Origin of the sequence: Streptomyces callyspongiae, assembly GCF_047200695.1 — a bacterium.
Lineage (GTDB): Bacteria > Actinomycetota > Actinomycetes > Streptomycetales > Streptomycetaceae > Streptomyces.
On sequence record NZ_JBJZOM010000019.1, the window covers coordinates 1 to 57,671 of the forward strand.

General features: G+C 72.5%; 49 protein-coding genes, 4 tRNA genes and 1 pseudogene (1 of these 54 running past the window's edge). 33 read left to right on the forward strand and 21 right to left on the reverse strand.

Annotation, left to right across the window (positions count from 1 at the left end; genetic code table 11):
* A pseudogene (locus ACL06G_RS17915) lies at window positions 1-658 on the reverse strand (M4 family metallopeptidase); the annotation flags it as partial.
* 435 nt (window positions 659-1,093) lie between these two features.
* A complete protein-coding gene (locus tag ACL06G_RS17920; protein WP_412787123.1) occupies window positions 1,094-2,281 on the reverse strand; it encodes a pyridoxal phosphate-dependent aminotransferase in 1,188 nt (395 codons plus the stop codon).
* A gap of 193 nt (window positions 2,282-2,474) precedes the next feature.
* Between ACL06G_RS17920 and ACL06G_RS17925 the strand changes: the two genes are divergently transcribed.
* The 12 genes from ACL06G_RS17925 (at window position 2,475) to rox (ending at window position 14,846) form a co-directional block, all read left to right on the forward strand.
* Entirely contained in the window at window positions 2,475-2,720 is a 246-nt protein-coding gene (locus ACL06G_RS17925) for a hypothetical protein (protein ID WP_412836313.1), read from the forward strand.
* Window positions 2,721-2,886: 166 nt separating this feature from the next.
* Window positions 2,887-3,456 carry a DUF2617 family protein gene (locus ACL06G_RS17930; RefSeq protein WP_412787125.1) on the forward strand — a complete coding sequence of 190 codons (570 nt, stop codon included), beginning with the start codon at window positions 2,887-2,889 and terminating at the stop codon, window positions 3,454-3,456.
* Window positions 3,457-3,661: 205 nt separating this feature from the next.
* A complete protein-coding gene (locus tag ACL06G_RS17935) occupies window positions 3,662-5,335 on the forward strand; it encodes a polyamine aminopropyltransferase (protein WP_412787126.1) in 1,674 nt (557 codons plus the stop codon).
* 98 nt (window positions 5,336-5,433) lie between these two features.
* Window positions 5,434-6,450 (forward strand): SRPBCC family protein, encoded by a 1,017-nt coding sequence (locus ACL06G_RS17940; RefSeq protein WP_412836314.1) that lies wholly within the window; start codon window positions 5,434-5,436, stop codon window positions 6,448-6,450.
* 152 nt (window positions 6,451-6,602) lie between these two features.
* The gene (locus tag ACL06G_RS17945; RefSeq protein WP_412836315.1) at window positions 6,603-7,472 is read left to right on the forward strand and encodes an aldose epimerase family protein; all 870 of its coding nucleotides are present in this window, start codon (window positions 6,603-6,605) and stop codon (window positions 7,470-7,472) included.
* Window positions 7,473-7,527: 55 nt separating this feature from the next.
* Window positions 7,528-8,067: an orotate phosphoribosyltransferase gene (gene pyrE / locus ACL06G_RS17950; protein ID WP_412787129.1), complete on the forward strand. Its 540-nt coding sequence runs from the start codon at window positions 7,528-7,530 to the stop codon at window positions 8,065-8,067.
* Between the two features lie 248 nt (window positions 8,068-8,315).
* Window positions 8,316-9,338 carry a class II fructose-bisphosphate aldolase gene (gene fbaA / locus ACL06G_RS17955; RefSeq protein WP_412787130.1) on the forward strand — a complete coding sequence of 341 codons (1,023 nt, stop codon included), beginning with the start codon at window positions 8,316-8,318 and terminating at the stop codon, window positions 9,336-9,338.
* 126 nt (window positions 9,339-9,464) lie between these two features.
* Entirely contained in the window at window positions 9,465-9,878 is a 414-nt protein-coding gene (locus tag ACL06G_RS17960) for a DUF3151 domain-containing protein (protein ID WP_412787131.1), read from the forward strand.
* Window positions 9,879-10,114: 236 nt separating this feature from the next.
* Window positions 10,115-11,002: a tryptophan 2,3-dioxygenase family protein gene (locus tag ACL06G_RS17965; protein WP_412787132.1), complete on the forward strand. Its 888-nt coding sequence runs from the start codon at window positions 10,115-10,117 to the stop codon at window positions 11,000-11,002.
* Window positions 10,995-12,242, forward strand: coding sequence for a kynureninase (gene kynU, locus ACL06G_RS17970; RefSeq protein ID WP_412836316.1), 1,248 nt, complete (start codon window positions 10,995-10,997; stop codon window positions 12,240-12,242). The genes ACL06G_RS17965 and kynU overlap by 8 nt, the downstream gene beginning before the upstream one ends.
* Window positions 12,239-12,976 carry an alpha/beta hydrolase family protein gene (locus ACL06G_RS17975; RefSeq protein ID WP_412836317.1) on the forward strand — a complete coding sequence of 246 codons (738 nt, stop codon included), beginning with the start codon at window positions 12,239-12,241 and terminating at the stop codon, window positions 12,974-12,976. Before kynU ends, ACL06G_RS17975 begins: the two co-directional genes overlap by 4 nt.
* 394 nt (window positions 12,977-13,370) lie before the next feature.
* Window positions 13,371-14,846 carry a rifampin monooxygenase gene (gene rox, locus ACL06G_RS17980; protein ID WP_412787135.1) on the forward strand — a complete coding sequence of 492 codons (1,476 nt, stop codon included), beginning with the start codon at window positions 13,371-13,373 and terminating at the stop codon, window positions 14,844-14,846.
* Window positions 14,847-14,950: 104 nt separating this feature from the next.
* On the opposite strand, the gene ACL06G_RS17985 is transcribed toward rox, so the two are convergent.
* Window positions 14,951-15,757 carry an alpha/beta fold hydrolase gene (locus ACL06G_RS17985; protein WP_412787136.1) on the reverse strand — a complete coding sequence of 269 codons (807 nt, stop codon included), beginning with the start codon at window positions 15,755-15,757 and terminating at the stop codon, window positions 14,951-14,953.
* 75 nt (window positions 15,758-15,832) lie between these two features.
* On the opposite strand from ACL06G_RS17985, the gene ACL06G_RS17990 reads away from it, so the two are divergent.
* The gene (locus ACL06G_RS17990; RefSeq protein WP_412787137.1) at window positions 15,833-16,759 is read left to right on the forward strand and encodes a helix-turn-helix domain-containing protein; all 927 of its coding nucleotides are present in this window, start codon (window positions 15,833-15,835) and stop codon (window positions 16,757-16,759) included.
* A gap of 123 nt (window positions 16,760-16,882) precedes the next feature.
* Here ACL06G_RS17990 and ACL06G_RS17995 read toward each other — a convergent pair whose 3' ends face one another.
* Window positions 16,883-17,074, reverse strand: a complete 192-nt coding sequence (locus ACL06G_RS17995; protein WP_412787138.1) for a DUF6381 family protein — start codon at window positions 17,072-17,074, stop codon at window positions 16,883-16,885.
* 143 nt (window positions 17,075-17,217) lie between these two features.
* Entirely contained in the window at window positions 17,218-18,504 is a 1,287-nt protein-coding gene (locus ACL06G_RS18000; protein ID WP_412787139.1) for an adenylosuccinate synthase, read from the reverse strand.
* A gap of 292 nt (window positions 18,505-18,796) precedes the next feature.
* On the opposite strand from ACL06G_RS18000, the gene ACL06G_RS18005 reads away from it, so the two are divergent.
* Complete coding sequence (locus ACL06G_RS18005; RefSeq protein ID WP_412787140.1) at window positions 18,797-19,786, forward strand: diacylglycerol kinase family protein; 990 nt, start codon at window positions 18,797-18,799, stop codon at window positions 19,784-19,786.
* A gap of 73 nt (window positions 19,787-19,859) precedes the next feature.
* Here the strand turns inward: ACL06G_RS18005 and ACL06G_RS18010 are convergent, their stop codons facing one another.
* A complete protein-coding gene (locus ACL06G_RS18010) occupies window positions 19,860-20,483 on the reverse strand; it encodes a hypothetical protein (RefSeq protein WP_412787141.1) in 624 nt (207 codons plus the stop codon).
* Window positions 20,484-20,675: 192 nt separating this feature from the next.
* On the opposite strand from ACL06G_RS18010, the gene ACL06G_RS18015 reads away from it, so the two are divergent.
* Entirely contained in the window at window positions 20,676-21,866 is a 1,191-nt protein-coding gene (locus tag ACL06G_RS18015) for a helix-turn-helix domain-containing protein (protein ID WP_412836318.1), read from the forward strand.
* 34 nt (window positions 21,867-21,900) lie between these two features.
* On the opposite strand, the gene ACL06G_RS18020 is transcribed toward ACL06G_RS18015, so the two are convergent.
* A complete protein-coding gene (locus tag ACL06G_RS18020) occupies window positions 21,901-22,449 on the reverse strand; it encodes a GbsR/MarR family transcriptional regulator (protein WP_412787143.1) in 549 nt (182 codons plus the stop codon).
* A gap of 89 nt (window positions 22,450-22,538) precedes the next feature.
* On the opposite strand from ACL06G_RS18020, the gene ACL06G_RS18025 reads away from it, so the two are divergent.
* From ACL06G_RS18025 to ACL06G_RS18060, 8 genes are all read left to right on the forward strand, one after another.
* Window positions 22,539-23,492, forward strand: coding sequence for an ABC transporter ATP-binding protein (locus ACL06G_RS18025; protein ID WP_412787144.1), 954 nt, complete (start codon window positions 22,539-22,541; stop codon window positions 23,490-23,492).
* The gene (locus ACL06G_RS18030) at window positions 23,489-25,153 is read left to right on the forward strand and encodes an ABC transporter permease (protein ID WP_412787145.1); all 1,665 of its coding nucleotides are present in this window, start codon (window positions 23,489-23,491) and stop codon (window positions 25,151-25,153) included. The genes ACL06G_RS18025 and ACL06G_RS18030 overlap by 4 nt, the downstream gene beginning before the upstream one ends.
* A gap of 95 nt (window positions 25,154-25,248) precedes the next feature.
* Window positions 25,249-25,851 carry a hypothetical protein gene (locus ACL06G_RS18035; protein WP_412836319.1) on the forward strand — a complete coding sequence of 201 codons (603 nt, stop codon included), beginning with the start codon at window positions 25,249-25,251 and terminating at the stop codon, window positions 25,849-25,851.
* A complete protein-coding gene (locus ACL06G_RS18040) occupies window positions 25,848-26,504 on the forward strand; it encodes a class F sortase (RefSeq protein WP_412787147.1) in 657 nt (218 codons plus the stop codon). The genes ACL06G_RS18035 and ACL06G_RS18040 overlap by 4 nt, the downstream gene beginning before the upstream one ends.
* Before the next feature lie 115 nt (window positions 26,505-26,619).
* Window positions 26,620-28,011 carry an aspartate aminotransferase family protein gene (locus ACL06G_RS18045; protein WP_412787148.1) on the forward strand — a complete coding sequence of 464 codons (1,392 nt, stop codon included), beginning with the start codon at window positions 26,620-26,622 and terminating at the stop codon, window positions 28,009-28,011.
* Window positions 28,008-28,661, forward strand: a complete 654-nt coding sequence (locus ACL06G_RS18050; protein ID WP_412787149.1) for a GntR family transcriptional regulator — start codon at window positions 28,008-28,010, stop codon at window positions 28,659-28,661. The genes ACL06G_RS18045 and ACL06G_RS18050 overlap by 4 nt, the downstream gene beginning before the upstream one ends.
* Window positions 28,662-28,803: 142 nt before the next feature.
* Window positions 28,804-29,454, forward strand: a complete 651-nt coding sequence (locus tag ACL06G_RS18055) for a putative DNA-mimic protein (protein WP_412787150.1) — start codon at window positions 28,804-28,806, stop codon at window positions 29,452-29,454.
* Window positions 29,455-29,723: 269 nt separating this feature from the next.
* Entirely contained in the window at window positions 29,724-31,307 is a 1,584-nt protein-coding gene (locus ACL06G_RS18060; protein ID WP_412836320.1) for an alpha/beta hydrolase, read from the forward strand.
* 128 nt (window positions 31,308-31,435) lie between these two features.
* Here the strand turns inward: ACL06G_RS18060 and ACL06G_RS18065 are convergent, their stop codons facing one another.
* The 9 genes from ACL06G_RS18065 to ACL06G_RS18105 all read right to left on the reverse strand — a co-directional run bounded on the left by ACL06G_RS18065 (window position 31,436) and on the right by ACL06G_RS18105 (window position 39,479).
* Entirely contained in the window at window positions 31,436-32,218 is a 783-nt protein-coding gene (locus tag ACL06G_RS18065; protein WP_412836321.1) for an SLATT domain-containing protein, read from the reverse strand.
* A 138-nt stretch (window positions 32,219-32,356) separates the two neighbouring features.
* Complete coding sequence (locus ACL06G_RS18070; RefSeq protein ID WP_412836322.1) at window positions 32,357-33,283, reverse strand: phosphoribosylaminoimidazolesuccinocarboxamide synthase; 927 nt, start codon at window positions 33,281-33,283, stop codon at window positions 32,357-32,359.
* A 195-nt stretch (window positions 33,284-33,478) separates the two neighbouring features.
* A complete protein-coding gene (locus ACL06G_RS18075; RefSeq protein ID WP_412836323.1) occupies window positions 33,479-34,966 on the reverse strand; it encodes a N,N-dimethylformamidase beta subunit family domain-containing protein in 1,488 nt (495 codons plus the stop codon).
* A 189-nt stretch (window positions 34,967-35,155) separates the two neighbouring features.
* Window positions 35,156-36,895 carry a hypothetical protein gene (locus tag ACL06G_RS18080; RefSeq protein WP_412836324.1) on the reverse strand — a complete coding sequence of 580 codons (1,740 nt, stop codon included), beginning with the start codon at window positions 36,893-36,895 and terminating at the stop codon, window positions 35,156-35,158.
* A 288-nt stretch (window positions 36,896-37,183) separates the two neighbouring features.
* Window positions 37,184-38,443, reverse strand: a complete 1,260-nt coding sequence (gene purD / locus ACL06G_RS18085) for a phosphoribosylamine--glycine ligase (protein WP_412787156.1) — start codon at window positions 38,441-38,443, stop codon at window positions 37,184-37,186.
* Window positions 38,444-38,513: 70 nt separating this feature from the next.
* Window positions 38,514-38,586 (reverse strand) — tRNA-Gly (locus ACL06G_RS18090).
* Window positions 38,587-38,780: 194 nt separating this feature from the next.
* Window positions 38,781-38,856: transfer RNA gene (locus ACL06G_RS18095), tRNA-Gly, on the reverse strand.
* An 88-nt stretch (window positions 38,857-38,944) separates the two neighbouring features.
* A tRNA-Gly gene (locus tag ACL06G_RS18100) sits at window positions 38,945-39,016 on the reverse strand.
* Window positions 39,017-39,161: 145 nt separating this feature from the next.
* A complete protein-coding gene (locus ACL06G_RS18105) occupies window positions 39,162-39,479 on the reverse strand; it encodes a histone-like nucleoid-structuring protein Lsr2 (protein WP_412787157.1) in 318 nt (105 codons plus the stop codon).
* A gap of 342 nt (window positions 39,480-39,821) precedes the next feature.
* Here ACL06G_RS18105 and purS point away from each other — a divergent pair, with 342 nt between their 5' ends.
* From purS to purM, 6 genes are all read left to right on the forward strand, one after another.
* Window positions 39,822-40,085: a phosphoribosylformylglycinamidine synthase subunit PurS gene (purS, locus tag ACL06G_RS18110; protein WP_412787158.1), complete on the forward strand. Its 264-nt coding sequence runs from the start codon at window positions 39,822-39,824 to the stop codon at window positions 40,083-40,085.
* The gene (purQ, locus tag ACL06G_RS18115) at window positions 40,082-40,759 is read left to right on the forward strand and encodes a phosphoribosylformylglycinamidine synthase subunit PurQ (protein WP_412836325.1); all 678 of its coding nucleotides are present in this window, start codon (window positions 40,082-40,084) and stop codon (window positions 40,757-40,759) included. Before purS ends, purQ begins: the two co-directional genes overlap by 4 nt.
* Window positions 40,760-40,844: 85 nt before the next feature.
* Complete coding sequence (gene purL / locus ACL06G_RS18120) at window positions 40,845-43,094, forward strand: phosphoribosylformylglycinamidine synthase subunit PurL (protein ID WP_412836326.1); 2,250 nt, start codon at window positions 40,845-40,847, stop codon at window positions 43,092-43,094.
* 168 nt (window positions 43,095-43,262) lie between these two features.
* The gene (locus ACL06G_RS18125) at window positions 43,263-44,066 is read left to right on the forward strand and encodes a maleylpyruvate isomerase family mycothiol-dependent enzyme (protein ID WP_412787161.1); all 804 of its coding nucleotides are present in this window, start codon (window positions 43,263-43,265) and stop codon (window positions 44,064-44,066) included.
* Between the two features lie 88 nt (window positions 44,067-44,154).
* The gene (gene purF / locus ACL06G_RS18130) at window positions 44,155-45,720 is read left to right on the forward strand and encodes an amidophosphoribosyltransferase (RefSeq protein ID WP_412787162.1); all 1,566 of its coding nucleotides are present in this window, start codon (window positions 44,155-44,157) and stop codon (window positions 45,718-45,720) included.
* A 97-nt stretch (window positions 45,721-45,817) separates the two neighbouring features.
* On the forward strand, window positions 45,818-46,906 hold the full coding sequence (purM, locus tag ACL06G_RS18135) for a phosphoribosylformylglycinamidine cyclo-ligase (protein ID WP_412787163.1): 1,089 nt from the start codon (window positions 45,818-45,820) through the stop codon (window positions 46,904-46,906).
* A 126-nt stretch (window positions 46,907-47,032) separates the two neighbouring features.
* Here the strand turns inward: purM and ACL06G_RS18140 are convergent, their stop codons facing one another.
* Together ACL06G_RS18140 and ACL06G_RS18145 are read right to left on the reverse strand one after the other, a co-directional pair.
* Entirely contained in the window at window positions 47,033-47,290 is a 258-nt protein-coding gene (locus tag ACL06G_RS18140; RefSeq protein WP_412787164.1) for a DUF3073 domain-containing protein, read from the reverse strand.
* A gap of 325 nt (window positions 47,291-47,615) precedes the next feature.
* Window positions 47,616-48,749 (reverse strand): Leu/Phe/Val dehydrogenase, encoded by a 1,134-nt coding sequence (locus tag ACL06G_RS18145; protein ID WP_412787165.1) that lies wholly within the window; start codon window positions 48,747-48,749, stop codon window positions 47,616-47,618.
* 141 nt (window positions 48,750-48,890) lie between these two features.
* On the opposite strand from ACL06G_RS18145, the gene ACL06G_RS18150 reads away from it, so the two are divergent.
* Window positions 48,891-49,769, forward strand: a complete 879-nt coding sequence (locus ACL06G_RS18150; protein ID WP_412787166.1) for a DUF8083 family protein — start codon at window positions 48,891-48,893, stop codon at window positions 49,767-49,769.
* Window positions 49,770-50,259: 490 nt separating this feature from the next.
* Window positions 50,260-50,466, forward strand: a complete 207-nt coding sequence (bldC, locus tag ACL06G_RS18155) for a developmental transcriptional regulator BldC (protein WP_003949541.1) — start codon at window positions 50,260-50,262, stop codon at window positions 50,464-50,466.
* Between the two features lie 684 nt (window positions 50,467-51,150).
* On the opposite strand, the gene ACL06G_RS18160 is transcribed toward bldC, so the two are convergent.
* Window positions 51,151-51,225: transfer RNA gene (locus ACL06G_RS18160), tRNA-Asp, on the reverse strand.
* A 92-nt stretch (window positions 51,226-51,317) separates the two neighbouring features.
* Window positions 51,318-55,346 carry an ATP-dependent RNA helicase HrpA gene (gene hrpA / locus ACL06G_RS18165; RefSeq protein WP_412787167.1) on the reverse strand — a complete coding sequence of 1,343 codons (4,029 nt, stop codon included), beginning with the start codon at window positions 55,344-55,346 and terminating at the stop codon, window positions 51,318-51,320.
* A 110-nt stretch (window positions 55,347-55,456) separates the two neighbouring features.
* Between hrpA and ACL06G_RS18170 the strand changes: the two genes are divergently transcribed.
* Window positions 55,457-56,482, forward strand: coding sequence for an ABC-2 transporter permease (locus ACL06G_RS18170; protein ID WP_412787168.1), 1,026 nt, complete (start codon window positions 55,457-55,459; stop codon window positions 56,480-56,482).
* Window positions 56,483-56,497: 15 nt separating this feature from the next.
* Here ACL06G_RS18170 and ACL06G_RS18175 read toward each other — a convergent pair whose 3' ends face one another.
* Window positions 56,498-56,824: a hypothetical protein gene (locus ACL06G_RS18175; protein WP_412836327.1), complete on the reverse strand. Its 327-nt coding sequence runs from the start codon at window positions 56,822-56,824 to the stop codon at window positions 56,498-56,500.
* Window positions 56,825-57,191: 367 nt separating this feature from the next.
* On the opposite strand from ACL06G_RS18175, the gene ACL06G_RS18180 reads away from it, so the two are divergent.
* Window positions 57,192-57,671, forward strand: partial view of a VOC family protein gene (locus ACL06G_RS18180; RefSeq protein ID WP_412836345.1) — the 5' portion only. Its footprint extends 324 nt past the window's final position; the window shows 480 of its 804 coding nt (coding positions 1-480); the start codon lies at window positions 57,192-57,194; its stop codon lies off the right edge, out of view.

The following is a 57,671-nucleotide window of genomic DNA, read 5'->3' on the forward strand; positions in this document are numbered from 1 at the left end:
CCACCTGGCCGACATACATGCTGTTGCCGGTGCCGTTGTGCACGGCCTGGTACTCGTAGAGCTTCTCGCCGGTGGCGGCGTCGGTGATGACGTGGAGCTCGTTCGGGGTGGCACCGTCGGCCTGCACGCCGCCGATCACGCGCTCCCAGGCCAGGGTCGGGTTGCCGTCCGCGGCCCAGACCACCTTGCGGGGGGCGGTGCTGCCCTCGGCCCTGGCCATGGCGGGCTTGTTCGCCTTCGGCGCGTCCGTCGTGGCGAGCTTGATCGCTGCCTGGACACCCTTGGTGACGCCCGTCTGCTTGCCGGCGGCGTTGCGGTGGACGATGAGGTCGCCGCCGAGGACGGGGAGGCCGGCGTAGGTCCGCTCGTAGCGCACGTGGGTGGAGCCGTCGCGGTTCTTCACGACGTCCTTGACCTCGAGGCCCTGCTTCGCGCCGAGGCCGAGGGACTTCGCCGTCCGCGCCTTCGCCTGGGGGCTGTCCGCCGCCTTGAGCAGCTGGGCGTGCGCGGACGGGGTGAGCGTCGCGGGCAGTGCGCCCATGTCGGGGCCCTGATCGGCCGGGGCGGCGCCTGCGGTTCCCGCGGTGACGCCCGCGACGACGAACGCGGCGGTGGCGGCCAGCGCGGATATCCGGTGCTTGGTGGAGCTGAGTCTCATGCGATGACTCCTCTGCATGCGGCCGGAGGTTGGGGGACCCCCGGGCAGAACCGTAAGGACGCCGAACGGATGCTCGGCATGGGACGGCACGCTGCCACGGAGACGAGTACATGTCACGAGTGCGGAAGCAACGGGTCCGATGTTTGGAGCAGTCGGCCGCGTCCGCATGCCGAACATCCGCCCGTGCGTGCCAATAAGACGCCACGTCAGACGGGCCGGAAGGTGACGTGGTCGTCGACGTTCCGGTGACCAGCAAATTAATCGTCAAAAGTTGTGCCGGGCAGCCGTGCGGCTGCCCGATTCACCGGGTGTGTGGCGGCTGGGTGTTCTGCGTCCGATTCCCCCGCAGTGGGCAGGTGTCGCCTCAGCGGACGGTCGCGATTGCGGTTGCCACGGCCCGGACGCCGACGGACGACCGGTCCCCTGGGACACCGCTCAGGCCGCGGCCCTCAGCCGGTCCGCCGCCTCCGTCAGGACGTCCCGCTGCTTGCAGAACGCGAAGCGGACGTACGGCGCGCCCGCGTCCTCGTGGTCGTAGAAGACCTGGGTCGGGACGGCGACCACGCCGCAGCGTTCGGGGAGCGCGAGGCAGAAGTCCAGGCCGCTCTTCTCGCCCAGCGGCCGGATGTCGGCGGTGACGAAGTAGGTCCCCGCCGGACGCATCACCGAGAACCCCGCATCGGCCAGCCCCCGCGCCAGCAGGTCGCGCTTGCCCCGCAAGTCCTCCCGCAGCTCCTCGTAGTAGGAGTCCGGCAGCGCCAGGGCCTCCGCCACGGCGTACTGGAAGGGGCCCGCGGAGACGAAGGTCAGGTACTGCTTCGCCGAGCGCACCGCGGCCAGCAGTTCGGGCGCGGCGGTCACCCAACCGACCTTCCAGCCCGTGAACGAAAAGGTCTTGCCCGCGCTCGAGATGCTCACCGTGCGGTCCCGCATCCCGGGGAAGGAGGCGAGCGGCAGGTGCTCCCCGTCGAAGACCAGGTGCTCGTACACCTCGTCCGTGACCACCAGCAGGTCCCGCTCGCAGCACAGTTCGGCCACGGCGGCGAGCTCCTCCCGCCGCAGCACGGTCCCCGTCGGATTGTGCGGGCTGTTGAGCAGCAGCAGCCGGGTGCGGTCGGTCACCGCATCGCGCAGCTCGTCGAGATCCAGGTGGAACGCACCGTCGGCCCCCGGCCGGAGCGTCACCGGCACCCTCGTACCGCCCGCCATCGCGATACTTGCCGCGTACGAGTCGTAGTACGGCTCCAGAGCGACGACCTCGTCGCCCGGTTCGACCAGGCCGAGCAGCGAGGCGGCGATCGCCTCGGTCGCGCCCGCCGTGACCAGCACCTCCCGGTCCGGGTCGCAGCTCAGGCCGAGATGGCCGTAGAAGCGCTCCTGATGGGCGGCGACGGCCCGGCGCAGCTCGGGAACCCCGGGACCGGGCGGGTACTGGTTGCCCCGGCCGTCGCGCAGTGCCCGCACCGCGGCCTCCCGCACCTCCTCCGGGCCGTCGGCGTCCGGGAATCCCTGGCCGAGGTTGATCGCTCCGGTGCGCACGGCGAGCGCGGACATCTCCGCGAAGATCGTCGTGCCGAACTCGGCGAGGCGGCGGTTGAGCAGCGGACGTCCGGTGGCTGTCATGCGGTCCATCCTGTGGCACGTCACCGCCGTCCTCAACCCGCCGGAACCGGTGCGGCGGCGGGGACGGCCCGGGTCCGACCTCTGGATTTGCTCAACTCGGGTGTGGCGCGGGACCGCAGTGGTGATACGCAGGTACGTGCGGCGGCGGCCGGGAACACCCGGCAGGGCGGGCCGCCGCGAAAGGGGGAACTTGATGAACAGTGGTGCGGTGGCGGCGGTGGTGGCGCTTCTGGCGCTGGTGGCCGTAGTCGCGACGTTGTGGTCGCGAAGCGGCCGTGGTGGGCGGTCGGCGCGGGGTGCCTCGTACGGCTCGGGCGACTTCCTCCACGACGGCGGCGGGCACGACAGCGGTGATTCCGACAGCGGTGGTTCCGACAGCGGTGGTTCCGACAGCGGCGGTTCCGACAGCGGCGGTTCCGACGGTGGCGGGGGCGACTGAGGCGTGCCACGCCCGATGGGGAGAGTTGAACAGTTGACCACCACGGCCCCCGAGCGGATGGAAACCGGACACGGATGGGCAAAAACGCTGTGTCCGCGGCGAGTTCCGTGATTCGGTGAATGCGCCACCCCCCTTACCACTCGACTGCGTCGTGCGGAGCGGACTCATGCTCACCACCCTCAAGACCGCATACAGCGACACTCGAGCCGGCGACCTCGCCTGGGCGGTCGGTCGCGAACCGTTGCCCGCGCTGGCGACGCTTGGCCTCGAACTCGGTTCCGCGCGAGTGGAGTTGAGACTGCTCGGTGCTTCGCACCAAGTGATCGTGGAGGACGGTCACGCATCGTGCTCGGAGACCGTGGCCTGCCTTCCCGGCAGCAGCGCTCCGCTGCCTGTCGGAGTGTCCAGGCAACTGGATGCATGGGATTACGAGTTCGCCTCCCGCGTGGAGAGCCTCTCGCCCGGTTCCTTCGTGGGTCGGGCCCAGGAGCTGATCGCTCTGGTGGCCGAGCATCCGCAGGGACTGGCGGGCCTCTACCCGGGGAGTCGGCACGCCTTCACCGCGCTGCTCGTGCAGCGCCAGGGCGAGCAGATCCACTGGCGCACCTGGCACTCCTACCCGCAGGAGGGCAGTCTGGTCTCGACCCGGACCCGGGTCGGGCTGTGCGCGCCGGCCGATGGGTCCGGGCGACCCGATGAGGCCGCCGCGCACCTCCGCGAGGAGGCTCTGCTCTGAGCCCGGTGGGCCCGTGACGGACCCGAACGGATCCGGAACGGGCTCGAGGCAGGCCGGAACAGCGCAAAGTGGGCGCAAACGAGCCCGAAAAGGACTCCAGGTACCCCAGGAAGGCCCGAAACGGGCCCGGTGCGAACGGACTTGCTCCGCGAGAGCACACGTGTGGGTGACAGAAGCGACAGATTCCGTCACGTAGCGTCGTGGCATGACCGATACGACCGCTTCCGGCCCCCGGCTGCCCGTACCGGCCGTCGTCGGCCGGTCCGTGGTGCTGGTCTGTGTGTTCGTCTGCGCCGCGTGCGGGCTGGTGTACGAGCTGGAACTCGTCGCGCTGGCCTCGTACCTGATCGGGGATCCCGTCACCCAGGCCTCGATCGTGCTGTCGGTCATGGTCTTCGCCATGGGCGTCGGTTCGCTGCTCGCCAAGCACCTCCGCTGCCGTGCAGCAGTGGGATTCGGAGCCATCGAGATCCTCCTCGCCCTCATCGGCGGCGGTTCCGCGATGGCGCTGCACGCGAGCTTCGCCTGGTTCGGCGTCTCCCGCGTGGTCCTGGTGGCCTTCGCGATGGCCATCGGCATCCTCATCGGGGCCGAGATGCCGCTCCTGATGACCCTCATCCAGCGCATTCGCCGGCAGGACCCGGGCGGGGCCCTCGCGGACCTGTTCGCCGCCGACTACGTCGGTGCCCTGGCCGGCGGCCTGGCCTTCCCCTTTCTGCTGCTGCCGTTCTTCGGCCAGCTGACCGGCGCGTTGATCACCGGCGTGGTCAACGCCCTGGCGGGGGGCGTGGTCGTGCTGTGGCTCTTCCGCAACGACCTGGAGTGCCGCGTGCGCTGCAGCCTGATGGTGACGGCCTGCGCCGTGTGCACCGCGCTCGCCGTGGCGGCCGCGATGGTCGACCCGTTCGAGCAGGCGGCGCGGCAGGCGCTGTACGGCGCCGACGTGCGCGTCGCCGTCGACGCCGACGGGCAGCAACTGGTGCTGACCGGGCCTCCGTTCCCCGAGCGCGGTTCCGCCGGCACCCGTGCGGTCCGGCTCTTCGTGGACGGCCGCCTGCGCGTCTCCTCGGCCGACGAGGAGCGGTACCACGAGGCACTGGTGCACCCGGCGTTCGCCAGCGGGCCGCGCAGGCGGGTGCTGCTGATCGGCGACGGTGACGGCCTCGCGCTGCGCGAGGTGCTGCAGTTCCACGGAGTGCGGTCGGTCACGGTGCTCGTGCAGAACCCGGGCGTGGTCGACCTGGCCCGCTCCGATCCGCTGCTGCGGCGGATGAACGGCGACGCGTTCGCCGACCCCCGGGTACGCGTGGTCACCGCGGACGCCTTCCCCCGGCTGCGCAGCCGCGCTCCGGACGCCGAGCCCTACGACGTGATCATCGCCGACCTCCCGGCCCCGGGCGAGGCGGACGTGACCCGCTACTACTCGGAGGAGTTCTACGGACTGCTCGGGCGGGCCCTCTCGCCCCGCGGCAGGATCGCGTTGTACGCGGGGCCGCCCGACGAGCACCCCCGCGACTTCTGGACGGTCGACGCCACCGTGCGGGCCGTCGGACTCACGAGCACGCCCTACTCCGTCGACGGGCGCGTCCCGGAGGGCGGCGTCGGACACGCCTCGCGGGACCGGACGTCCGACGAACCTGTCGCGGCAGGGAAAGGGGAGCCGCCCGGCCGCGGGCAGCCCGGCGCCGGTGCGTGGGGTTTCGTGCTCGCCGGAAGGAGCGGCGTGCCGCCGGCGGTGCACGCGGTGCCGGGGCCCGGCAGGCCGGGAGGCGGGCTGCTCCGCCGGCAGCCGGCGGCCGAGGGCGTCGACCGGGGCGCGGGGCAGCGCATGCCGGAACTGCCGCCCTCCACGCTGATGCATCCCCGCTACGGCCGCTGAGTCCGTGGCGTGACACCACGGGCACGGTCGGGTGACGGCCCGCGTGGTTTCCGTCGCGCGTGTCACTCGATCGGGACGAGATGGGTAGGCTCCGGGACATGGAGCACGAGGTCTACGTTCCGTTCCCCGTCGGCCCGGTCCGCGAGGTACTCGCCGACCGGGAGCGGGTGGCCTCCTGCGTGCCCGGCCTCCGGCTCGACGCGGTCGGCGACGGGCTCGACGGCCGGCTGCGGGTCCGCCTCGGGGGATCGACGATCACCTACCGCGGCAGCGCGACGCTGGTTCCGCAGGGCGACGGATTCCTGATCGAAGGGTCCGGCACCGAGGCGCGCGGCACCGGATCGGTGACGCTGTCGCTGAAACTGGTCCCCCGGGTCGCGGCGGACGGCGAGGGCACCCGGCTGACCTGTTCCGCGACGATCACCGGCACGGGGCGGATCGCCGACCACGAGGAGAAGACCGCCGCCGGCGCGGGCCGCCGTCTGCTGGACCGTTTCTGCGTTTCCCTCGCCGAGAGCCTTCGCGAGGACGCCTCCGCCCCGGAGCCGAGCGATGACCCCGCGGACGGCACGGAACCCTCCGGCCGCGGACCGGGCACGGCGGGCCGCGAGGCACGGCAGGCCGCCGGCCTGGGCGAGCCGGACGACAACGACCGCGCCATCCCCGGCATCCCCAACCCGGAGAAGGGCGAGCGGGACGCCGCACGCCCCTCGGAGGACGAGTGCGGCGCCGAGGCGGAACCGGCCGCCGACGCCGAACCGACCGTCCCCGCGGCGGACGACGCCGGAGAACCGGCTCCCGAACCGTCGCCCGAGGAGGCGAGCGGCGGTCTCTTCGGGACGGATGTTCCTCCGTCCTCCCTGGACCCCTTCACCGGCGAGGACGAGCCCGCCGAGGAAGACGCCGCCACCGCCGAGGCCGCCCACGCCCGGCGCACCATGATCGGGAGGAGCGCGGAGGAGGTCGACCACGCGCCGCCGCGGGGCCGGTACGCCCCGGTGCCGCCGCCGCAGACACCGTCCGCACCGGCCGCGCTGCGGTGGGCCGGGCCCGCCGCAGCGGCGGCGCTCGCCGGAGCGGTCGTCCTGACCAGGGTGCTGCGCCGACGCCGCTGACGTCGCACTCGCGACACTCGCCGCCGCAGGCCGGGTGCTGCCGGCGACCCGGCCTGCGTTCGCCGAACACGCTCTTCGGCCGAGCCGCACGCGACAGCGCCGACGTGCCCGGCCCGTGACGAGCCGGTGGCACCCTGGCCTAGGGTCGGGTCATGACTCGAAGCCCCAGGGAATCGGCGGCCGCGGTGACGCTGCGCGCGGGCGACGCCGTCGCCGTCGTCGAGCCGGATCGCGGGTGCCGACTGGCGTCCCTCAGCACGCGCGGCACCGAACTGCTGGAGCGGGGAGCCGGGCGCGGTGCCTTCGTCATGGCTCCGTGGTGCGGTCGCGTCGACCACGGACGGTTCCGCAACGGCGGCGACGTCTACCAGCTTCCCGTCCCGCCCTCCGGGAACGGTACCGATCGGGAGGGCCGAGGGAGCTGGGAGCAGGGGCCGCACGCCCTGCACGGCACGGTGCGCGACGCCGCCTGGCGGACCGTACGGGTGGACGAGCGCTCCGCCGCCTTCACCGTGGACCTGACGGAACCGTGGCCCTGGGAGGGGCGGGTGACCCAGTTGGTGGAGCTTGCCGCCGATGGCACCGGGATCACGCTGACCCTCGGAGTGGAGACCGCCGGTGAGTCCTTTCCGGCCCAGGCCGGATGGCACCCCTGGTTCCGCAGGACACTCCGCGACGGCGGGGCTCCGGCACGGCTGGACTTCGCGCCGGAGTGGCAGGAGGAGCGGGGCGAGGACCACCTTCCCACCGGGCGGTGCATCGAGCCGACGAACGGTCCGTGGGACGACTGCTTCGGGATGCCGCACGGCGTCGACGCCACCCTCACCTGGCCGGGGGAGCTCGAGGTCGCCGTCACCAGCCGGGCCGAATGGCTCGTCGTCTACGACGAGCAGCCGGACACGGTGTGCCTCGAGCCGCAGACCGGCCCGCCCGACGGTCTGAACACCCTTCCCCGCTTCGTCACACCGATCGAGCCGTTGGAGGTCTCCACCACCTGGAACTGGCGGCACCTCGCCGGATGAGGCTGTCCCTACCGCGCGGCCGTGCGGCACCCCGGCTGGCATAGGGTGCGGTGCCATGGACGACACGCGTGCGGCACTGCTGGAACAGATCAGGGACAAGGCCGTGGTGCACGGCAGGGTGACCCTCTCCTCCGGAGCGGAGGCGGACTTCTACGTCGACCTGCGGCGGATCACGCTGGACGGCGAGGCCGCCCCTCTCGCGGGTCGCGCGATGCTCGACGCGACCGCCCACCTCGACTACGACGCCGTCGGCGGTCTGACGCTCGGCGCCGATCCGGTCGCCGGCGCGATGCTCCACGCCGCCGCCGCACGCGGACGGGCCCTCGACGCCTTCGTGGTGCGCAAGAAGGGCAAGGCGCACGGCCTGCAGCGGCGCATCGAGGGCCCGGACATCGCGGGCCGGCGGGTGCTGGTGGTCGAGGACACCTCGACGACCGGCGGCTCCCCGCTGACCGCCGTCGAGGCGGCGCGCGAGGCCGGCGCGGAGGTCGTCGGGGTGGCGACCCTCGTCGAACGGTCCGCGGCCTCCGCGATCGCCGAGGCCGGACTGCCCTACGTCCACGTGTTCGACCTGGCGGACCTCGGTCTGGCCTGAGCCCGTCCCCGGGCCCGTCGCCGTCGCAGTGCCCTGCCGTGCCCTGCCGTGCCCTGCCGTGCCCGCGTTTCACGTGGAACCGTGGTATCGACCCGCCCCGCGTGCCGGGCCCCGGCAGGGGCCGGGCGGCGGGGGCGGGTCTGAAAGGATGGGGACGACGATGACGTCGCTGCCCGGCAGAGCCCGGCTCCGCTCCCCGACCGCGGAGCGCGCGGCCCCGCACAACGCACACCACAAGGAGCGGACAGATGCCCATCGCAACCCCCGAGATCTACAACGAGATGCTCGACCGGGCGAAGGCAGGCAGGTTCGCCTACCCGGCCATCAACGTCACCTCGTCGCAGACCCTGCACGCCGCGCTGCGCGGTTTCGCCGAGGCGGAGAGCGACGGCATCATCCAGATCTCCACCGGTGGTGCGGAGTTCCTGGGCGGCCAGTACGACAAGGACATGGTGACGGGCGCCGTGGCGCTGGCCGAGTTCGCGCATATCGTGGCGGAGAAGTACCCGGTCAACATCGCCCTGCACACCGACCACTGCCCGAAGGGGAAGCTGGACGGCTACGTCCGCCCCCTGGTCGAGATCTCCAAGGAGCGCGTCGCCGCGGGCCGCAACCCGCTCTTCCAGTCCCACATGTGGGACGGCTCGGCCGAGAACCTGAAGGACAACCTGGAGATCGGGGCGGAGCTGCTCGCCGCCACCGCCGCCGCCAGGATCATCCTCGAGGTCGAGATCACCCCGACCGGCGGTGAGGAGGACGGCGTCAGCCACGAGATCAACGACGAGCTGTACACGACGGTCGACGACGCGGTCCGCACCGCGGAAGCGCTCGGACTGGGCGAGAAGGGCCGCTACCTGCTCGCCGCCTCCTTCGGCAACGTGCACGGCGTGTACAAGCCCGGCAACGTCGTGCTCCGCCCCGAGCTGCTGCGCGACCTGCAGGACGGCGTGGGGGCCCGGTTCGGCAAGGAGAACCCGTTCGACTTCGTCTTCCACGGTGGTTCGGGCTCCACCGACGAGGAGATCGCCACCGCGCTGGAGAACGGTGTTGTGAAGATGAACCTCGACACCGACACCCAGTACGCGTTCACCCGCCCCGTCGCCGACCACATGTTCCGCAACTACGACGGTGTGCTGAAGGTCGACGGCGAGGTCGGCAACAAGAAGGTCTACGACCCGCGCAGCTGGGGCAAGGCTGCAGAGAAGTCCATGGCCGAACGGGTGCAGCAGGCCTGCACCGCCCTGCGGTCCACCGGCACCCGCCTGAAGTGATCCGTCGGTGGCGGCGCGTCCGCGCCGCCACCGCGCGCACGGGCAGGCCCCGGTACCGACGGTGCCGGGGCCTGTGCGCTGCGTGGCCCTGTCCGTGCCAACCCGGAAGAAAGGCAGACTGGAGACATGACGCTGCACGAGAACCTGCTCGGGGGTCCGCCCCCGACCCACCTGCCGGACGACCCCGAGCCGCGTGAGCTGCTCGCCTCGGGAACCGCCCCCGCCGATGTCGCGGCGAAGCACCCCACGTCCTCGCTGGCCTGGGCGCAGCTCGCCGACGACGCCTTCACCGCCGGCCGGACCGTGGAGTCGTACGCCTACGCCCGCACCGGGTACCACCGTGGCCTGGACGCGCTGCGGCGCAACGGCTGGAAGGGTCACGGGCCGGTGCCCTTCGAGCACGAGCCGAACCGCGGCTTCCTGCGCGCCCTGCACGCGCTCGCCCGCGCGGCGCAGGCGATCGGGGAGACCGAGGAGTACGAGCGCTGCAGCACCTTCCTCAAGGAGAGCTCGCCGACGGCTGCCTCGACGCTGTCCTAGTGCTGTGACCGGGCCCTGCCCGAACCGCCGGCAGATCGCGGGCGGAAGCGGCGCATGGCGCCCGTGTCGCTTGTCATGGCATATGCCCGGCCAGGACTTGTCCCGGCCGGGCATGCTCGCGATGATGTGGTGCGGGTCCGCGTTCCGCACGCACGGGCCCGAGGGGACCGGGGCTCCATCGCCGAGAAGGAGGGAGCGGACCGCTACCCGGACGCCATGAGCTACGGAGACACCAGATGTCCCACGACACCGGCGTTCCCGCCGATCCGCAGCCGTCCGACGACGGCCGGCAGGGCCCGACCGACGGCATACAGCCCCCCGGACTCGACTTCGCGGGCACCACGCCGTACGAGGACTACGTGCAGGCGGACGTCCTCACCCACCTCCAGCACCCGCTCTCCGACGATCCCGGGGAGATGGCCTTCCTCGTCACCACCCAGGTCATGGAGCTGTGGTTCACCGTCATCGTCCACGAGTGGGAGACCGCCGCGCGTGCACTGCGCGAGGACGACCTGACCGGCACGCTCGCGGCGCTGAAGCGCTCGACGTACCAACTGCAGGCACTCAACGCCTCCTGGGAACCGCTCGCCCACCTGACGCCCGCGCAGTTCAACGCCTACCGCTCCGCGCTCGGCGAGGGCTCCGGCTTCCAGTCGGCCATGTACCGGCGCCTGGAGTTCCTGCTCGGCGAGAAGTCCGCCTCCATGCTGGTGCCGCACCGCGGCGCGCCCCGCGTGCACGCCGAACTGGAGAAGGCCCTGCACCAGCCCGGCCTCTACGACGAGGTGCTGCACTACCTCGGCCGCCGCGGCGAGGACGTGCCCGAGCACGTACTGCGGCGCGACGTCACCGTCCGGTACGAACCCGACCCCGCGGTGGAGGCTGTCTGGACCCGCGTCTACGCCTCCGAGGGCCGCGAGGGATCCGACCTCGTCCGGCTCGCCGAGGCCCTGACGGAGGTCGCGGAACTGGTGTGGCGCTGGCGCAACGACCACCTCGTCGCCACCCGCCGTGCGATGGGCTCCAAGGCGGGCACCGGCGGTTCGGCGGGTGTCGCCTGGCTCGAGAAGCGCGCCGCGAAGAACGTCTTCCCCGAGCTGTGGAGCGCGCGCAGCCATGTCTGAGACCTCCACCGCGGTGCCCGGCCCCACCGCGACGCAGCCCGGACCGGCCGCCGAGGCCGCTGCGCTGGACGCCGCCGACCCGCTGCGCGCGAAGCGCGCGGAGTTCGTTCTCGACGACACCGTGTACCTGGACGGCAACTCGCTCGGCGCACTGCCGGCCGCGGTTCCCGGACGCCTCGCCGATGTGGTGCGGCAGGAGTGGGGCACAGGGCGCATCCGTTCCTGGATGGAGGCCGGTTGGTGGGAGGCGCCCGAGCGGGTCGGCGATCGCCTCGCTCCGCTCATCGGCGCCCCGCCCGGGAGCGTCGTGGTGTCCGACTCGACGAGCGTGAACGTCTTCAAGGCCGTCGTCGCCGCGGTGCGTCTCGCGCAGCAGGACAGTGCGGACCGCCGGGAGATCCTGGTCGACGCCACCACCTTCCCCACCGACGGCTACCTCGCGGAGTCGGCGGCGCGGATGACGGGCTGCACGCTGCGCGCCGTGCCCGCCGGCCGGATGCCGGCCGAGGCCGGTCCGGGGACGGCCGCGCTGCTCGTCAACCATGTCGACTACCGCACCGGCGAACTGGCCGACCTGGCCGGGACGACGGCCGCCGCGCACCGCGTCGGCGCACGCGTGGTGTGGGACCTGTGCCACAGCGCGGGCGCCCTGCCGGTGGACGTGGAGGACCACGGGGTGGACCTCGCGGTGGGGTGCACCTACAAGTACCTCAACGGCGGCCCCGGTTCGCCGGCCTTCCTCCACGTCCGGCCTGACCTGGCCGACCGGTTCGACTCGCCGCTGCCCGGCTGGACCTCGCACGCCGACCCGTTCGCCATGTCGTTCTCCTACGCACCGGGAGAGGGCATCGCACGCGGCCGCGTCGGCACACCCGACATCCTCTCGCTGCTCGCGCTGGAGGAGGCGCTGACGGTGTGGGAGGGCGTGGACGTCCACGCGGTCCGGGAGAAGTCCCTGGCCCTGACCGACTTCTTCCTGCGCTGCCTCGACGCCCACGTACCGGCGGGGCTGCTGCGGGTCGTCACGCCGCGGGAGCACCACCGGCGCGGCAGCCAGGTCTCGCTGGCCTGCGACGACGCCGGATCGGTGATGGAGCGGCTCATCGCGCGCGGTGTCGTCGGCGACCATCGGCGCCCCGACGTGCTGCGCTTCGGATTCGCGCCGCTGTACACCTCGTTCGCGGAGACGGAGCGGGCGGCGCGGGTGCTCGCGGAGGTGCTGGCAGAGGGCCGCGGGTGAGCGGCTCGGCGGAGCAGGGGACCGACGCGGGGGAGTGGGCGGCGCTGTCCGCCCTCCCCCCGGTCGCTCCCGACAGCACCCTGCGGTACGGGCCGCATCCCTCGCAGCTGGTCGACCGGTACGGCCCCGACGACGGTCCGCGCGTCACCGTGCTCCACGGCGGCTTCTGGCGGGAGGCGTACGACCGGTCCCATCTCACGCCCGCGGCCGGTGCGTTGGCCCGGCGCGGGTGGACGGTCGACCTGGTCGAGTACCGGCGGGTCGGAGGCGGTGGCGGCTGGCCGGCCACGGCCGACGACGTCGCGGCGGCGCTCGACCTGCTGGGCGGCCCGCCGCACGTCCTGCTGGGCCACTCCGCGGGCGGGCAGCTGGCGCTCTGGGCGGCGTGGCGGCGCGAACGGGCCGCGTCGGCCCGGGTGCTGGCCGTGTCACCGGTCGCGGACCTGGCGCGGGCGCACGAACTGGGCCTGAGCGCGGGGGCGGTGGCCGCGTTCCTCGGCGGCCCGGAACACGTGGCGGAACGCCTGCCCGAGGCCGACCCGATGCGGTTGTTCCCCCGTACTCCGGTGGAGATCCTGCACGGCACCGCCGACGGGAGCGTGCCCGTCGCACTCTCCCGCCGCTACGCGAACGACTGGGGCGCCCGCCTCCATCTGCTCCCGGGCGTGGGCCACTTCGCCCCGCTCACGCCGGGCAGTGCGGCGTTCGACGTCCTGCTCTCCGCGCTGGACTGAGCAGTGGCGCTGGGGTTCGGCGCGCTGCCGGTCCGGCCCGTCAGCCGTGCCGCCGTTCCGTCCGGTGATCGGGTCATGACGGAACGGTAGCCGCCAACAGTTCTGTGCGAAGGGTTTTTTGCGAAGGGCGGCACGAGCGTGGAGGAGCCGTCCGCAGGTACGAAAAAGGGCAGGGAGCGCTCCCTGCCACTCTCAACATATAGCGCACGGGGGGCCTTGCGGCAAGACCCCACTGCTGTCGCAGAATGACCGGCCACGGCCGCAACGCAGGGATATGAGAGATCGGTCCTGTGTGTGCGCTTCTGTCCGCCGGGTGTTCCTCGCGGGCTCCCGGGCTCCCGGGAGGCGGGCAGCTGCGGCCGGTCCATCCCTCCCTGCGTCGAACGGGCTCCTCGTGACCAAACTGACCAATCCCACCGGGACGACCGATCCGACCGAGACGGCCGATGTGATCGTGGTGGGCGGTGGACCGACGGGGATGATGCTCGCCGGCGAATTGCGACTGCACGGCGTGCGGGTGCTGGTGCTGGAGAAGGAGACGGAGCCCGCGGCGTACGTCCGCTCGCTCGGCCTGCACGCCCGCAGCATCGAAGTCATGGCCCAGCGGGGACTGCTGGAGCGGTTCCTCGAGCACGGCACCACGTACCCGCTCGGCGGCCTCTTCGCCGGCATGATGAAGCCGCCCGTCGAGCGGTTGGACACCGCGCACGGCTACATCCTGGGCATTCCGCAACCCCTCACCGACCGCCTGCTGAGCGAGTGGGCCGCCGAGCTCGGGGCCGGGATCCGGCGCGGCAGCGAACTGACCGGACTGAGCCAGGACGAGGGCGGCGTGACCGCCGAACTGGCCGACGGCACGCTGCTGCGAGCGCGCCACCTCGTCGGGTGCGACGGCGGGCGGAGCACGGTGCGCAGGCTGCTCGGCGTCGGTTTTCCCGGCGAACCCTCCCGTGTCGAGACACTGCTCGGAGAGATGGAGGTGACCGCCCCGCCGGAGAAGGTGGCCGAGGTGGTGGCCGAAGTCCGCAAGACACAGCTGCGGTTCGGGTTGGGGCCGGTCCGCAACGGGGTCCACCGCGTCGTCGTGCCCGCGGAGGGAGTGGCCGAGGACCGCGCGGTGCCGCCCACTTTGGAGGAGTTCCGGCAGCAGCTGCGGGCCGTCGCCGGCACCGACTTCGGTGTGCACGCGCCGCGTTGGCTGTCCCGCTTCGGGGACGCCACCCGGCTCGCCGAGCGCTACCGGGTGGGGCGGGTGCTGCTGGCGGGCGACGCGGCGCACATCCACCCGCCTACCGGCGGCCAGGGGCTCAACCTCGGTATCCAGGACGCCTTCAACCTCGGCTGGAAGCTCGCCGCCGAGGTGGCGGGCTGGGCACCGGAAGGACTGCTGGACAGCTACCACGCCGAGCGCCACCCGGTCGCTGCCGACGTGCTGGAGAACACCCGCGCGCAGATGCACCTGATGTCCACCGACCCGGGGCCGGTGGCGGTGCGCCGGCTGCTGTCCGAACTGATGGACTTCGAGGACGTGAACCGGTACCTGATCGAGAAGGTCACCGCTCTCGCGGTGCGGTACGACTTCGGCGACGGACACCCCCTGCTCGGCACCCGCATGCCGGACGTCGGCCTGCCGGACGGCCGCCGCCTGTACGCGCTGCTGCACCGGGGGCGCGGCCTGCTCCTCGACGGGACGGGCCGGCTCGGCGCCCCGGGCCGGCAGGACCGGGTCGACCTCGTCGCCGCGAACAGCGACGAGGTGGACGCCCCCGCCGTGCTGCTGCGGCCGGACGGCCACGTGGCCTGGGCCGGTGAGGACCAGCGGGAGCTGGACGCGGCCCTGGCACGGTGGTTCGGAGCCGCCGCCCGATGAGCGGGTGCGCGACGGGCCGCCGCTGACGGGGGTGTGGTTGTCCCGCCCCCCGGCCCGGGACAACCACACTCCCCCGCGGTGCGCCCCGCGCACCGCTCCGCGGCTCACCCGACGGGCAGCCGCTGCCCTTCTCCCGCGGCCGCCCGCCGCAGGACATCGGCCAGTTCGCCGGGTACCGAGAACATCGGCCAGTGGCCCGTCGCCAGTTCGAACAGGCCGGTACGCGGGTCGGTGAGCGCCCGGCGGCGCTCGTCGTCCGCGGCCATGCCGCGCACCAGGGAGGCGACGTCGGCGATGCCGGGACCCGGGCCCGCCGTGCACAGCACACCGCTGACCGCGATTCCCTTCGAGCCTCCCGTCAGCCGCAGCGGCCGGTCCATGGTGTGCAGCGGTTGCGGGCCCGAGAGCGCGGCCAGCCGTGCCACCTGGTCGTCCGCCATGCCGGCGACGTTGCCCCAGGCCCGCCACTCCGCCTCGGTCGGCGAGGGCACCCGCCACCCGTCCTCCGCCCGGTCGGCCAGGCCCAGCACCCGGGCGCGCGTCGCCTCGTCGGGCATCTGCTCCCGTGCCTGTTCCAGCATCGACGCACCGTCCTGGGGCATCGGCGCGTCCACGTACACGATCCGCCGGACCCGCTCCGGACGCCGGTCGGCCGCGCCGACCACCGGGTAGATGCCGTAGCAGTGTCCGACCAGCACCACCTCCGGAGCGCCGAGGTGGTCGATCAGCTGCACCAGGTCCTCGATGTGGGTCTCCAGGTCGGTGTCCGGCCCCGCCAGGTGCCGACGGTCGCCCATGCCGGTGAGCGTGGCCGGGTGGGCCTGCTCGCCCGCCTCCCACAGTCGTGCGCTCACCCCCTCCCAGATCCAGCCGCCGACGTAGCCGCCTCCCACCAGTACGAACGCCGTCATGGGTGCCTCCTCGTCTCCCGCGGTCCGCCCGCGGCGCGGGTACCGTAGGAACTCCCCCTGAGGGAGGTTCAAGTCGTGACGGCGAACGGCACGTGGAGCATCGGGGAACTCGCCGAACGGGCGGGGGTGACGGTCAAGACGGTCAGGTTCTACTCGGACCGCGGTCTGCTGCCCGAGGCGCACCGCAGCACCGGAGGGCACCGCAGGTACGGCCGCGACGCACTCGACCGGCTGCGGCTGATCCGTTCCCTGCGCGCCCTCGACCTGCCGGTGCCGGACGTGGGCCGTGTCGTGGAGAGCGAGACCGCTCTGGAGGACGTCGTCGCGGACCGGCTCCGTCGGGTGGGGTCCCGCCTGTCCGCGCTGCGCTGGCAGGAGGCCGCCCTCCACCTGCTGCGGGACTGCCCGCCCGCGGAACGCCCCGACCGGCTGCGCCTGGTCGGCTCGCTGCCCGTCCCGCCCAGCACGGACCCCATGGCCCGTTTCTGGCGACGCGTGCTCCCTCCCCGGATCCCCTCCCGGCTGCTGTCGTCGATCCTGGAGCGGATCGTGCCCGTCGCTCCCACCGATCCCACGCCGGAGCAGGCCCTCACCTTCGCCCGCCTGCACGCTCTCGCGTCCGACCTGGCCCGCGTCCCCGACATCCGGCTGCCCGCCTTCACGGCGCCGGACGCGGACTGCCGTCCGGCGGTGCTCTACGAGGGGCTCGTCGAGGCCTTCTCGCTCGCCGAGGCCGAGGTCGCGGCAGGGCGGCCCCCGCACGAGGGGGAGGCGCTCGACTGCTTCGTGGCGGCCTATGCCGCCTTCCACGGCGCCGGGACACCGGACACGCCGGTCTTCCGGCACCGTCTCGACGGGCTGCTCACCCGCATCGACTTTCCTGTGCTCGCCCGGTACTGGCACCTCACCACGGCGCTCTCACCGGCGATGGAGCCCACCTTCGGCCGTACCCACGGCTGGCTCCACGCGGCGCTGGGCGGGCAGGTCCCTGCGGCCCCCTGAGCGGCCGATCCGCTCCGTTTGCACGCGGATACGGGGCGCGTCACGCGCTCCCCGGCTCTCCACCGGACACACCGGTACCGGGCCCCCACGGCGAGATCGTCGACGGGCCGGATCCTCGGTCGGTCACAGGGGCGGGTAGATGTCGCCTCCTGCCATCCCGCTCTCCTGCTCGCAACGGCTCTCCATGCGGCGTGCCTTCTCGCGGAGCCGCTCCCGCTGCTCCGGATCCTGCGTCCGCTCCGCCGCCTCGGACAGGTCGCGCAGCTGCGCCCGCATCTGCTGAACCCGGCGCCGCGACTCTTCCTGCGCAGTCATGGTCACTCCCTGGAACTGGGGGAGAGTGGTGCATTTCCTATCGAAGCAGACAGGGGGCCATCTCGTCACCCGCACGCGGCGGTGGACGCAGCGGGTGTGCGCGGGTGCGCCGACGCGGCGGCGCACCCGCGGTTCCCGGGCGGTCAGTCCAGGAAGCTGTTGATCTGGATGGTTTCGTCGCGGCCGGGACCCACGCCGATGGCGGAGATCGGCGCACCGGACATGTCCTCCAGCGCCCGCACGTAGTCCTGGGCGTTCTTCGGCAGCTCGGCGAAGGTCTTCGCCTTGGTGATGTCCTGGGACCAGCCCGGCAGGTACTCGTAGACCGGCTCGGCGTGGTGGAAGTCGGTCTGGCTGTAGGGCAGCTCCTCCACCCGCTTGCCGTCGATCTCGTAGGCGACGCAGACCGGGATGCGCTCCCATCCGGTGAGCACGTCCAGCTTGGTGAGGAAGAAGTCGGTGAGCCCGTTGACGCGCGTCGCGTAGCGCGCGATCACCGCGTCGAACCAGCCGCAGCGCCGGTCGCGGCCCGTGGTCACGCCGCGCTCGCCGCCGATGTTCCGCAGTGCCTCGCCGTCCGCGTCGAAGAGTTCCGTCGGGAACGGGCCGGCACCGACGCGTGTGGTGTACGCCTTGAGGATGCCGATGACCCGGCTGATCTTCGTCGGCCCGACGCCCGCGCCCGTGCAGGCGCCGCCCGCGGTCGGGTTGGAGGAGGTGACGAAGGGGTACGTGCCGTGGTCGACGTCCAGCAGCGTGCCCTGGCCGCCCTCGAACAGCACGACCCTGCCCGCGTCGACCGCCTCGTTGAGGACGAGCGACGTGTCGCAGACGTAGCCGCGCAGCCGGTCGGCGTAGCCGAGCAGCTCCTCCACGACCTGCTCGGTGACGATGGCGCGCCGGTTGTAGAGCTTGGCGAGCACCTGGTTCTTGAAATCGAGCGCGGCGTCGACCTTCTGCGTCAGGATCGACTCGTCGAAGAGATCCTGCACGCGGATGCCCACGCGGTTGATCTTGTCGGCGTAGGTCGGCCCGATGCCGCGGCCGGTGGTGCCGATCTTCCGCTTCCCCAGGAAGCGTTCCGTCACCTTGTCGAGCGTCTCGTGATACGGGGTGATCAGATGCGCGTTACCACTGAGCAGCAGCTTGGAGGTGTCGACGCCGCGCTCTTCCAGTCCGCTCAGCTCGGAGAGCAGGACCGCGGGGTCCACGACGACGCCGTTGCCGATGACGGGGGTGCACTCCGGTGACAGGATGCCGGAGGGGAGCAGGTGCAGCGCGTACGTCTGGTCGCCCACGACGACCGTGTGACCTGCGTTGTTGCCGCCCTGGTAGCGCACCACGTAGTCGACGGAGCCGCCGAGCAGGTCGGTTGCCTTTCCCTTGCCCTCGTCACCCCACTGAGCACCGAGCAGCACAAGTGCGGGCACAGGCGTACACCCCTTCCGGGCGGGGCATGTCCCACGTGCGTGGCGCTTGTCGCCTCGCGACGGCCGTGGAACCGGTACCCCGGATAGATGAAGCCCCTGGCGCAACAGCGACAGGGGCTCTTGCACCCAGAGATTACCGGAACGGATCGCCGGGGGGCGAACGCCCGCGGCCCTGCGCCGGGTGGCACGGTACGGGGTGCCCGCCGGGGGTACGGCCCGGTGGCCGCCGCCCGGCCCCTGCGGGGTCGGCGCGGTGCGCGGGCGCCCGAGGACACCTGGAGAGAGGAACGACGTGTCGGCTCCGGACCTGCTGGTCGTCATCGATCCCGTCGCGAGGGCGACGGACGGGGAGTCCGTGCGGATCACGCGGGACGTGCTCTGCGCAGGGGCACGCGACGCGAAGGTGTGCGTGCCGGACGGCCCTGCCGAGATGGCGCGGTTCCTCGCCAGACGGGGCGGTCGGCGACCGGTGGTCGTCGGTGACGACCGTGCGCTGCTGCGTGCGGTGCAGGTGCTGCACCGTGAGCGGGAGCTGGCCCGGTGCGCGCTCTCCGTGGTGCCCGTGGGCGCCGCGTCCGCGACCGCGCTGACCCGCTCGCTGGGTGTCCCCGGTGATGCGGTGGAGGCGTCGCGCGCGGTGCTCGGCGGAACGGACCGGGCCATGGACCTGCTGGTCGACGACAGCGGCGGCGTGGTGCTGGGTGCACTCAGCGTGCCGGCGCGGAGTGCGCCCGAGGGCGTGGCACGGGAGGGCCGGGTCCCGGAGCAGCGGGAGGCGCCGGAGGACTCCGGTTCCGGGGTGCCGCCGGCCGCGGACCCGGCCGAAGGTGGCGGGCCCGGGGCGGAGCGGATCCCCGCGCTGCGCGGCTACCGCTCCCTGGTGCGGTCGCTGGCGGCCCGGCCGCTGCCGGTGCTGGGAGCCCTGGCCGGTGGCGTGGCGGCGGTCGGCGGGGGTGCCGGGGCGGTGCACCGGCTGCGGGTGGAAGCGGACGGCACGGTCCTGGCGGACCTGGACCGTCCGGTGGCCGGGGTGTCGGTGGCGCCGGGCGGGAACGGTACGGCGCTGGTGACGGTGCGCCGCCGGATGTCCTCCGACGCCGTGTGCGCCCGGGCCCGCAGCGTGACGGTGTCGGGGCCGGACTTCCGCTACCGGGCGGACGCCGTGGTCGGCGGGCCGGTGCGGGTGCGCACCTGGACGGCGCTGGGGACGGCCTGGTGGTTGAGGCTCCCGGTGCGGTGCGCTGCGGACGGTGCTGGAGAGGGGACCGGCGGGCGCGACTGAGCGGTCCGCCCCGCCGGTCCGAGCGGTCCGCCCCCGCCTGCGGGGGCGGACCGGGCCGTGTGCGCAGGACGCCTCAGCGGCGGAGCTTCTCGACCGCGGTGCGGGTGGTGCCGCGGAACGCCTCGACGGGAGCCTGGGAGAGATCGCCGAGCTGTCCCCAGGTCACGACGGTGACCGTGCGCCCGTCGCGGCCCACTCCGAAAAGGTGGGCGTCGCTCGAACCGCTGTCGTAGGCGGTGTCGATGCCGTAGACGTGAGCCCCTTCCTGTACGTCGACGTGCCCGTAGTCGCGGAACTCCGCCTCGGCCCCCGCGTCCTGCTCCTCGGTGGCGGCGGCGCAGCCGCGGACGGACTCCCGGGCCGAGGCGGCGAGGGCACGTGCCTCCCCGACTCCCGCCGTCCGGACGGTGATCTGTTCGGCGGAGGTGTCGAGGTCGGTCCGGAACAGCCGGTGGTGGGCGCCCTCGGTGGGCAGCACGTCCTCCAGGCAGTACGTCGGGGCGTCGGGGAGCCCCTCGGTGGCCGGCTCGGCGTACCAGGCGGAGTGCGGATGCGGGGGGAGGTCCTGCGGCGCGAGGAATCCCGGTTGTGCCTGCTGCCCGGCGGACGACGCTGCTGCCGCCACCGGGGCGAGGACGATCGAGGCGGCCGCCGTGGCCAGGGCCAGGGTGCGGGCCGCCCGCTGACGGATCTTCATGGTGTTCTCCTCCGTTCGGTGATGCACCGGAAGCCTGTTCCGCACCGTCCTGCCGGGGCAACGGAATGTGGCGGTGACGGGACGCCGGAACGTCGGCACGTACCCTGACGTGGGAGAAGGCGGGGGCCCGGGACGTGTCCCGGCGGGCGCCGTGGGACGGGAACGGCGTGCAGCGGAGGGGAGACGCGCACCATGGCACACGAGGAGGGCGCGGACGCGGCGCGGTTCGCCGCCTGCCTGCGCCACCTGAAGGAACGGTCGGGGCGCAGTTACGGCCAGTTGGCGCAGCGGCTGCATCTGTCCACGTCCACGCTGCACCGCTACTGCAGCGGTGCCGCCGTGCCCGTGGACTTCGGTCCGGTGGAGCGGCTTGCCCGGCTGTGCGGGGCGCCGCCGGAGGAACGGGCGCGGCTCCACAGGTTGTGGATGCGGGCGGATGCGGAACGCGGCCGGCCGGGGTCCGGGGCGTCCCGCCGTGACGAGGACTCCTCTCCGTCGGTCGAGCAGAAAGCGGGGCCGTCGGGAACAGCCGCGTCTCGGCCTCCTCGGCGGAGCGCCGGACCGGCTCCTGCCGACGAGGCACCGGGGCCCGGTGCGGGTCGCCGGTGGGTGGCGCGGTCCCTCGCGGCTCTGGCCGCGTCGGCGGTCGTGACCCTGGCCGGGGTGCTCGCCGGCGGTTCGGGAGGCGGCCGCGCCGTGCCGGACGGTGGAGGGGCGGTCACGGCCGCGCCCGCAGCGCCGACGGGGGAGCGCCGCAGCGGCGCGCCGCTGACCTGGAGCGTCCGCTCCCACGTGTGGAGGCACGGCTGCGACCACCGGTATCTGATCGACCGCGATCCGGCGCGTGTCCCGCCGCCGCCTCCGGAACAGGACGCCGCGGGCTGGGCGACCGCCCTGGGCGGCGTCCATGCGGGCGAGACGGTGGTCGAGGCGATGGTGCGGGCCGACAGGGCGGACACCCCCGTCGTGATCGAGGACGTGCATGTACGGGTGGTGCGTCGCCGGGAGCCGCTCGACCGGCCGGTGTTCGCGATGAGCAACGGCTGCGGCGGCGCTCTCACCCCGGCGGTCCTGCGGGTCGACCTCGACGCGGAGCGGCCGGAGGTGCGGGCCCGTGACGGGTTCGACGGCGAGGACGGCAGGCGGCTCCCGGCGACGCGGCTGCCCTACCAGGTCACCGCGGAGGAACCGCTGGCGCTGCGGATCGCGGCGCGGGCGGCCGGGTGCGACTGCGCGTGGTACGTCGAGGTGCGGTGGAGCAGTGCCGGACGCGGTGGGTTGCTGCGTCTGGACGACTCCGGTGCGCCGTTCCGCACCAGCGGGGCCGGGGGGCGGGCGGAGTACGGCTACGACTGGGGTGAGGGGGCGTGGCGCCGCCGCTGACCGGGGTCCGGGCGCGGCGGGGTCCCTGCCGCGCCTAGGGCGTGTCGGGGGCGTCGTTCCCGGGCGGCGGGTTCTCCGCGGCCCGGCGGGCGCGCCAGCGTTCCATGACCTGGCTCATCTCCTCCCGGAGGAACTCGAAGAACTCGCCGGTGTCCTCCAGCCGCCGCCCCACCGCGGTGTCCGGGCCGAGTGTCTGCGCCCCGGCCCGGAGGGTCTCCGTCCAGCGTGCGAGGTACTCGTTCTCGCGGGTGAATGCCTCGTACCAGGTGTCACCGTGCACGCGGTACAGCTCGCGCCGCGAGCCGGGCTCGCGTTCCCTGCTGACCATCCGCATCTGCGACAGGTAGCGGACCGCTCCGGACACGGCGGCCGGGCTGACCTGGAGGCGCTCGGCCAGTTCGGCCGAGCCGAGGGCCCCGTCCTCCGAGGCGAGGACGCAGCTGAAGACCCGCGCGGCCATCCGCTGGAATCCGACCTCCGCCAGGTCTGCCGCGAACCGTTCCACGAAGGGGGACACCCGTGTCGCGTAGTCGTCGGGCGACCGCTCGCTGCTGCGCTCGTCCTGCTTCGTCGGCTCCGTCAACGTTTCCCGTCTCCCTGCTGAGTCCTTTCCTTGATCCTAGTCACTTCTGTAGCTTCACAAGTTTCTGAAATCAGTGTACGTTCTGGGGTATGACCAAGGCAGCCACCGCCATCTCCGTCTCCGGCCTCGTCAAAACCTTCGGCCGGGCACGTGCGCTCGACGGCCTCGACCTCCGGGTCGACACGGGCGAGGTGCACGGGTTCCTCGGGCCGAACGGCGCGGGGAAGTCCACCACCATCCGCGTGCTGCTCGGCCTGCTCCGGGCCGACGCCGGCACCGCCCGCGTCCTCGACCGGGACCCCTGGCACGACGCGGTCGCCCTGCACAGACGGCTGGCGTACGTGCCGGGCGACGTCGAACTCTGGCCGACACTCACCGGCGGCGAGGCCATCGACCTGCTGGCACGCCTGCGGGGCGGCCGGGGCGTGGACACCCGCCGCCGCGACGAACTGCTGGAACGCTTCGACCTCGACCCCACCAAGAAGGGCCGCACCTACTCCAAGGGCAACCGCCAGAAGGTGGCGATCGTCGCGGCCCTCGCCTCGGACGCCGAACTCCTCCTCCTCGACGAGCCGACGGCCGGCCTCGACCCGCTGATGGAGGTCGTCTTCCAGGACGTCATCACCCAGGCCAGGGCGGCCGGGCGCACCGTACTCCTCTCCAGCCACATCCTGGCCCAGGTCGAGAAGCTGTGCGACCGGGTCAGCATTGTCAGGAGGGGCGAGGTCGTGCAGTCCGGCACGCTCAGTGAGATGCGGCACCTGACCCGCACCACCGTCGAGGCGGAGACCGAACGCCCCGTCACGGGCCTCGAGGACCTCGACGGCGTCCACCACGTCCGCCGCGAGGACGGCCGGGTGCACTTCGCCGTCGACGGAGCCCACCTCGACCGGGCCGTCACCCGCCTCACCGAGTGCGGTATCCGCTCACTGACCAGCCATCCCCCGACGCTGGAGGAGTTGATGCTCCGCCACTACGGCGACGTCGTGCGGACGGACGGCGACACCCGCACCGCCGCGACGGACGCTGGAGCGGCCTCGTGACCGCCACCACGACCGCACCCCCCGCCTCCGGCGCCGCGGCCCCCCAACGGAACCGCGGCAGCGCACCGTTCGCCGGCGCCGGCACTCTGCTCCGCTTCAACCTCCGCCGCGACAGGATCCGACTGCCCGTCTGGCTGGCGGCCCTCGTGCTCGGCACCGCGGCCACCCTCTCCAGCTTCCGGCAGAGCTACCCGACCGCCGAGGAACAGGCGGGCATCGCCCGCACCCTCCGCAGCCCCGCCGGGCTGGCCATGAGCGGGCCCGGCCACTACCTCGACGACTACAACCTCGGCTCGATGCTCGGTCACCAGATGATCGGCTTCATGGCCGTTCTGGTCGCCCTGATGAGCGTGCTGATCGTCGCCCGCCACACCCGCACCGAGGAGGAGACCGGACGCGCGGAACTCGTGCGCGCCGCCGTCGTGGGACGCCACGCCCACCTCACCGCCGCACTGGCCACCGCCGTGCTCGCCAACCTCGTGCTCGCCGGTGCGCTCGCCCTCGCCGTCGGCGCGAGCGGCACGGAGGGCGTCGGCCGGAACGGCGCCGCACTGTACGGCGCCGCGCACGCCGCCGTCGGCATCGCGTTCGCCGGGGTGGCCGCCGTGACCGTCCAGATCACCCAGCACGCCCGGGGCGCCTCCGGCATGGCGCTCGCCGTGGTCGGCGTCGCCTACACGCTGCGCGCGGCGGGCGACGTGGGCGGCGGCGGCCTGTCCTGGGCATCCCCCATCGGCTGGGCGCAGCGCACCTACGTGTTCGTCGACGACCGCTGGTGGCCGCTGCTGCTCGACCTGCTGCTCGCAGCCGTCGCGGCAGGAGCCGGGTACTTCCTGAGCACCCGACGCGACCTGGGTGCCGGGCTGCGCGCCACCAGGACGGGGCGGCGTACGGCCACCCGCGCGCTGACGACGCCGGTCGGCTTCGCGGTCCGCCTGCAGCGCGGGCTCTTCCTCGGCTTCGCCGCCGGCGTCTTCGTCCTCGGCGCCATGTACGGCTCGATCCTGGGCCAGGCCGAGGAGATGGTCGAGGACATCGCGGAGATCCGCGAGGCCGTCCGGCAGGTCGGCGGAGCATCGGTGACCGAGTCCGTCGCCGCCACCGTCATGATCGTCGTGGCGGTCGTCGCCTCCGTCCACGTGGTCATGGCGGCGCTGCGCCCCCGCGCCGAGGAGAGCGCCGGACGTGCGGAGCCGCTGCTCGCCACCGGACTCTCCCGGGCCCGCTGGGCGGGCAGCCACCTGGTCGTGGCCGTCGTCGGAGGCACCGCCGTGCTGGGGGCAGGCGGCCTCGGCCTCGGAGTGCTCGGCGCCGCGACCACCGGCGAGATCCGCTGGGTGCCCGACCTGCTGCTCGCCGCGCTCGCCTACGCGCCGGCGCTCTGGGTGACGGCCGGTGTCGGCGTCGTCCTCCTCGGCTGGCTGCCCCGGGCCACGGCGGCGGTCTGGCTGGTCCCGGTGTACGCCTTCGTCGTCGGCTATCTCGGGAAGATCCTCGACCTTCCCGCCTGGACGGCGGACGCCTCCCCGTTCGGTCACGTGCCCCAACTGCCCGCGCAGAGCATGGAGTGGGCACCGCTCCTGGTCCTCACCGCGATCGCCGCGGGACTCGTGGCGCTCGGCCTGGCCGGTCTGCGCCGGCGCGACCTGGAGACCAGGTGACCGACCCGACGGGCCGTCACACCTCCGGCGCAGTCCCCCACCCGATGGGCCTCTCCGGGGGTGCGACACCCGCCGGCTGCTGATCGGGTGGAGCCATGACCTCGCGCACGCGCTCCCACCCGTTCGCGCCGGCCGCAGCCGGCGCGGCGGCTGCTCTCCTCGGCCTGCTCACCGTGGGCCGGGGCGTCGCCGCCGCGGGCGAGACCGGTGGCGCACCCGGCGGCGCCGACACCGGCCGGCCCGCCGACGCCGTGCTGCTGACGGCCTCGACCGGGCCCGACGGCCCCACTGTCCGCGTCCGGGCCCGCTGCGCGGGGGGTACGCGGAACGCTGCCGTGTTCTCGCCCGCGTTCGCGCGGCCCGCGCCGCTGCGCGCCGCCCCTGACGGCGTCTCGGTCGCCGAGGCCGCGGTACGGCCCGGACTGGCGCCCGGCCGTCCGTACGTCGTGACCGCGAACTGCAACGCCGCCGAGTCGCTCACCACCACCTTCGTGGCCCCCGGGGAGGCGGCGTCGGCCCGGGCGACGCCCGCCCCGCCGGCGCACACGGCGAGCAGCAGCACCGGCGACCGTGTCGCGCTGGTGTTCGGCGGCGCCCTCGCCGCGGGCGGGATCGCCGCGTACCGGGTCACCGCGCGCCGCGCCCCCGGCCCGCACCCGTCCCGGCGGTCCATGCGATCCGCGGGGGACGAGCGGTGACCACGAGGTACGAACGGCTGTCCTCCCGCAGCCGCCGCCTGGAGGCGACCGCCGTCGTGGCGACGGCCGCCTGCACGCTCGCACTCTGCCTGCTCGCCCCGGACCGCGGCGCGGCCGTCGACCCGGCTCCCCGGCTCGGTCACGTCGCCGACGCCCGACCCGGCGACCGGCAGGACGCCGCGCCCCCGGCGCTGCCGCGCTCCGCCCCGCTCCGGGTGAGCATCCCCGGCACCGGCGTCGACGCCCGTGCGGTCGTCTCCTGGCGCGCGGTCGGCGCGCTGTCCGTCGCCGCCCCCGCACGTCCCATGCGGGTGGCCTGGGACGGTGCGGGCCCCGCCCCGGGCGAGGACGGTGCCGCACTGCTGGTCGGCAGCCTCGACTCCGCCGAGGGCCCGGCGGCCTTCGCCGGGGTCGGCGGACTGCGCGCCGGTGCCCGCGTCCGGATCGAGCGTGCCGACGACCGCACCGCCTGGTTCGCGGTGTACGGGGTCCGGCGCTACGACACCGGCGGTACGCCCGGCGACCTGCTGGTCGCGGACCCGGCGCAGGCGCACGGGCCCGAGCTGCGGATCGTGGCCCGCGGCGGTGCGGCGACGCGGGATCCCGACGACGACGCGACCGTCGTCGTGCGGGCCCACGCCGTCCGCCGCTGACGGGCGCCACCGGTCCGTCCCCGCCGTCCTCGGGCCGCAGGTCCCGGCCGCCCCTCCCGCAGTTCCACCGGCCGTCCTAGGCTGTCCGGGTCGCCAACGAGAGGTGGAGATACGCATGGCCAGTCAGGACCCGACCTCGAGCCTGCTCCCGACGCTGGACAAGGAAGCGGTCACCTCGGCCGACCGCGCACACGTCTTCCACTCCTGGTCCGCGCAGCGGCTGATCGACCCGCCCGCGATAGCCGGCGCCGAGGGCGCCTACTTCTGGGACTACGACGACAAGCGCTACCTGGACTTCTCCTCCCAGCTGGTCAACACCAACATCGGCCACCAGCACCCCAGGGTGGTCGCCGCCATCCAGGAGCAGGCGGGGCGGCTGTGCACCCTCGCCCCCGGCTTCGCCGTGGACATGCGCTCCGAGGCCGCCCGGCTGATCGCCCGCCGCACTCCCGGCGACCTGGACCGGATCTTCTTCACCAACGGCGGTGCCGAGGCCGTCGAGAACGCGGTGCGCATGGCCCGCCTCCACACCGGACGGCCGAAGGTGATGTCCGCCTACCGCTCGTACCACGGTGCGACAGCGGCCGCGATCAACCTGACCGGCGAACCCCGGCGCTGGGCCAACGACAACGGCACCGCCGGGGTCGTCCGCTTCTTCGGGCCGCACCTGTACCGGACGCACTTCCACTCCACCACCGAGGCGGAGGAGTGCGCCCGTGCGCTGCAGCACCTCGAGGAGACGATCCTCTTCGAGGGGCCGCAGACCATCGCCGCGGTCGTGCTGGAGACCATCGGCGGCACCGCGGGCGTGCTGATGCCGCCCGAGGGGTACCTCGCGGGAGTCCGCGAGATCTGCGACCGCCACGGCGTCCTGCTCGTGCTGGACGAGGTCATGGCCGGATTCGGACGGACCGGAAGCTGGTTCGCCGCCGACCTGTACGACGTGGTCCCCGACCTCATGACCTTCGCCAAGGGCGTCAACTCCGGCTACGTGCCGCTGGGCGGTGTGGCGCTCTCCCAGGCCGTCGCCGCCACCTTCGACGAGCGGCCCTACCCGGGCGGCCTCACCTACTCCGGGCACCCCCTGGCCTGCGCCTCCGCCGTCGCGACGCTCAACGTCATGGAGGAGGAGGGCATCGTGGAGAACGCCGCCCGCCTCGGGGAGAAGGTGCTCGGCCCGGGCCTGCGCGAGATCGCCGCACGCCACCCGTCGGTCGGCGAGGTGCGCGGCACCGGCGTCTTCTGGGCACTGGACCTCGTGCGCGACCGCGAGACCCGCGAGCCGCTGGTGCCGTACAACGCCCAGGGGGCCGCGGCGAAGCCGATGGGCGACTTCGCCGCCGCCTGCAAGCAGCGCGGGCTGTGGCCGTTCGTCAACATGAACCGCACCCACGTCGTGCCGCCGTGCACCCTCACCGAGGCGGAGGCGAAGGAGGGCCTTGCCATCCTCGACGAGGCCCTGGCGGCGGCGGACGCCCACACCGTCGCCGCGGGACACGTGCGGTGATACGACGCAGCACCCTGCGCGAGCAGGTCGTCGCCGCGCTCCGCGACGAGATCCTCGCCGGCCGGCTCCCCGCCGGACGGGACTTCACCGTCAAGGAGATCGCGGAGCAGTACGGCGTCTCCGCGACGCCCGTACGCGAGGCACTCGTCGACCTCGCCGCCCAGGGGCTGCTGGACGCCGAGCAGCACCGGGGATTCCGCGTCCACGAGTTCTCCGTCGAGGACTTCCGCGCGATGGTCGAGGCCCGCGGCCTGATCATGGACGGTGTCTTCCGCCGCCTGCGGAACGGCGACGGTGCGCCACCGCCCTGCCAGGCCGAGCTGACGTCCGTGCGGCGGCGGGCCGTCGCGGCCCAACGCGCCGCGCTCGCCGGTGACCTGGATGTGCTGATCGGCTACGACCTCCGATTCTGGCGGGAGTTGGGGGACCTGGTGCACAACCCGTACCTGCGGGACTTCCTCGACCGCATGCGGACGCACTGCTGGGCGTACGCGGTACCGGTGCTGCGGCGCGGCGGGCCGCTGGCCGGGCGGCTGTGGGCGGGGCACCGGGAACTCCTCGACGCGGTCGAGGGCCGCGACGTCGAGTCCGTGCGCCGGCTGCTGGAGGCGTACGACGCCCACACGCTCGCACTGGTCTGCCGCGCATGACGTCCGCTCCGGGGCGGATCCGGCGCGGGGGCCGCCCCGGGCACGGGCCGCTCCGGGGCGGACGCGGCCTGCACTTCGGGCCCTTCTCCGGTCTACGCTGAATCCGTCCGCCGGACCGTCCCGCGAACCCTTGGAGCGCCCGTTGGCCTGTGACCTGTGGTTGGTCCCCCTCGTCGACGTGTTGTGCCACAGTCCCGACAACCCCTTCGCCGAGGAGCTTGCGACGTACGACCGCGCGCTCGCCTCCTCCGGCCTTCCCCATGTGCCCGTCCACGGCTACATGCCCGGACTCTCCGGCGACGTGGCACCGGTCGCGGGCTTCGACTACGACGCGCTGCACCTGCTGCGCCGCGCCCACATGCTGCAGCTGTGCAACCTTCGGGTGGCGCCGGTGGACGCCCTGGACGGCGACTACCAGCAACTCCTGGAGATGTTCGAGCAGACGGCTCAGCAGTCGCACCTCGTCTGGCACTACGACCACGCGGGCGCGTACGTCCCCGTCGACTTCCCCGCGCCGCTGGCGAACGAGGAACTCCTGGAGGGCGGTGGCCCGCTCGGGTCCACCCACGGCCTGTTGCGGGAACTCGAGAGCGTCGCACCGCACCTGGGCATCGACCACCGCAATCCGCCCGAACCGCCGGCGCCTCCGACGCGGCCGACCGATCTGGACGAGCCCGCCGAGTCGGCAGCCGGGCTCGACGGGCCGTTCGCACGGGAGAGGCACGTCTGGCTCGGCCTGCACCAGGCGGCCACCCGGAGCCTGGCCCAGGGGGCCATGATCGTCTTCAGCTGAGGTCCGCGGCCCTGCCGGATGCCGGACGTGGTGGCACGGCATCGACACACCATTCGGCACGGCTCCGGTCCGGGCTGCCCGCACATCGGTTGCCCGGTGCTGCGGGCCGGGAGTGGGCCGAACGGTGTGCGAGATTCGTCCGATTACCGGATTGTGGGCACGTTTTCGAGGACATCGGGGGAAAGCCCTGGCGCAGCCGTGTGCGACACGGCACCATCGGCGGGTCGGCGCGCCCCGCGTCCGACGGTGTGCAGGTGTCAGGAGGGCAAGTGAGACGAACCGCATCGGTGGCCGTCGCCCTGGCGGCGATGGCGTCCGGCCTGGTCTCGGCAGTCCCGGCGACGGCGGCGGGCACCCCCGCGGCCTCGTCGTCCGTGGACTGGACGGACTGCGGGACGCAGAACAATCCGACCATGCAGTGCGCCACGATCGAGGTGCCGCTCGACCACTCCGAGCCGGACGGCGAGCAGATCGGGATCGCGGTGAACCGCATCCCGGGCACCGCCGGGACCTCGCAGGGCCCGCTGCTGGTGAACCCCGGCGGTCCCGGCGGCAGCGGCCGCGGACTCGCCGCCTACGTGGCCCGGGCACTGCCCCCGGACGTCGCATCCCAGTACGACGTCATCGGGTTCGACCCGCGCGGCGTCGGACAGAGCGAGCCCGCCCTGGAGTGCGCCCCCGGCTACTTCGACGCGACCCGGCCGGACTCGGTGCCCTACAGCCGCGACGTGCTCCGCGAGAACGTCGAGCGCGCCGCCGACTTCGCCGCCGACTGCGCCACGCGCCACGCGGGCGTCCTGGAACACATCCACACCCGCAACGCCGCGCGCGACATGGACGCCATCCGCGCCGCCCTGGGCGCGGAGAAGATCAACTACTTCGGCTACTCGTACGGCACCTACCTCGGTTCCGTCTACGGCAAGCTCTTCCCGGACCACGTGCGGCGCATGGTGCTGGACAGCATCGTCGACCCGACCGCCGCCTGGTACGAGGCGAACATCAACCAGAACTACGCGTTCGACGACCGGTTCAAGGCCTTCACCGCCTGGATCGCCGACCACGACGCCACCTACGGTCTGGGCACCGACGCCGACAAGGTCGAGGCGCTCTGGTACGACGTGCGCACGGAGATGCGCACCGACCCCGCCGAGGACGTCGTCGGGCCCGCCGAGTTCGAGGAGTCCTTCCTCGCCGGCGGCTACTACAACGGCTACTGGCCTCCGATGGCCGAGGCGTTCGCCGCCTACGTCAACGACGGCGACGAGCAGGCCCTGCTCGACCTGTACGACACCTTCGGCAAGGTCACCGGCACGAACGGCTACAGCGTCTACACCGCCGTCGAGTGCCGCGACGCGAGCTGGCCGCGCGACTGGAAGACCTGGGCCAGGGACGCGCAGCACACCTACCGCAAGGCGCCCTTCCTGACCTGGAGCAACACCTGGTACAACGCGCCCTGCGCGTTCTGGCCGCACCAGGGCCTGCAGCAGATGGACGTCCGCAACAAGGACCTCCCGCCCGTACTGCTCCTCCAGGCCACCGAGGACGCCGCCACCCCGTACAGCGGCGGCGTGAAGATGCACAAGCTCCTGAAGGGCTCCCGCTTGGTCGTCGAGGAGGACGGCGGCAACCACGGCATCTCGCTCGGCGGAAACGCCTGCGTCGACCGCTACCTGATCGACTACCTGGCCGACGGCACCCTCCCGGCCGCACACGGCGGAGCCGACGCCACGTGCGAGACGCTGCCGGACCCGGAGCCGGCGGGGGCATCCGCCCAGCGCCTCTCCACCCCGCAGCCCTCGGCGGCCCGCACCGACGGCGCGGTACTGCACCACCTGATCGGCCAACGCCGCTGACGCACGCTCACCCACCCTGCGGAGAGAGGGCCGGGACGCCGACGCGGTGTCCCGGCCCTCCTGCACGACACCCTCCCCTCCTCCGCACCTCCCGGCCCCCGGGGGCCGGGAGGTGCGGAGGAGGCGCGCTACCGCGGCGGGTCCGGCGGCCGCTGCCGCGGCATGTGCGGCCGCACACCGGGAACCTGCGGGAACCGGCTCACTGACCCGCCGGCCTCCGACCCCTGCCGACCGGCAGAGAGCGGGACCGCCCCGCGCGTCTGCACCCGCAGCGGCGTGGTCGTCGCCCGGAACTCCACCATCCAGTCCGCCGTTTCGGCGCGCACCAGCTCCGTAACGTCCTCGGTGAAGCGGCGCAGCACGCTCAGGCACCGGTCCGCGGCCTCGGCCGCGGTGCCCTCCGTCGGCCCGAGCACCTCGCGGATCGACTCGGCCGCCCAGTCGTACTGCAGCGTCTCCAGACGACGCTGCACGGCCTGCGCGGTCGCCACGTCCCGCATCCAGCCCGAGGTCACTCCGAACCAGCGGTCGCAGCCCGCGCACACGGCCGCGCCCAACAGGGCCACGAATCCCCAGGCAGCGAGAGGCCGGTCGAAGGTGCCGGTCAGCTGCAGCAGCGGCAGCACGGCTCCCGCGCCGACACCGACCGCCGTGCCGCCGCGCAGCGTGCGCGCGGCACGCCGCTTCCACCGGCGGTCGGCGAGGTACCAGGCCACCATGTCCATCGCGCCCCGCTCCACCCACTGGTAGAGCTCGTCCAGCCGCTCAGCCGGCTCCCCCCAGTCGCCCAGCGGGAAGGCACGGCTCAGCAGATCTCCCCGAGCCCTGCCACGGTGCCCCCCGCGGTCGCGTCCTGCCTTCGGCTCCGCCTCGTGCGAGCGCCCTTCGGGCCGCATCTCCGGCTGACTCACCCGCTACTCCCTACAACAGGCCCACACAGAGGCCGTCTTCTGTCCCCTTCATACCGCCGGATGAGGTATTTCGGGGCGGAGTCGGCGCCATGCCCCCCGGAAGTGGGCAGGCCGCGGCTCGGACGTCTCCCCGGGGTGTCACTCGAAGGGATGACCCGTGAGGCGCCGGTAAGCCTCCGCGTACTTGGCGCGGGTCTGCGCCACGACCTCGTCGGGCAGCCGCGGCGGCGGCTCCTCGCCGTGGCGGTCCCAACCGGACTCCGGCCCCGACAGCCAGTCGCGCACGTACTGCTTGTCGAACGACGGCTGCGGACGGCCCGGTTGCAGGTCCGCGGCGGGCCAGAACCGTGAGGAGTCGGGGGTGAGCACCTCGTCGGCGAGGACCAGCTGCTCCTCGCCGACGACCCCGTCGACCGCTCCGGGCGCGAAACCGAACTCGAACTTGGTGTCCGCGAGGATCAGGCCGCGCGCCCGCGCGACGTCCCGGGCACGCCGGTACACCGCGAGCGTCGTCCCACGGAGGCGCGCGGCGGTCTCCTCCCCGACCCGGCGGACGACCTCCTGGTAACTGACGTTCTCGTCGTGCGCCCCGACCTCCGCCTTGGTGGCGGGCGTGAAGATCGGCTCGGGCAGCTCGGAGCCGTCCGTGAGCCCCTCCGGCAGCGGGATGCCGCAGACCGTCCGCGTCCGCCGGTACTCGGCCAGTCCCGAACCCGTCAGGTAGCCCCGGGCGACGCACTCGACCGGCACCATCCGCAGCGAGCGGCAGATCAGCGTCCGCCCCTCCCAGTCCTCCGGGGCCCCCGGCGGCACCTCGGTGGAGAGCACGTGGTGCGGCACCAGGTCGGCGAGCTGCTCGAACCACCACAGCGACAGGCGGGTGAGGATGCGGCCCTTGTCGGGGATCTCGCTCGGCAGCACCCAGTCGTACGCCGAGATCCGGTCGCTGGCCACCATGACCAGATCGCCCGCCTCGTTCCGGTAGAGGTCCCGCACCTTGCCGGTGTGCAGGTGCACCAGTCCGGGCACCCGGACGGGCTCGGGCTTCTCGACGAATCCGGACACGGACCTCTCCCTGTTCTCGCTGCGGGACCGTTCGGCAGGGGCCGGTCCCCTCGTGGCGCTGCCGCCTCGATTGTCGCCCGCGCGGCTCCTGCGCACCGCCCCGGGGGGCCGCTCCCGCGATCCGCCCCGCCGGGCCGGGGGCCGCTCCGACGTCCCCCGGTCCGGCCTCGGGAACCCGTACGGTCCGCCCCCGGGTCAGCCCCGTCCGCAGACGCGGTCCAGCAGGTTCGCCGTCGCCCGCTGGATCCGCTCGTCGACATGCCCGGGCCGGTCCAGTGCCGGCGACCACGCGAAGGTTCCCGACGCGAAGACCAGCGCGCCGCTCGCCGCCCGGTGCAGGGAGGTCTCCTGGTGGCGCTGCACGCCCGAACCGTCCCGGTAGGGAGAGTGAGCCAGCAGGATGCGGTCCAGATGGGCGGGCAGCGGGGTGCGGGGGTGATAGCGGTCGGCCTCCCCGGCGACCAGTCCCGGCACCTCGCCGCCCTCCGCCACGCCCGTGCCCCGCCACAACCAGTGACCGGTGTTGCGCGCCACCATCGGGTACGGCCGCGGCACCTGGCCGGTGTACTGCACCCCCAGCAGCTGCTGCTCCGGCTCGCCCTGCTCGCGCCACAGCGCCGCCCGGCCGCCGCCCCGGCGCTTGCGGCAGCTCAGCAGCCGATCGGCACCTCCTCCCGGCAGGGTGTGCAGGTCCACCTGCCAGTACATGGTGTTCGCGGAGAGGAACACCAGGGAGGTGCCCGCGTCACGCGCCCCTTCGGCCGCCCGCCGCATCGGCACCGACCAGTACTCGTCGTGGCCGGGGAAGACCAGACCGCGGTAGCGCGTCGGATCGACCCTGCCGGAGTGCAGATCGCGCGCGTCGGCGCAGGCGACGTCGTAGCCCAGGCGCTCGGCCCAGCGCAGGAAGTCGTAGGCGTGCCCGACGTGCAGCGGCAGACCCGCCCCGGCGTACGGGCGGTCGAAGCAGACGGTGGTGGCCGCGTGCTCCTCGCCGAGCAGCCGCCCCGACTCGTCCCAGGCGTGGTAGAGGCTCGCTCCGCTGCGTCCGTCCTCGGGGAACAGGTTGTACGCCTGCCAGGTGACGTCCGGCATGAGGAGGAGCAGGTCGGCGGGAGCGGTGCCCCGCACGGTGAACGGGATGTGCGAGCGGTGTCCGTCCGAGGTGGTCAGCACGGCGACGTACGCGCCCGTGGACCAGTGGGCCGGGACCTGGAGCCGCCACGAGAGCCACCAGTGGTGGCAGGACGCCGTGCGGTCGGCGACCAGCGGCTCGGGCTGCACGATCCCGGACAGCCGCGGGCTGGTGGTGACCTTGACGGCGCCCTCGCCGCCGTAGTGACCGATCCGGTAGACGTCCACGAAGAACGGCTGCGGGGGGTTCACGGTGATGCGGAAGTCCAGCGACTCGCCGGGGGCGACACTCCCGTCGGAGGAGGCGAAACCCTTGATCTGGCAGCGCACGTCGTCGGCGGTGCGCGGCCCGCCGCGGTGGGTGGAGCGGCCGCGCGGAGCGGGCACCAGGCCGGACTGGTCGACGTCCACGTACCAGGGCACGACCCGGCCGTTCTCGAAGTAGTTCTCGCTGCCCCGCAGCCAGGGCAGCGGCCCCTGGGCGAACGGATCGGTGACCGCATGCGCCAGGGCGCCGGACTCCCACCGCTCGGTCTGCTGTGTCCTCACGCCGTCCACACCCCTCTCCGGCCGCGTCCTGACCTCACAGCGCACAGGAGATCACATGGAGCGAACATGTGGTCACCGTTCGTGGGAAATGTGTCCATGTTGTGCCCGAATCCCGGTGTTTTCCCGGAGGCAACCGGAGAAAGGGGGAAACGAGGTGGAGTTCGCGGGAGGCGAGGGGAAGCAGGAACGTCACACCAGACGGACCGGCTTGTCGGCGCGGATGCCGTGGGTGGAGAGCCAGAGCCGCAGCGATTCCGGGTCGCCGTCCTCCACGAGCTCCCGTACCGGCGCCGCCAGGTCCGTGACCCGCTCGCCGCGCACCAGCAGCACCGGTCCGTCCAGCCAGTCGAGTCCCGCCGCCGCGTCGGCGGTGTCGAGGGCCGCGCAGCACACCGCCGCCGTGATGTGCTCCGCCAGCAGTTCCCTGCCGGTGCGGGGCGGTCGCAGCGGCAGCCCCATCGGCGAGGGCTGCCAGCCGTCGGCCGATTCCGGGCCGGCCGCCGCCGGGCGCGCGTCCCGCGCCGCCTCCTCCCGGGCCACGTCCGCGACGAGCCGCGCGGCGAGTGCGTCCCGGTGCGCACCGGCCGAGAGCCGGTCGATTATCCGGGTGACCGCCGACTCGGAGGGGGAGACGCGCTCGCCGCCGACGGCCGGAGCCCCGCCGTGTTCGACGGCGGTCGGCGGCCGGTCGGCGTCCAGTGCGGTGAAGAGCCGGGCCGCCCCGATCCGCCAGGTGCGGTCGACGACCTCCTCCGGGTACTCCGGCCAGTCGACCGGGGACCAGCCGCCGCTGCCGTCGGAGGCCGGCCGGGGCTCCCCGTGGAACAGGCGGGCGGCGAGCAGCGAGATCGCGGCGTCGGCGGCGCCGGGTTCCTCCAGCAGATCGCAGGCCGGCCGTTCCTCCAGCCGGGAGGCGAAGCCGTCCGCGAGGCGGTCGCGCCGGGACAGGTCGGTCAGGGCGGCGACCACGCCCGCGTCCAGCCGGGACGGCCAGCGGCCGACCTGCCAGGCGGGCAGGGCCACCCGGGTCAGCAGCCGGTCCCAGCCGGCATAGGCGAGTCCGACCTGTTCCTGGGCCGTGGTGCGCAGCGCGCGGTCCACATGCTGTGCGCGGTCCGCGGCAGCCGCCGCGACACCGCGTTCCATCTCCGCGGCGTGCGGTCCGCAGGCGCGCAGCAGCACCCGCGCGGGCACGCCGGTGAACCGGAGCACGGCACGTCGCAGGATGCCGATGCCGGAACCCGCGACGGCGGAGGCGTCCCCCGCGCGCGCCCGGTCGGCGAGGGCCACCGCGGCGTCGAGCCCCCGCACGCAGCGGCGGGCGGCGGATATGTCCGGGTGGGCGGAGGGGCCGGTGCCGGCGACCACGGGTGCCAGCAGAGCCCGGAGTTCGGCCACCCGCATCCACCACAGGAACGGCGAACCGATCACCAGGACGGGCGCGGTCCGGGACCTGCCGCGCTTCGGCCACCACCGCGGTCCGCCGCGGTCCCCGATCCGGTCCTCCTGCGCGGGGTGGGTACGGTCCTCGAGCCAGCTGTCGCAGTCCGGGGTGAGGGCGATGGCCGAGGGCACCGGGACGTCGAGCCGTTCGGCGAGGTGGCGGACCAGGGTGTACAGGTCCGGCGCCTGGGAGCGCTCGACCGGAACGGTGGGACTGACCGCGGGACGGGCGCGGGCGATGACCGCTGCGGTCCCCGCCGTCACGCACAGCGTCACGACCGCGAGCGCCGTGACCGCCCACCGCAGGGCGTCCCACCCCGGACCGAGACTCCAGGTGCCGGCCGCGGTGTGCAGGACGACCGCGACGGCTGCGGGCAGCAGCGCCAGTGCCAGTGCCGTGCCGCGGATGCGGAGCACCGCCAGAGCGTGCGCCCGGGCCGACGGTGTGGGCGTCTGCGTGGTGTGCACCGTGCGCGGAACCGGCACGAACTCATCACCCCCGAGCGGTGTAGGTACGACGTGGTGGACCGCGTCGTCTGCCCCCACTGTGGCACCGGCCCCCGACACCGCAATGCGCGGTGGGCCAGTCGACGGATCGGTCCGTGCTGCCGGACGCGGCTGCCGGGCACCCTAGTCGGGGCTGGTCGGGGCGTCAGTCCCTCCGCAGGGTCCGTCACTCGATGGAATGGCTCTGGGCAAAGGTGTTGCGGAAGCGGCAACAGGTACGGGTGCCCTGCTTTGTCGCTTTCGCTCGCCGCAGTGCCGCGGTGCGCGTCAGGCCTGCCCGTCGGCCGCTGCCGCCGCGATGTCCGTGCGGTGGTGGGACCCCGCCAGTGCAAGGCGCCCCAGCGCGGTGTACGCCCGGGACCGGGCCGCCCGCAGGTCCGGGCCGGTCGCGGTCACCGACAACACCCTGCCGCCGGCGCTGACCACCCGTCCCTCGTCGTCCCGGCGGGTCCCGGCGTGGAGCACGTACGCGTCGGGCGCGTCCTGCTCCCGTACGGCATCCAGTCCCTCGACCGGGTCACCGGTGCGGGGCGTGCCGGGGTAGTTCTCCGCCGCGACGACCACGGTCACCGCCGAGCCGTCGTCCCACCGCAGCGGAGGAAGTTCGGCCAGCCGGGAGGTCGCCGCCGCGAGCAGCAGGCCGCCCAGCGGCGTCCGGAGGCGGGCGAGCACCGCCTGCGTCTCCGGGTCTCCGAACCGGGCGTTGAACTCGATCACCCGCAGGCCGCGGGAGGTAAGAGCGAGTCCGGCGTACAGCAGGCCCGAGAAGGGCGTGCCGCGGCGCCGCAGTTCGTCCACCGTGGGCCGGAGCACCGTTCGCTCGATCTCCCCGACCAGGCCGGGGTCGGCCCAGGGCAGTGGCGAGTACGCCCCCATGCCCCCGGTGTTGGGGCCGCTGTCCCCGTCGTGGGCGCGCTTGAAGTCCTGCGCGGGCTGCAGCGGCACCACGTGCTCCCCGTCGGTGACGGCGAACAGCGAGACCTCCGGGCCGTCGAGGAACTCCTCGATCACGACGCGTCCGCAGGCACGTGCGTGCTCCCGCGCGGACTCCAGGTCCTCGGTGACCACCACACCCTTGCCCGCGGCCAGGCCGTCGTCCTTGACGACGAACGGCGGGCCGAAGGCGTCCAGTGCCGCATCGGCCTCCTCGGCGGTGGTGCACACGTAGCTGCGGGCGGTCGGTACGCCGGCGGAGGCCATGACGTCCTTGGCGAACGCCTTGGAGCCCTCCAGCAGTGCGGCTTCGGCGGACGGTCCGAACACCGGGATGCCCGCGGCGCGGACCGCGTCCGCCACCCCTGCCACCAGGGGTGCCTCGGGCCCCACGACGACCAGCCCTGCGCCGAGCTGCTGTGCCAGCGCGGTGACGGCCCCGCCGTCCAGGGGGTCGACGGAGTGGAGTGCCGCGACCTCGGCAATGCCGGCGTTGCCGGGTGCGCAGTGCACGGCCGAGACGTCGGGGTCGAGCGAGAGGGAACGGCACAGGGCGTGTTCGCGGGCGCCGCCGCCGATGACGAGGACCTTCACGGGAGGCAGCGTAGCTCCGACGTCCCCGACACGACGAAGGGCCCCGCACCGGGGGCCCTTCGTGAAGGAGAGCGGACGACGAGGTTCGAACTCGCGACCTCAACCTTGGCAAGGTTGCGCTCTACCAGCTGAGCTACGTCCGCACGCAGTGACGCTTCCGCGCCGTGCGTGGACCAGTATAGCCATGCCTCCGGGGCGCTGGTGCCACCCCCGCAGGAGTGACGGTGCTCACGGTGTCCACGGCATTCAGGCTGTCCGCGGCATCCACGGCGGGGCGGGAAGTGTGGCGAGGGGTATGCACAAAAAGAAGGAGCCCTGCACGAGGGCTCCTTCTTCGTGGAGCGGACGACGAGGTTCGAACTCGCGACCTCAACCTTGGCAAGGTTGCGCTCTACCAGCTGAGCTACGTCCGCAGGCATCCATCCGGCTCCCACCGAATGGCGCGACAGTCACTCTACCCCATTCCGCGAGGCGTTCGACTCGCGGACGGAAGGACGTCGGAGCGGGTGACAGGGATTGCACACTGCGCCTCCCTCTTGGAAAGAGGGCGCTCTACTACTGAGCTACACCCGCGCGTTCCGTGAGGTTTCCCGTGGGCTCCCTCGCGGCGTGTCCCTGACTCTAGCCGATCACCCGGGGGTGCTGGCAAGTTGCTCCGTGCCGGGCCGATCCTGGTCGACCCGGCACCGACTCCCGGCCGGGCGCGGGGCGTTGGCCGTCAGCGGGAGGCGTTGAACGCCTCGTAGACCTTCTTCGGGATACGTCCGCGCGGTGGAACCTGGAACCCGTTGGACTCCGCCCAGGCCCGTACCGCCCGCGGGTCGGGGGCGACGGAGGTGCGCCGGTACGCCTTGCCCGAGCGTGCCTGCTTCCTGCCGGCCTCCACGTACGGCGCGAGGGTCCCCCGCAGTTTCTCCGCGTTGGTTTCGTTGAGGTCGATCTCGTACGACTTCCCGTCGAGACCGAAAACGACCGTCTCCGACGCGTCCCCGCCCTCGATGTCGTCGGAGAGTGTGACCAGTACCTGCTGCGCCACGGATATCGGTCCTTCCGTCGGGACGGCCGTGTGCCCCGCCTCGCCGGTACACGGTCCACTCCGTGCTGACGTGCGGAAATCCGGCAGCCCGGTTCCTTGGGAGTATGTGTCTTTTCTTTTCTACAGGGAGCGGCAATGGCGAGGAAGCGCCGCTATTCGCGCTCCGCGTGTCAGGCCGCAATCCGGACCATACTTTTTCCGGCCACGGATTCACAGTGCGCCGAGGTGGCGATGCCCGGATGTGACCGATATCTACTCGCGTAGATTTTCGAGCCGGGTACGCTGACGTACCGAAGCAGCAAGCTGCGAACCGGCAGCACCCCACATCCACCGGGAGTACCTGTGGCCCGCGTCGTAGTCGACGTCATGATGAAGCCGGAGATCCTCGACCCGCAGGGGCAGGCGGTCCAGCGCGCACTGCCCCGCCTGGGATTCGAGGGCATCGCCGATGTCCGCCAGGGCAAGCGCTTCGAGCTCGAACTGGAGGGCCCCGTCGACGACGCGGCCCTCGCCCGCGTACGGGAGATGGCCGAAACGTTCCTTGCCAACACCGTGATCGAGGACTTCACCGTCCGGGTCGAGGAGCGGGAAGAGGCCGGCGCATGACGACGCGCATCGGTGTCGTCACCTTCCCCGGCTCCCTCGACGACCGCGACGCCCGGCGCGCGGTGCGCCTCGCCGGCGGCGAACCGGTCGCCCTGTGGCACCGCGACAGGAGCCTCCACCAGGTCGACGCCGTGGTCCTGCCCGGTGGATTCTCCTACGGCGACTACCTGCGCGCCGGTGCCATCTCCCGCTTCTCCCCGGTGATGGCGACCGTCGTCGAACAGGCCCGGGCCGGCATGCCCGTCCTGGGCATCTGCAACGGCTTCCAGGTACTGACCGAGAGCCACCTGCTCCCCGGCGCGATGCTCCGCAACGACCACCTGCACTTCGTCTGCCGCGACCAGCGCCTGCGGGTGGAGAACGCCTCCACCGCCTGGACCCGCGACTACGAGCAGGGCCAGGAGATCACCGTCCCGCTCAAGAACCAGGACGGGCAGTTCACCGCGGACGAGCGCACCCTCGACGCCCTCGAGGCCGAGGGACGCGTCGCCTTCCGCTACCTCGGCGCCGATCCCAACGGTTCCCGCCGCGGGATCGCCGGCATCACCAACGAGGCCGGGAACGTGGTCGGCCTCATGCCCCACCCGGAGCACGCGGTCGAGGAGCTGACCGGCCCCACCACCGACGGGCTCGCCTTCTTCACCTCGGTCCTGAGGAAGCTGGTCGCCGCATGACCCGCACCGCCACCCCGGCCGGAGGAGCGGCACCCTCCCTCTCCCCGCGACGTCCGCACCCTCACGCGCGAAGGAGCCACCGAGCGTGACCCTCGACACCGTCAAGCATGCCGAGCAGACCCCGGACACCGAGCTGCCCTGGGCCGAACTCGGGCTGAAGAAGGACGAGTACGAGCGGATCCGGGTCATCCTCGGGCGCCGCCCCACCGGCGCCGAACTCGCCATGTACTCCGTGATGTGGTCCGAGCACTGCTCCTACAAGTCGAGCAAGGTGCACCTGAAGCAGTTCGGCGACAAGGCCCCCGCGAGCGACGCCCTGCTGGTCGGCATCGGTGAACAGGCCGGCGTCGTCGACGTCGGCCAGGGCTACGCCGTCACCTTCAAGATCGAGTCGCACAATCACCCGTCCTACGTGGAGCCCCACCAGGGCGCCGCCACCGGCATCGGCGGGATCGTCCGCGACATCATCGCCATGGGCGCACGCCCGGTCGCCGTGATGGACCCGCTGCGCATGGGAGCCCCCCACCACCCCGACACCAAGCGGGTGCTGCCCGGCGTCGTCGCCGGTATCGGCGGCTACGGCAACTGCCTCGGCCTGCCCAACATCGGCGGCGAACTCGTCTTCGACGCCTGCTACCAGGGCAATCCACTCGTCAACGCGCTGTGCGTCGGCGTGATGAAGCACGAGGACATCCACCTCGCGAAGGCCGCGGGCGCGGGCAACAAGGTCATCCTCTACGGCGCCCGCACCGGTGGCGACGGCATCGGCGGCGCCTCGCTGCTCGCCTCCGAGACCTTCGACGACGCCAAGCCGTCGAAGCGCCCCGCCGTGCAGGTCGGCGACCCGTTCCAGGAGAAACTGCTCATCGAGTGCACCCTGGAACTCTTCCGCGAGGGCCTGGTCACCGGCATCCAGGACCTCGGCGCGGCCGGACTGTCCTGCGCCACCAGCGAACTGGCGTCGAACGGCTCCGGCGGCATGCGCGTCACCCTGGACGACGTTCCGCTGCGCGACTCCTCGCTCTCCCCCGAGGAGATCCTGATGAGCGAGTCCCAGGAGCGGATGTGCGCCGTGGCGGAGCCCGACAAGGTCGACCGCTTCCTCGAGATCTGCGAGAAGTGGGACGTCACGGCCACCGTCATCGGTGAGGTGACCGATGGCGAGCGGCTGGAGATCCACTGGCGCGGCGAGCAGATCGTCGACGTCCCGCCCCGCACCGTCGCCCACGAGGGCCCGGTCCACGAGCGGCCGTACGCCCGCCCGGACTGGCAGGACGCCCTGCAGGCCGACGGCCCCGACGCGCTCGCCCGGCCCGAGGGCGGCGACGCCCTGCGCCAAACCGCGCTCGACCTCGTCGCCTCCCCGAACCAGGCGGCGAAGTCCTGGGTCACGGACCAGTACGACCGCTACGTCCTCGGCGACACGGTGCTGGCCCAGCCCGAGGACGGCGGCATGATCCGCATCGACCCCGGGACGGGTCTCGGCGTCGCCGTCGCGACCGACGGCAACGGCCGCTACGCCAAGCTCGACCCCTACGCCGGAGCCCAGCTCGCACTCGCCGAGTCCTACCGGAACGTGGCGGCCACCGGCGCGACGCCGCTGGCCGTCACCGACTGCCTCAACTTCGGCTCCCCCGAGGACCCGGCCGCGATGTGGCAGTTCGCCGAGGCCTGCCGGGGCCTCGCCGACGCCTGCCGCGTCCTCGGCACGCCCGTCACCGGCGGCAACGTCTCGCTGTACAACCAGACCGGGGACGCCGCGATCCACCCCACCCCGGTCGTCGGCGTGCTCGGCGTCATCGACGACGTCTCCCGGCGCACCCCCATGGCCTTCGCCGAGGAGGGCCACCTCCTCTACCTGCTCGGGGAGACGCACGACGAGTTCGGCGGCTCGGCTTGGTCGCAGGTCGCGCACGACCACCTCGGCGGCAGGCCCCCGGCCGTGGACCTGGAGCGCGAGAGGCTGCTCGGGCAGATCCTGGTCGCCGCCTCCCGCGACGGCATGATCGACGCGGCGCACGACCTGTCCGACGGCGGGCTCATGCAGGCGCTGGCCGAGTCCTGCCTGCGGGGCGGCAGGGGCGCCCGGATCGTGGTGCCGGACGGACTCGACCCGTTCGTCTTCCTCTTCTCCGAGTCGCAGGGCCGCGCCGTGGTCGCGGTGCCGCGCAGCGAGGAGCTCCGGCTGCGCGACATGTGCGGCGCACGCGGACTGCCCGCCACCCGCATCGGCGTGGTCGACGGCGACACGATCGACGTGCAGGGCCAGTTCTCCGTCCCGCTGAGCGAACTGCGGGAGGCGCACGAGCGCACCCTTCCGGAGCTGTTCGGCTGAGCCACCGAGCCACCGAGCCACCGAGCCGACCGGCAGGGCCGGGGCACCGCGCACCGGTGTCCCGGCCCTGCCGGCATGCCGCGGGCCCGTCGGAGGAACGTCGACAGGCAGGTCGGGGCTGCCGTGACGGTCCGCCCCGGCGCCGTCCCGCCGCGTAAGCTCGGCGGCATGGCGCCAGCGAACCGCACCAAGCCCCGCAGCTACGACCCGCTCCGCGTCCGCAAGGCACTCGCCGCCCAGGTGGAGGCCGTCGCCGCGGCAGCGCACGCGCTCACCCCCGAGCAGTACGCGCTGCCGGCGGGACTGCCCGGGTGGGACGTGCGGCAGTTGGTCGTGCACATCGCCGGGCAGATCGACGCCGTGCCGCGCCTCCTCGCCCGCCCCGAACCCGCCACCACCGTCCCGGAGGCCGACCTGACGAGCTGGGTGCTCGCCGCGGCCCCGGGCGGCCCGGAGCACCACGGCGACGGGAACGGTGCCACCGCGCCCGCCGCCCCGGCCGCCCGCGTCGACGAGGCCGTCGAGCAGTTGGAACCGGTCCTGGAGGCGGCGGTCCGGCCCGACCTCCTCCTCCCGCACCCGCTGGGGGCCATGCGCGCCCTGGACTTCACGGTGACCCGCCTCGTGGAGCTCGTGGTTCACACCGACGACCTGGTGCGCGCGACGGGCCACCGCGTGCCGCTGGACCGGCAGGCGCTCGCCGCGACCGTCCGTCTGCTGGTGGACGCGCTCGCCGCCAAGGCGCCCGGCGGCGCGGTCGAGGTGCGGGTGCCGCCGTTCGCGGTGACGCAGTGCGTCGAAGGCCCCCGCCACACCCGCGGCACCCCGCCCCACGTCGTCGAGACCGACCCGCTCACCTTCATGCGGCTGGCAACCGGCCGTACGACCTGGGCCGACGCCCGTGCCCGCCGTGTGGTGCAGGCGCGCGGGGACCGGGCCGACCTCTCCGCACACCTGCCGATCCTGGGCTGAGGGGCCACCGCGGCGGCCCGGCCCGGTGTGGGCCGTCGCACACGGCCCGGATTCGGCCCTGCCCCGGTGCTGGCCTAGACTCGGTGGCGTGCCACGTGGTGACGGACGACTCAACCACGACCTGCTCCCCGGTGAGAAGGGCCCTCAGGACGCCTGCGGCGTCTTCGGTGTCTGGGCACCGGGAGAAGAGGTCGCGAAGCTGACCTATTTCGGGCTCTACGCACTGCAGCACCGCGGCCAGGAGTCCGCGGGCATCGCGGTGAGCAACGGATCGCAGATCCTCGTCTTCAAGGACATGGGCCTGGTCTCCCAGGTGTTCGACGAGACCTCCCTCGGCTCCCTGCGCGGCCACATCGCCGTGGGGCACGCCCGGTACTCCACCACCGGAGCGTCGGTCTGGGAGAACGCGCAGCCCACCTTCCGCGCGACCGCCCACGGGTCCATCGCACTGGGCCACAACGGCAACCTGGTGAACACCGCGGAGCTGTCCGAGCTCGTCGTGCGGCTCGGCGAGGGCAGGAACAACGGACGCGCCAACCAGGTCGCGGCGACCAACGACACCGATCTGGTCACCGCGCTGCTCGCCGGCCAGACCGACGAGGACGGCAACCCGCTGACCGTGGAGCAGGCCGCCGCCGCGGTGCTGCCCAAGGTCAAGGGCGCCTTCTCGTTCTGCTTCATGGACGAGCACACGCTCTACGCCGCCCGAGACCCCCAGGGCATACGGCCGCTGGTGCTCGGTCGCCTGGAGCGCGGCTGGGTGGTCGCCTCCGAGAGCGCTGCCCTCGACATCGTCGGAGCCTCCTTCATCCGGGAGATCGAGCCCGGCGAGATGATCTCCGTGGACGCCGACGGTCTCCGTTCCCTGCACTTCGCGGAAGCGAAGCCGAAGGGCTGCGTCTTCGAGTACGTCTACCTCGCGCGTCCCGACACCGACATCGCGGGCCGCAACGTGCACCTCTCCCGCGTCGAAATGGGGCGCCGTCTCGCCGTGGAGGCGCCGGCCGACGCGGATCTGGTCATAGCGACCCCGGAGTCCGGTATCCCGGCGGCCATCGGCTACGCCGAGCAGTCCGGCATCCCGTACGGCCGCGGCCTCGTGAAGAACTCCTACGTGGGACGCACCTTCATCCAGCCCTCCCAGACCATCCGGCAGCTGGGCATCCGCTTGAAGCTGAACCCCCTCAAGGAGGTCATCCGGGACAAGCGCCTGGTGGTCGTCGACGACTCGATCGTCCGCGGCAACACCCAGCGTGCCCTGATCCGGATGCTCCGCGAGGCCGGCGCCCGCGAGGTGCACGTACGGATCAGCAGTCCGCCCATCAAGTGGCCCTGCTTCTTCGGCATCGACTTCGCGAACCGGGCGGAACTCATCGCCAACGGCCTCACCGTCGAGGAGATCGGGAACTCGCTGGGAGCGGACTCCCTCTCCTACATCTCCCTCGACGGCATGACCGAGGCGACCACGCTCGCCAAGCCCGACCTGTGCCGCGCCTGCTTCGACGGCGAGTACCCGATGGCCCTGCCCGACCCGGAGCTGCTGGGCAAGAGCCTCCTCGAGACGGCGCCCGCCGCACCCGCCCGCACGGACGCGGACGGCGTGGACTCGATGACCGCCGGCCTCGGCGGGTCCGACGCGCTCCGCCGCCCGTGACGCAGCCGAGGCACGCCGGAGCCGGGCACGCCGCCCGTGCCGTGCGCCGCCCTTCCCCGACCGCACCTCACGCCGAGCCGATCCCGGAGACCCCGTCATGACCGCCGACCCCACCGGCCCCCGCGCCGCCCCCGGTGCCAGCTACGCCGCCGCCGGCGTCGACATCGACGCGGGCGACCGTGCCGTGGAGCTGATGAAGGAGTGGGTGCGGAAGACCCAGCGCCCCGAGTCGCTGGGCGGACTCGGCGGATTCGCCGGGCTCTTCGACGCCTCCGTGCTCAAGCGCTACGAGCGTCCGCTGCTGGCCTCCGCCACCGACGGCGTCGGCACCAAGGTCGACATCGCCCGCCGCATGGACGTCCACGACTCCATCGGCCACGACCTGGTGGCGATGGTGGTCGACGACCTCGTGGTCTGCGGTGCCGAGCCGCTGTTCATGACCGACTACATCTGCGTCGGCAAGGTGCACCCGTATCGCGTCTCGCAGCTCGTCAAGGGCATCGCCGAAGGCTGCGTCCTCGCCGGCTGCTCCCTGGTCGGCGGCGAGACCGCGGAACATCCCGGGCTGCTCGGGGAGGACGAGTACGACGTCGCCGGTGCCGGCACCGGCGTGGTCGAGGCGGATGCCCTGCTCGGCCCCGACCGTGTCCGCGCGGGCGACGTGGTGGTCGCCATGGCCTCCTCCGGACTTCACTCGAACGGGTACTCGCTGGTGCGGCACGTGCTGTTCGACAGGGCCGGGTGGACCCTCGACCGCAGGGTCGAGGACTTCGGCCGCTCCCTGGGCGAGGAGCTGCTGGAGCCCACGAAGATCTACGCGCTCGACTGTCTCCAGCTCACCCGGACCACCGAGGTCCACGCGTTCTCGCACATCACCGGCGGCGGGCTGGCGAACAACCTGGCCCGCGTCGTCCCCGACGGCCTCCACGCCCGCCTGGACCGTTCGACCTGGACGCCCGGCCCGGTGTTCTCCCTGGTCGGCGAGGTCGGTGGTGTGGCGCGGACGGAGCTGGAGCGGACCTTGAACATGGGTGTCGGCATGGCCGCGGTGGTCCCTCCCGCGTCCGTGCAGCACGTGCTGGACACCCTCGCGGACCGTGGCGTGGACGCGTGGGTCGCGGGTGAGGTCGAGGAGCGCGGCGATGCTGCGGAGGCGGTCGCGCTCACGGGCGCGTACGGGAGCTGAGGCTGCCGTCACCCACTCCGACAGCACAGAATCCCGGTCCGGCGGAACCCGGACCGGGGCTGTGTACGGCAACTGCTGCCGACGGCGTGCGAGGGGCGCACCACGCCGGATGCGCGGGGCGGCGCCTCAGGCGCGGCGGCGCTCCGACTCGGCAGCGGACGGCTCGTCGCCGTCCTCGCCCTCGTCGTCCTCGTTGTACAGATCCGCGTACTGTGCGTACGGGTCGTCCTGCTCATCGTCCTCGAACCGCTCACCGTTCGGCGGCTGGCTCGACGTCGATGCGCCCAGCTCCTCGGCCAGACGCGTGAGGTCCGTCCCGCCGCTGTTGTACTTCAGCTGGCGGGCGACCTTCGTCTGCTTGGCCTTGGCCCGGCCGCGCCCCATGGCTCGACCCCCTCAACGACGGGGCTCGACGGCCCCAGAGTCTTGACACGCGTTCAACATTCGGAAGCGGACATGCGGTCTTTCGAAGGAGAGACCGGTCCGTGTGGCTTCAACGGTACCTGCTTCCGCTCCCGTACGGTACGTCGCCCGCACGGCGCGGCCGCCCGCCGTCTCGCCCGGTGACCCGTTCTGCCCTGGTCACCGGGGGATTTTACCGTCCGCACATCGAGCGACCCGCCCAGGGGTGCGTGAGATGCCTCTCCCCCCGCCCGGCGGGCGGCACGCGGCCGCCCGCCGGGCGCTCCGCGTCACGGAGCGCCAGAGGTCACCGCGCCTCCGCCATGCGCTGCTCCGCGAGCCGGTCCGCGGCGACGACGGGCGGTACGTCGTCGGTCCGGGCACGGTCGAAGATGGCGAGTGTGGTGTCCAGGATCTGCGTCGCCTTTGCCTTCGCACGTGCGAAATCGAAGCCGTGCAGCTCGTCCGCGACCTGGATCACGCCGCCGGAGTTCACCACATAGTCCGGGGCGTAGAGGATGCCGCGTTCGGCGAGATCCTTCTCCACGCCGGGGTGGGCGAGCTGGTTGTTGGCGGCGCCGCAGACCACCTTGGCGGTCAGCACCGGCACGGTGGCGTCGTCGAGGGCGCCACCGAGTGCGCACGGCGCGTACACGTCGAGCCCCTCGGTGCGGACGAGCGCGGCCGTGTCGGCGACGACCGAGACCTCCGGGTGGGCAGCACGCACCCGCGCCACCGACTCCTCGCGGACGTCGGTGATCACGACCTCGGCACCGTCCTCGAGCAGGTGGGTCACCAGGTGGTGCCCGACCTTGCCGACGCCGGCGATGCCCACCCGGCGGCCGCGCAGCGAGGGCTCGCCCCACAGGTGCTGCGCGCTGGCCCGCATGCCCTGGAAGACGCCGAAGGCGGTCAGCACGGACGAGTCCCCGGCGCCGCCGTTCTCCGGGGAGCGTCCGGTCGTCCACTGGTTGGTGCGCGCCACGACGTCCATGTCCTGCACGTAGGTGCCGACATCGCACGCCGTCACGTAGCGGCCGCCCAGCGAGGCGACGAAGCGCCCGTAGGCCTCGAGCAGCGCCTCGGACTTCGTCTCGTCCGGGTTGCCGATGATCACAGCTTTGCCGCCGCCGTGCTCGAGGCCGGCGAGGGCGTTCTTGTAGGACATTCCGCGCGCGAGATTCAGCGCGTCCATGACGGCTTCCTCGTCGGACGCGTAGGCGTGGAAGCGGGTGCCGCCGAGGGCCGGGCCGAGAGCCGTGGAGTGGACGGCGATCACGGCCTTCAGCCCGGTGTCGCGATCCTGGCACAGCACGACCTGCTCGTGACCGCCCTGGTCGGAGCGGAAGAGAGTGTGCAGCACCCCGTCGCCGTTGACGGAGGTGGGACGTGCATCGGTCACGGTGGTGACTCCTGTAGTCGCGAACGATTCGCCCCCCATGGGGTGGGGGAGAGCGATGCTGACAAGTATCGGCAGAAGCGTACGACCTGTCGGTGCTCCGTGGGGATCACCGTGATGCCACGATCGTGAACAGTCGGGTCCTCCGCCGGTGCGGCGGAGGCGAGATGTGGAGGAGAGAGCGTGCGGCAGAGTCCCGCGGCAGTCATCCCGTACACGGCCTACCTGCGTGTGTACGAGCCGCTGGCGGCGTTTCCCGAGCCCGAGCGGGCCCACTGGGCGCGCTACGCCCGCCGGGAGCACCTGCCGACGGCGCAGGACGAGCTGCGCCGCTCGCTGGCGGACCTGCTGGCCGTACCGCCGGTGGTGGTGCCCGTCCGGGAGAGTGCGGACGCCTTCGTGACCGAGGTGGACGGCGTCACCTGCGTGTGCCCCTGGCGCACCCGGATGCGCGGCTGGCAGGCGCTCGCGGCTTTCCCCGGGGCCGGCGGTCCGCTGGTTCCCGAGATGCCGGTCCCGGTGCGGGACGCGGCGCTGCCGCCCGTGGTGCGGCGGCAGGCGCTTGCGGACTACGACCGGTGGCGCGAGCGCAACCCGGACGCCCGTCCGTGGATCCGTTCGGCGCTCTGGCACGTGCCCGTCAGGTGGTTCGCGATCTTCTCCGACGAGGAAAGGGAGTTTGCGAAGCCGGAAAGCGGTGAGGAGAGCGGAAGTCAGCAGTCCGTTCTCCGGTACCGGACGCCGATGGTGGAGGCGCGTCGCCGCCTCGCCAGGGGGCTGAAGGTGCTCCGCGAGGAGTTGGAGGACGGTCCGCTCGTCAACGGGCTGGTCGACGTGGGCCGATGGTTGGAGGAGTTCCATCCGAGGTCACTCGTCGAACTGGATTACGGCGGCCTGGCCCACGTGATCCCCGAGGAACAGCTTGCCGAGGACCACTCGGCGGCGGATGTCGCCGAGGGCATCGCCGCGCTGCGCCGGGGGGACTCGGAGGCGGCCGGCACGGCGTACGAGCGGCTCACGGACCGTTGGCGGACGGTGCGGGACCTCCAGTTCGCGAACTGACCCTCGCGGCGGGCGGGCGCACCGTGACCCGGGGGGACCGGCGTGGGGACCAACGTCCCGAAACCGGCCATCGGTCGCCAAGGTGACGGAAAGCACTTTTCCGGCTCTTGCTCGCAGACCCCTCCCTCGTGTCAAAATAGGACAACGAGTCCGGAGGGGTGGCTTTGTGTCCCAGTCGGGACGGAAAGATCTTTGTTGTGCTCCTTGGTAGGTCTTGTGACACCTGGCCCCCGTGTGACCCATCGTCACAGGGGGGTAACTGTCCGCTATGACATGGTCCATCGGCATCCGCCGAGGTTGAACACGTTCAGAGGGCAATTCCATCGGTTTGGCCGACGTGGCTGGACAGATGGTGTAGTTGTAGTGCCGAGGACAAGCCGTTCGTCCTATAACCGACTCGACCCGCGTGCGTCATTTCGGGCAGCGCGGGTCAAGGTGCAGAATTTAGAGGAAAGAACCGTATGGTTCGGTTCTCCCGAGGAGGCCGCTCATGACCGCTCGCACCCCTGATGCCGAGCCGCTGCTGACCCCGGCTGAGGTCGCCACCATGTTCCGCGTTGACCCGAAGACGGTCACTCGCTGGGCCAAGGCGGGCAAGCTCACGTCGATCCGCACGCTCGGAGGCCACCGCCGCTACCGCGAGGCGGAGGTCCGTGCCCTGCTCGCGGGTATTCCGCAGCAGCGCAGCGAAGCCTGAGCGTCAGGACGTACAGCGAAATAACCGCATAAACCGGCGTCTTCCGGGCCCCCTCCCGTCAGGACGCCACGCAGTGCGACGGCATCGCGCTGGGCTCCGCCGGGCCCGGCGCGATTACGTTTGTCCGGCCCCGACTGCCCCTGGAGAGCGGCTGGTTGGCCTTCCGTCGGCGTTCGGCCCTCACTGTCGGCGCGTGCGGGGGCACGGGAGACAGGGGTGCCATTGCACATATTCAATTGCCGGTGCCACAAGGGTCTGTGAAGTACGCCTCTCCGCAGGTGGATTCGGTGAGTCCTGTCACAGCGGCACACTCTTGCCCACGCGTGGTTTCCACGATAATGGGATCGCCGCCTGTTGCGGAGGTTCTTCCGTCACCCGGTGGCGGGACTTCGGTCCCGAGCGGTGCGGCAGCGGGTGGGTGTCGGTACCCCGCGCCGCAGCGGGCGCCCCGGAGGCTGTTCCCGGTGACGTGGCCCGCCTCCGGGTGGGGGAGCGCGGTCGGCGCGCTCCTCGCCCGTCCCGTGCGCCGTCAGGCGCCTCCGCGCCGGCACTGTCACGGCGTGGAGCGTTCGGCCCCGCACCAACCCGGAGTTCGTGCCCCCGAGCGCTTCCGGGGTCCGGAGCCCTCGCACACGACAAGTGGCCCGCACCCCCGAAGGGATGCGGGCCACTAGCCGCACAATGCGGTCCTGACGGGATTTGAACCCGCGGCCTCCACCTTGACAGGGTGGCGAGCACTCCAAACTGCTCCACAGGACCTGGAACTGCGCCGCACGTTGCCTTTCCGGCCCGCTCACCGGCGCGGACCAGACTCTACCCCAGCTCAGCCCCGCCACGCGAATCCGTTCGGATCAGCGCGCTCCGGGCACCGCCGCGTCGACGGCCTTCACGATCCGCTTGTCCGACACCGGATAGGCCGTGCCCAACGCGTGCGCGAAATAGCTGACCCGCAACTCCTCCAGCATCCAGCGGATCTCCCGCGCCTGTTTCGGCACCGGCCGGCCCGCAGGGAACTGCTCGAGCAGCCACAGGTACTCGTCCCGCATCTCGTGGACCTTGGCCATGCGCGCCCGGTCGCGCTCCGCGTGCTGCGGCAGCTGCTGCAGGCGCCGGTCCGCAGCGATCAGATAGCGCATCAGGTCCGGAAGCCGTCCGACCCCGTGCGCCGTGACGAAGCCGTCGCACACCAACTCCGCCAGCTGCTCGCGGACATCGGTCAACGACGGCAGCAGCACCGCGCTCTTCATGCCCCGCAGCCGCTGCTCGCAGGAGTGCCAGGCCGCCAGCACCTGCTGAACCTGCCGAACCGTGCCCAGAGTCGACTCGACCAGATCGGCCCGAACGGCGTCGAACAGCTTGTGGAAGGACTCCTCGTCCCACGCCGGCCCGCCGTGCGAGGCGATCAGCCGGTCCGCCGAGGCGCGCACACAGTCCTCGAACAGAGCCTGCACACTGCCGTGCGGCGACCTCGACAGCGCCAGTTTCTGGCGATTGTCCAGCTGGGACTGCGCGAACTTCGCCGGATCCGACGGCAGGTTGAGCAGGATCAGCCGGCGCGTACCCCGCCACATGGCGGCGCGCTGCTCCGTCTCCGAGTCGAAGAGCTGCACGGACACCGAGTCGCCGTCGTCCACCAGTGCTGGGTAGGCCTTCACCGGCTGGCCCGCCCGGCGCGTCTCGAAGGTCCGCGGCAGCGTCCCCACCGTCCATCGGGTGAGGCCCGCCCGCTGCGACAGTTCGGGAACCGCGGCGGCGTTCGACCCGCCGGCGGGCTGCTCGCCCTCCGGCACGGCCTTGCCGCGCCGTGCCCCCCGGGAACGCGCGGCCGACTCGAACGCCTGCGACAGCGCCGCCCGCGTCTTCGGCTTGAGCCGCAGCCGCAGCGTCTCCAGATCCTTGTCCTCCGCCAGCTTCCGGCGCTTCTCGTCCGTCACCCGGAAGGTGATCCGCAGATGGTCGGGGACCTTCTTCCAGTCGAAGTCCTCCTGCGCGACCGGGACACCGACCATGCGCTGCAACTCCTGTGCGAGCACCGCCGTCAGCGGCCTGCCCAGCGGCGGCGTCTCCCACAGCGCCAGGAACCGCTGCGCGAAGTTCGGCGCGGGCACGTAGTTGCGGCGGATCGGCTTCGGCAGCGAGCGGATCAGCTCGGTCACCAGCTGCTCGCGCAGCCCGGGGATCTGCCAGTCGAACCCCTCCGGGGCCGCCTGGTTCAGCACGTGCAGCGGCACGTGGACCGTCACGCCGTCCGCGTCGGTGCCCGGCTCGAACTGGTAGGTGACCGGGAACCGCACGTCACCCTGCCGCCAGACGTCGGGGTAGTCGGACTTTGTGACCTGCTCCGCCTGCTCGTTGATGAGCATGGACTTCTCGAAGTTGAGCAGGTCCGGTTCGTCGTGACGCTTCTTCTTCCACCAGGAGTCGAAGTGCGCCCCGGAGACCACGTGGTCGGGGATGCGCTGATCGTAGAAGTCGTACAGCGTCTCGTCGTCGACGAGGATGTCGCGCCGCCGGGCGCGGTGCTCCAGCTCCTCGACCTCCTCCAGGAGCTTCCGGTTCTCCGCGAAGAACCGGTGGTGAGTGCGCCAGTCGCCCTCCACCAGCGCGTTCCGGATGAACAGGTCGCGCGAGGTCTCCGGGTCGATCCGCCCGTAGTTGACCTTGCGCTGCGTCACGATCGGCACGCCGTACAGCGTCACCCGCTCGTAGGCCATGACCGCGGCCTGCTTCTGCTCCCAGTGCGGCTCGCTGTGGGTCCGCTTGACCAGATGCTGCGCCAGCGGCTCGATCCACTCCGGTTCGATCCGCGCGTTGACCCGGGCCCACAGCCGCGAGGTCTCGACCAGCTCCGCCGACATCACCCAGCGGGGCGGCTTCCTGAACAGCGCCGAGCCGGGGAACACCGCGAACTTCGCGTTCCTCGCACCGAGGTACTCGTTCTTGTCGGTGTCCTTGAGGCCGACGTGGGACAGCAGCCCCGCCAGCAGCGAACGGTGGACGGCCGCCGGATCCACCTCCTCCCGCGGCTCCCCGAGTTCGATGTCCAGCGACCTGACGACCTGGCGCAGCTGGGCGTGGATGTCCTGCCACTCACGAATGCGCAGGTAATTCAGGTACTCGGCCTTGCACATCCGGCGGAACGCCGACGAGGACAGCGCCTTCTGCTGCTCGCGCAGATACCGCCACAGGTGGAGGAAGGCCAGGAAGTCGCTGCTCTCGTCCTTGAAGCGGGCGTGCTGCTGGTCGGCCTGCTGCTGCTTGTCCGCCGGACGCTCGCGCGGATCCTGGAGGGACAGGGCCGCGGCGATGACCATCACCTCGCGGACACAACCGTTCCGGTCCGCCTCCAGCACCATGCGGGCCAGCCGCGGGTCGACGGGAAGCTGGGCGAGACGCTTCCCGGTGCGGGTCAGCCGCTTGCGCGGATCCTTCTGCCGGGAGTCGAGCGCGTGCAGTTCCTCCAGGAGCTGCACACCGGCCTTGACCGAACGAGGGTCCGGAGGGTCGATGAACGGGAACTTCTGGATGTCCCCCAGCCCCGCCGCGTTCATCTGCAGGATGACCGAGGCGAGATTCGTGCGGAGGATCTCCGCGTCCGTGAACTCCGGGCGGGAAAGGAAGTCCTCCTCCGAGTACAGGCGGATGCAGATGCCGTCGGAGGTGCGGCCGCAGCGCCCCTTCCGCTGGTTCGCGCTCGCCTGCGAAATCCGCTCGATGGGCAGGCGCTGCACTTTCGTGCGGTGGCTGTAGCGCGAGATCCGTGCCGTCCCCGGATCGACGACGTACTTGATGCCCGGGACCGTCAGCGACGTCTCGGCGACGTTCGTGGCGAGCACCACGCGGCGGCCGGAGTGCCGTTGGAAGACACGATGCTGCTCCGCGTGCGAGAGCCGCGCGTAGAGCGGCAGGATCTCGGTGTGTCTCAGCTTCTTCTTCTCGAGCGCGTCCGCGGTGTCGCGGATCTCCCGTTCCCCGGAGAGGAAGACCAGGACGTCGCCGGGGCCCTCCGACTGCAGCTCGTCGACCGCGTCGCAGATCGCCGTGACCTGGTCCCGGTCCTTCTCCTCCGAGTCCTCCTCCAGCAGCGGCCGGTAGCGGACCTCCACCGGGTAGGTGCGGCCGCTCACCTCCACGATCGGAGCGTCCCCGAAATGGCGGGAGAACCGCTCCGGATCGATGGTCGCGGAGGTGATCACGACCTTGAGGTCGGGGCGCCGGGGGAGAAGCTGTGCCAGATAGCCCAGCAGGAAGTCGATGTTGAGACTGCGTTCGTGCGCCTCGTCGATGATCAGCGTGTCGTACCGGCGCAGTTCGCGGTCCGTCTGGATCTCGGCGAGCAGGATGCCGTCCGTCATGAGCTTGACCAGCGTGTGGTCCTTCACCTGGTCGGTGAACCGGACCTTCCAGCCGACCGCCTCGCCCAGCGGTGTCCGCAGTTCCTCCGCCACCCGCTCGGCGACCGTCCGGGCGGCGATACGGCGGGGCTGCGTGTGCCCGATCAGTCCGGTGACTCCGCGGCCCAGCTCCATGCAGATCTTCGGGATCTGCGTCGTCTTCCCCGAGCCCGTCTCGCCCGCGACGATCACCACCTGGTGATCGCGGATCGCCTCGAGGATCTCGTCCTTCTTCCGGCTGACCGGCAGGGCCTCCGGATAGTCGATCGCCGGAACCGCGTCCCGCCGCGCGGCGACCCGGAGCTCGGAGTCGTCCATCGCCGCGGAGATCTCGCGCAGTACGGCGTCCCTGGCCTCCGGCTTGCGGATCCGCCGGACACCGTCGAGCCGGCGCCCGAGCCGCTGCTGGTCGTGCAGCATCAGCTCGGGAAGGCGCTCCAGCAGGGCGGGAAGCGTCGGGGCGTCGGCGGAAGGCGATGTGGACATACGGATCCCAGGATCGCACCTCGCTCAGCGGCCTGGCGAATCATTTCCCGGCACCACCGGCACCCGCTCGATGCCGCGATGCACCTTTCCTCCCGTTTACGGTGAGGGCCGTGAGCGCCGCACCGAAGGAAGCCCCGCACCGCTCCTGGACCGCGTTCCGGGAGTCGCCGTTCCTGCCCGCCGTCGTGATCACCCTGCTCGTCGCCGCGGTCGCCGGCATGTTCGCCGGCTCCTACACCTACGCCCTGGCCGACCCCACCCCGCGCCACATCCCCACCGCGGTCGTCGGCGCGGCGGACGACCGCGGCCGCCGCACGGACTTCGTCCGCGGCATGGAGCGCCGGCTCGACTCCTCCCTCGCACTCCGGCGCTACGCCACCTACGCGGCGGCCCGGCAGGCCGTCGAGGCACAGGAGGTGTTCGCCGTCATCCGCCTCTCCCGGGCGAGAGGCGTGGAACTCGACGTGGCGAGCGCCGCCGGCGCCACGGTCGCCGAAGTGCTGCGGCAGGCCGCGCCACGGGTCGGGAAGGAGGCCGGCGTCCCCGTCGTCGTCGTGGACATCAAGCCGCTGCAACGGGGTGACCCGCGGGGCCTCACCCTCTTCTACATCTCACTCGCCGCAGTGATCATCGGCTTCCTCGGCGCCATCCAGCTGAGCATCCACGCCGCTCGCCTCGAACCCCTCGAGCGCACCGTGTTCACCGCGGTCTACGCCGTCCTCGGCGGCTTCGCCATCGCCGCCGTGGTCGACTGGCTGCTGGGCGCGATCGACCTGCCCTTCGCCCACTCCTGGCTGATCCTGGCGCTCACCATGTTCACCGCCGGCATGGTCTTCACCATGTTCCAGACGCTCGTCGGCCGGTGGGCGGTCCTCCCCACCTGGGGCGTCATGGTGCTGCTCGGCAACCCCTCCTCCGGCGGGGCCGTCTCCTGGCCGCTGCTCCCCTCCCCGTTCGGCGTGATCGGTCGCTGGCTGCCGCCGGGAGCCTCGGTGAACGCGCAGCACACGGCCGTGTACTTCCCCGGCAGCCTCTACCTCCAGCCCTACGCCGCCCTCGCGGCATGGGCCGTCGCCTCCTCGGCGGTCTTCTGGGCCTGGCGCCACCGCCACCCCGGTGGACGACCCGACGCGTGAGGACCGGGGTCGGCTTCAGCGGCCCCAGCCCTCACCCGGGGGCTGCTCCGGCCCTCCGGAGGCGTTCCCCGGGAGCAGGTGACGAAAGTCGAACCCGCACGAACGGCACTGCATGACTCCCTTGCGCACGCTGTTGCCGCAGGCGGGACATTCCCGCTTGGCAGGCTTGGTGATCAGCCAGATGACGCCGAGGATGATGTCCCCCAGGGCCCACAGCAGGATGAGAAGGCTTACCCCGATTCCTGTACCGACCTCTCCGGCCTGGCAGTTGGTCAGGGCGTTTCCCGTCTTGCCGCTGCAGTCCGGCCCGGAGTTGGCACCCGCGATGACCAAGATCAGCATGATCAGGTTGAAGGCGAGGATCACCCCAGGTGAAGAACCGCCACCGTGGAAACCAGGTGCGCCCTGTACGCGAGGGCTGTTTACCAGCGCGGGAGTTGTGTCCGGCGGTCATGAGCCTCACCTGCCCAAAGTGATTCGCCCGTCATGGGCGGTATCCCCTCTGTCATGTTCGCCGTCGGCACCTGCATCGGCAACACGGTGAAGAAGCACATGTGGCGGTGCGGTCCGCTCTGCGGAGGGCCTGCGGGAACGGGAGAGCGCGACGTCCTCGCCGCCGTGCGGCACACTCCTGCCGGCCGGAGTGCAGCACCGCAGCCCGGCGGCTAGCGTGATCGGAGGGGCCCGCATGACGGAAGGCGCTGGAGCGATGGCGGTACGAGCCGAAGGCATGCCCTGCTGGGCCGACGCGATGTTCCGCGACGTCGACGCCGCGAAGCGGTTCTACGGCGACGTCCTGGGATGGACCTTCGCCGAACCCGATACGCGGTTCGGCAACTACACGCAGGCGTACGCCGACGGGAAGGCCGTGGCCGCCGTGTCGCCCACCATGCCCGGCATGGAGGGCGGCGAAGCGGCCTGGTGCCTGTACCTGGCGTCGCCCGACGCCGCCGCCACCGCCCAGCGCGTCCGTGCCGGCGGGGGCGAGGTGATCATCGAGCCCATGGAAGTGGGCGACTTCGGTTCGATGGTGCTGGCCCGCGACCCGGGCGGCGTCGTGTTCGGCGTCTGGCAGGCGGGCACGCACCACGGCTTCGAGGCCGCCGGTGTCCCCGGCGCCTACTGCTGGGCCGAGGTCTTCACCCGGCAGCCCGCCAAGGCCGACGCGTTCTTCCCCGGAGTGTTCCGG

Excerpts from the sequence above, each read along its gene's own strand:
- ACL06G_RS17920 (WP_412787123.1), bottom strand. The coding sequence starts at position 2,281 with ATGACAGCCACCGGACGTCCGCTGCTCAACCGCCGCCTCGCCGAGTTC.
- ACL06G_RS17925 (WP_412836313.1), top strand. The coding sequence starts at position 2,475 with ATGAACAGTGGTGCGGTGGCGGCGGTGGTGGCGCTTCTGGCGCTGGTG.
- ACL06G_RS17930 (WP_412787125.1), top strand. The coding sequence starts at position 2,887 with ATGCTCACCACCCTCAAGACCGCATACAGCGACACTCGAGCCGGCGAC.
- ACL06G_RS17935 (WP_412787126.1), top strand. The coding sequence starts at position 3,662 with ATGACCGATACGACCGCTTCCGGCCCCCGGCTGCCCGTACCGGCCGTC.
- ACL06G_RS17940 (WP_412836314.1), top strand. The coding sequence starts at position 5,434 with ATGGAGCACGAGGTCTACGTTCCGTTCCCCGTCGGCCCGGTCCGCGAG.
- ACL06G_RS17945 (WP_412836315.1), top strand. The coding sequence starts at position 6,603 with ATGACTCGAAGCCCCAGGGAATCGGCGGCCGCGGTGACGCTGCGCGCG.
- pyrE (WP_412787129.1), top strand. The coding sequence starts at position 7,528 with ATGGACGACACGCGTGCGGCACTGCTGGAACAGATCAGGGACAAGGCC.
- fbaA (WP_412787130.1), top strand. The coding sequence starts at position 8,316 with ATGCCCATCGCAACCCCCGAGATCTACAACGAGATGCTCGACCGGGCG.
- ACL06G_RS17960 (WP_412787131.1), top strand. The coding sequence starts at position 9,465 with ATGACGCTGCACGAGAACCTGCTCGGGGGTCCGCCCCCGACCCACCTG.
- ACL06G_RS17965 (WP_412787132.1), top strand. The coding sequence starts at position 10,115 with ATGTCCCACGACACCGGCGTTCCCGCCGATCCGCAGCCGTCCGACGAC.
- kynU (WP_412836316.1), top strand. The coding sequence starts at position 10,995 with ATGTCTGAGACCTCCACCGCGGTGCCCGGCCCCACCGCGACGCAGCCC.
- ACL06G_RS17985 (WP_412787136.1), bottom strand. The coding sequence starts at position 15,757 with ATGACGGCGTTCGTACTGGTGGGAGGCGGCTACGTCGGCGGCTGGATC.
- ACL06G_RS17995 (WP_412787138.1), bottom strand. The coding sequence starts at position 17,074 with ATGACTGCGCAGGAAGAGTCGCGGCGCCGGGTTCAGCAGATGCGGGCG.
- ACL06G_RS18010 (WP_412787141.1), bottom strand. The coding sequence starts at position 20,483 with ATGAAGATCCGTCAGCGGGCGGCCCGCACCCTGGCCCTGGCCACGGCG.
- ACL06G_RS18015 (WP_412836318.1), top strand. The coding sequence starts at position 20,676 with ATGGCACACGAGGAGGGCGCGGACGCGGCGCGGTTCGCCGCCTGCCTG.
- ACL06G_RS18025 (WP_412787144.1), top strand. The coding sequence starts at position 22,539 with ATGACCAAGGCAGCCACCGCCATCTCCGTCTCCGGCCTCGTCAAAACC.
- ACL06G_RS18035 (WP_412836319.1), top strand. The coding sequence starts at position 25,249 with ATGACCTCGCGCACGCGCTCCCACCCGTTCGCGCCGGCCGCAGCCGGC.
- ACL06G_RS18045 (WP_412787148.1), top strand. The coding sequence starts at position 26,620 with ATGGCCAGTCAGGACCCGACCTCGAGCCTGCTCCCGACGCTGGACAAG.
- purQ (WP_412836325.1), top strand. The coding sequence starts at position 40,082 with ATGACGACGCGCATCGGTGTCGTCACCTTCCCCGGCTCCCTCGACGAC.
- ACL06G_RS18125 (WP_412787161.1), top strand. The coding sequence starts at position 43,263 with ATGGCGCCAGCGAACCGCACCAAGCCCCGCAGCTACGACCCGCTCCGC.
- purM (WP_412787163.1), top strand. The coding sequence starts at position 45,818 with ATGACCGCCGACCCCACCGGCCCCCGCGCCGCCCCCGGTGCCAGCTAC.
- ACL06G_RS18140 (WP_412787164.1), bottom strand. The coding sequence starts at position 47,290 with ATGGGGCGCGGCCGGGCCAAGGCCAAGCAGACGAAGGTCGCCCGCCAG.
- ACL06G_RS18145 (WP_412787165.1), bottom strand. The coding sequence starts at position 48,749 with ATGGGGGGCGAATCGTTCGCGACTACAGGAGTCACCACCGTGACCGAT.
- bldC (WP_003949541.1), top strand. The coding sequence starts at position 50,260 with ATGACCGCTCGCACCCCTGATGCCGAGCCGCTGCTGACCCCGGCTGAG.
- hrpA (WP_412787167.1), bottom strand. The coding sequence starts at position 55,346 with ATGTCCACATCGCCTTCCGCCGACGCCCCGACGCTTCCCGCCCTGCTG.
- ACL06G_RS18175 (WP_412836327.1), bottom strand. The coding sequence starts at position 56,824 with ATGCTGATCTTGGTCATCGCGGGTGCCAACTCCGGGCCGGACTGCAGC.